A 56067-nucleotide genomic window follows, 5' to 3' on the forward strand; every position below is an offset into this window, starting at 1 on the left:
TCGATCTGTTCACCACTTTATAATCTTGCAGCACGAACAAAGAATTATAGAAATAAGCCGGGGCGGTCTTACACCATACCCCGGCTTTTCTCTCCCTGTTTATCGTACCCATATGTCCGGCAGCTTTATGATATCCCCGCCTTCTGTACGGTATGCCTTCTCCGGCCATTCCCCGGTCATGGACAGAATCTCCTGCCTGCGTCCCGTATTCATCACAAGTTCAGCGGACTTGGCCCCGCTCACCGTCACATACCACACATATGCCTGGCCGGAAGTCATGTACCTGTTATCATCGTACAGAACAGAGGCATCCGACAGCATATAGCCGACCGGCGCTCCGTGGCCGTGTTTCATCCATTCCTGTCCGTAGCCAAGTTGACGGTACCACGCCTCTACGCCATAATCCGCACACGCGTGGAGCACTTCCGCCTTTATCTCATTCTCCGTCATCCCCTGCCTCATACGCTTTGCAGTACGGGCCATGATCACATCGGTCAGCCTTCCAAGTTCTCTGTAACGTCCTATTTCCGTCTCCGTCATCGGATATTCCAGCTCATATATGGCCGCCGTGTCACACATACAGCCCGTAAGAGGGATGTCGGACAATGCCCTTCTCCCTTCCAGCAGGCTCCCTATATATGACTCTATTCCCGCGGATTTCCAGTCAAGCGTATGGAAGGTAAAGCCGATCCCTTTGAGGAGCTCTTCCTCTGCTTTGCCTGCATCGGCACGCAGGGCCACGGCAGCCCTCTCCTTCCGCGTGACCATGAGATAGACGAACCCGTTCTCCTGATTCAATATGACACTGCTTTCGCCTCCTCCGGTGAGCCAGGCAAAGTTGTCTCTCCTTGCAATTACGAGGGCTTCTGCCTGCCGTCTGTCAAGAAGCGCTCCTATCCTCTCCAGCTTGATGTCAAAATCTGTCATCTTATGGCTCCTTTTCCGTGATGGCAATAGACGTCCACGCCCATATATTTTCCCAGCGCCTCTGCAAGCACATCGGCAGAATGCCCACGGTTCATAGCTACATGGTGCTCGAATCCGTTGCTGCAGATGTAATCCATCAGGGGCTGGAGGCCGGGAAAACCTCTCAGAAAGTCTGTCTGTCCATTCGGTGGTGATTTATGGTTTGGCTGGTTGGAAAGCCTCAGGCTATACCTGTATAAGCCGCTAATTTGTGTATCCACCTAATGGGAATGGATGCCTGCCGAAAAGGATTTTTATCATGCATTACAAAAGATTGCTTACACTGATTGACAGCATTTCTTCATACCTCTCCGTGGGGCTTGATATTGGCGCTTATTTTACCTGGATGTCGATTGCGCTCCCCAATGGCTCTTTTGTCGGGAAGCCCTTTAAGATCATCCATTCCGACCCCCGGTCCAGGGACCTCGCTGTCACAAAAATAAAGGAAGCCCAAGAGGCGTATTCTCTCAAAAGCCGCTGCTTCCTTGAGTCTACCGGAATCTACCATATCCCGCTCCTGTGCTTCCTTCGTGATAAGGGGTTTGACTGCTCCGTGATCAATCCTATCATCACTAAGAATAGCACAAGTATCAACATAAGGAAACTGCATAATGATAAATTTGACCCTAAAAAGGCGGCCCTTGTTGGTCTGAACGTTTCCCTTAAGACCTCCATCCTCCCCGAGGATTCTGTCGTTGACCTGAGAAACCTGGTTCGTGATTATTACTATTTCAAGGATCTCCCGTCTGCTGTCACCCTGAAGCTCACTGCGGAACTCAAGGTATCTTTTCCCGCTTATGCTAAGGTTTTCAGCAAAGTCACCACCCAGTCTTCCTTAAAGCTGCTAAGCGCTTATCCTCTTGCGGAAGACATGCTTGCCGCTTCCAAAGATGAGATTGTAGATATCATCCGCAGCACAGCACGTTTTGGAGAAGCCTACGCCCTGCGTAAATACGAGGCGATCATCGCTGCTGCTCAGGATGCCGCTGTTTTTGGGCGGGCACTCTCCAGCAACGCTGTCCGCATCCGCCTTTACATTGATATTTATCTGGAATACCAGAAGCATCTGGCCGCACTCAATAATGTGAAGATTAACAAAGGGAGCGGCACGCCGGTGAATCCCGTGGTCTATGATTATTACACCCGGAAATGCTCCGGCAAGAAAAAGACTGTGTCAATGGGAACCGTCATGCACAAGATCTGTAACATCATCTTTGCCATGCTTCGGGATAACAAACCGTTTGAGGTAATCACTCCGGAAGAACACTGCCGGCGATTTGCAGCAGAGCATCCCGAAAAAGCCGGAAAAGCAGCGTAACCAACACAGCGGTCTGGATATTCAGCTTCTGACCACTCCTGATTTGGGAATGGTCTGTTAAGGTTACCCTTTTTGCCTTATTGTAATAAATTTAACTTTTTTCATATTACCTCTTGACATTTCTTAGCTGGACTTGTATTCTTTTGGGCCGCGCACCGGCAGTTCACTGCCAGGCGTAGAATCCGTTCTTACGTTCTATCGCGTTCGGGTCGCCAAGATCACCAACGAGTATACAAGGTGTCAGCTTCTTTTCGGTCTCGTCGAATTTTGCCTTCGCCTGTTCTACCATGTAATCCACTGTGGCCTCCGCTGTCGTGGCATTATCACACACTACTGTGATGTTGCTGCCTTCGTCGGATGTCGGCGGACGGTTGAAGATGACGATTGGGACTTCAGACTCATTTGCTGCCGTGGTAACTGTCACAGCCGTGTCTCCGTCTACCGGTATCATGATGATTCCGTCAATATCCTGTTTAAGCGCGTCATTGACCTGTTCCAGCTGTTTGTTCGCATCCCCCTGGCAGTTCAGCTCAATCACTTTGTAGCCTTCATCTTTCAGCGTGTCCGTGATAATCTCATGGGCCGCCACCCAGAATTCTGTTTCCAGGTCTTCGAAGCTGAAAGCAATCGTGAGATCCTTGCTGCCGCCGTCGCCGCTGTCTTTGGCTTCCTCCTTGTCGGCACATCCCACAAGGAGCGCTGCCATCATTGCCACTGCAAGCAGCACGCTCAACAATTTCTTCATAACATTTCCCTCCGTTTTCTTTAGAATTGTTTGTTGTGATTAGAGTATAAGAAAAAGAGACGTCATGTAACAGACGTCTCTTTTTAGATTATACGGCGGAATTTTTTAGTTTGCTGCTTTTCCCCGGGAGGGACACGGTCCCACGGTACGAAATCCTTTACCACAGGCCAAGAAAATGCTGCATCAGCAGGCTTACAGCCGTGATGCCAACCCAGCATGCCATTCCCATCAGAATCGGCTTGCCCCCGGTCCTGACCAGCTTGAAGATATTCGTATTCAGGCCGATAGCTGCCATCGCCATGATGATGAAGAACTTGGACAGTTCTTTCAGCGGCGTGAATACCTCGGCAGAGATACCTACGCTTAGAGCCACGGTTGTGATAATTGACGCTCCGATAAAGTACAGGATGAAGAAGGGGAATACCTGCTTCAGGGATACCTGCCCTGCTGCCTCTTTTTCAGCCTTACGCGTTCGGATGAACGCCAGTACGAGCGTGATCGGGATAATGGCCAGCGTCCTTGTCAACTTGACGGTTACTGCCTTGTCCAAAGTGGCGCTGCCGAGGCCAAACATGCTGTCCCAGGTAGAAGCGGCGGCGGTGACAGACGATGTGTCATTGACCGCGGTACCGGCAAAGATGCCAAATCCCTCCCCGGAATGCGTGGAGAATCCAAGTACCGTTCCAAGCATCGGAAACAGCACCGCCGCCAGGACATTGAAGAAGAATATGACGGATATGGCCTGTGCCACTTCTTCATCGTCCGCGTCAATAACAGGTGCCGTCGCCGCGATAGCGGAGCCTCCGCATATAGAGGAACCCACTCCGACCAGCGTAGATATCTTTCCCGGTATATGCATCGCCCTGTGCAGCACATATGCAATGATGAGCGACGTTGATATGGTGACGATGATGATTGGCAGCGACTGCCTTCCTGTTTCCAGAATGACGTTCAAGTTAAGGCCAAAGCCTAACAGGACAACCGCATATTGCAGAATCTTTTTGGATGTAAATTTGATTCCGCTCTCCAGCTTCCCTTTTTCCTTTATAAATAGTGTAATAACCATGCCTGCCAGTATCGCTATGACCGGTCCCCCGATAACCGGAAACTGCTTTCCCAGCAGCATGGACGGCACAGCTATGGCGATACACAGGAGCATCCCTTGCCAGTTCTTCTTTATAAATTCCATCTCATTTCCTCCAGAATCTTCTTCTTACGCAACATGAAAATAATACCATCGAATCACCATAATGTAAAATTATAATTATTTATTTTTTCATAAGCATATGTTATCATTATACCATACTTATCGAACTTCTAATGTTCAATAACTATAATAACGCTGTCACTTCAAAGGAGAATCCTATGCTGGACAACAGAACCGAGACCTTCCTAACCGTCTGCCGGGAGATGAGCTTTACAAAAGCCGCCAGAGCGCTTCACATATCACAGCCCGCCGTGTCTCAGCACATACAGTATCTTGAGGACTACTACGGGACAAAGCTTTTTCATTTTGAAGGAAAGAAGATCTGTCTCACAGACGCGGGGCTTCTGCTCCAGAAGTCCTTCAACTCGCTTCGGAATAATGAAATATATCTGAAGGAACAGATCGCGATGCTCAAGAACAAAAGAAACACGCTCCGCTTCGGCGCGACGCTGACCGTCGGTGAATACATGATATCCGGGCCACTGATCCACTATCTGAAGTCTCATCCTGATTCGGACGTCACCGTCACGGTAGCCAACACGAAGAAGCTGCTAAGCAGCCTTGACAACGGTGAGATTGATTTCGCGCTGCTCGAAGGCAACTTCCCGCACACTTCTTACAGGCACCGCGCCTACCGCCAGGAACAGTTTATCCCGGTCTGCTGCCAGAGCCACGTCTTTGCCCATCCTCCCGCGGCGCTGCACGACCTGACGGCAGAAAGCCTCATTATCCGGGAACCTGGCTCCGGCACACGTATGATTATGGAACAGGCGCTGGAAGACGCGGATATCGCCCTGAAAGATTTTGCCAATATCATCACTATCGGTAATATGAATACGATAAAAGAACTAGTGACCGCAGACTGCGGCATAACGTTCCTGTACAAGACAGCCGTAAAAAAAGAGCTGGCGGACGGCATTCTAAGAGAAATAGAATTGCCATCCCCCGGCATCACACATGAAATATCGATCGTATGGAAAAAAAATAACCTCTTCGACGCTTCATTGGAACAGCTGTTTGAAGAGCTCTTCCTAACTTGATCAGATGTATTTTTTTCCGTGCTCCGACGCCTGCAGACGCGTCATCGCCCTTGCAAGAGAAGCCTGCGACAGATGGTACTCCTGTATGCTCTGCTTCTGCCTCAGGCGTTCCCTGGCTCGCTCTTTCGCCTCCCTGGCGCGCAGCACATCGATATCTTCCGGACGCTCTGCGGAGTTGACCAGGATAGAGACGCGGTTGTTCATTATCTCCGCGAACCCTTTGGATACGACTGCCTCGATCCATTCCCCTTCCTTCGTCTGCAGCCTAAGTTTGCCGATTTCTACTGCCACCACCATATTCTCATGATGGGCAAGCACCCCCATCTGCCCTTCGGGTGTAGGAAGGATAACGGTCTGGCAGCGGCCCTCGAAAAAGACTTTGTCACTGCATATGATCTTCACGAAAAATGTATTCATGTTCTCTTACACTTCCTTTTCCGCTTTTTCTTTTACCTCTTCCATCGTCCCTACATTGAAAAAGGCGTTCTCCGGATACGCATCCATCTCTCCGTCGATAATCGCTTTGAATCCGCGCACGGTCTCCTCAAGCGGCACGTATCTTCCCTTGACGCCGGTAAATGTCTCTGCGACAGAGAAAGGCTGCGACAGGAACTTCTGGATCTTCCTGGCGCGGTTTACCGTCATCTTGTCTTCTTCCGACAGCTCCTCCATGCCGAGTATGGCGATGATATCCTGCAGCTCTTTATATTTCTGCAGTATCTCCTGCACTTTTCTGGCTACCTGATAGTGCTCCTCCCCTACGACATCCGCCTCCAGTATGCGGGACGTGGATTCCAGAGGATCTACCGCCGGATAGATCCTCTGCTCTACGATCTTCCTCGACAGGACTGTCGTTGCATCCAGATGGGAGAATGTCGTCGCAGGGGCCGGGTCTGTCAGATCATCCGCAGGTACATATACTGCCTGCACAGATGTGACGGAGCCGTTCTTCGTGGACGCTATCCTCTCTTGAAGCGCTCCCATCTCCTGGGCCAGCGTAGGCTGGTATCCGACTGCGGATGGCATACGGCCAAGGAGAGCGGACACTTCCGATCCAGCCTGCACAAAGCGGAATATGTTGTCGATGAAGAGCAGTACATTCTGGTGCTCCTCATCCCGGAAGTATTCCGCCATCGTAAGGCCGGTCTCCGCCACACGCATACGTGCCCCCGGCGGCTCGTTCATCTGGCCGAACACGAGCGCGGTCTTGTCCAGGACCCCCGACTCCCGCATCTCTGTCCACAGGTCGTTTCCTTCTCTGGAACGCTCGCCCACGCCGGTAAATATGTAATACCCACCGTGTTCAGTGGCGATATTGTGTATCAGCTCCTGTATCAGTACGGTCATACCCACACCGGCACCGCCGAACAGGCCTATCTTGCCTCCCTTGGCATACGGAGTCAGCAAATCGATCACTTTGATACCCGTCTCCAGCACTTCCACCGCCGGGCTCTGCTCCTCGAATCCGGGCGCCTTCCTGTGGATCTCCCACCGTCTGCTGCCGTCTTCCATCTCTTTTTCACCGTCAATGGCCTCGCCAAGCACATTGAACAGACGCCCGAGCGTCTGCTTACCTACCGGCACCCTGATTCCTGAACCTGTAGCGGTCACTTCCATACCTCTGTACAATCCGTCGCTGGATGCAAGCATGGTGCAACGGGCGATATTGTTGCCTGCGTGCTGTGCCACTTCCATGACGGAACGGCTCCCGTTATTGTCAACTTCCAGTGCATCTTTTATGAACGGAAGGTCCTCTCTGCTGTCAAATTCTACATCGACGACAGGCCCCATGACCTGTACAATTCTTCCTTTTGTCATCATCTCTGGCTTCACTTCCTTTTCTGTGCATTGGCCCCGCCGATTACTTCTGTAAGCTCCTGTGTAATATCAGCCTGCCGCACACGGTTATAAGTTATATTTAATTCACCCAGCATCTGGGACGCGCTGTCGGTGGCATGCTGCATCGCCTGCATACGTGAGCTGTGTTCGCTGCAGTACGACTCGACGAGACATCCGTATATGATTCCGTTTACATAATTTGGCACGATGCTGTCCAACACGTTGTGGGCGGACGGATACAGCGTAACGGTTTCCCTGTATACCCCCGACAGATAAGGCATGTTCTCCGGCGTAAAGTCCATCCGCTTGAGCGGGAGCAGCTTTATCGTCTCCGCCTCCTCCTGCATGGCATTCTTCATCCTCGTATAGATGATGTAGATATCATCCAGTTCTCCGGCCTCAAACAGATCCGTCATCTTTGCCGTTATGAGGCGGGCCCTGTGCATCGTCGGATACTGCACCGTATACCGGAAGTCCGTATCCACCTCCAGACCATCTTTTTTGGAAAAATACTGCCGCCCCAGCTCCCCGAGAACGAACAGCCTGTGCCTTCCCGGTTTTCTAAGCATCTCCTCCGCAAGCCGGATCACGTTGTGGTTATAGGCGCCGGCCAGCCCCTTGTCGGCTGTAATGACGATACATCCCGTCTTCCTCTCATCCGGAGACTTCTTCTGGCGTCCGTCTAAGAAGTGGCTGTGCATGTCAGGGACATGCCTCAGTATCCTGGCAATCTCAGCCTGCATCGCATAGAAGAACGGTTCTGTGTCCTGGAGCTTCTTTTTCGCCTGCTTCATCTTAGAGGAGGAGATCAGATACATCGCATTCGTGATCTTCTTGGTCTCCTGGATACTGGCCATCCGTTCTTTCAGTTCTCTTGCATTTGCCATAGTTACACCTGCTCATCTGTTTTCTTTATATTCTCCGACCGCTTTCAGAATCTTATCTGTCAGCGCATCGTCGAGCGTCTGCCTCTCTTCTATCTCTTTCCCGATTTCTGGATACGTCTTCCCGATATAATCCAGCATACCTGTCTGAAATTCCTTTATGTCCTTCGTGTCCACATCAAGAAGCACTTTATGGGTCGCCGCGCAAAGAGTAATAACCTGTTTATGCAGGCTGAGCGGATGGCACAGAGGCTGTTTCAGGAGCTCCGTGAGGCAGGCGCCGTATTTCAGCTGCATTTTCGTGGCCTCATCCAGGTCTGAACTGAACTGTGTAAAGGACTCCATCTCACGGGACTGGGCCAGATCGATACGCACGCTGCCGGAAGCTTTTTTCATCGCCTTCGTCTGAGCTGCCCCTCCTACACGGGATACGGAGAGTCCCACGTTGACCGCAGGACGCATGCCGGCATTGAACAAGTCGCTCTCCAGGAATATCTGGCCGTCTGTAATGGATATGACATTCGTAGGAATGTATGCAGATACATCCCCCGCCTGCGTCTCGATAATCGGCAGAGCGGTGATGGAACCCCCTCCCGCCTTTTCGTTCAGGCGGCTGCTCCGCTCAAGAAGACGAGAATGCAGGTAGAAGACATCACCCGGATACGCTTCCCGGCCAGGGGAACGTCCGAGAAGGAGGGAGATCGCCCGGTAGGCCACTGCATGCTTTGACAGGTCATCATACACGATCAGCACGTCTCTTCCCTGATACATGAAGTATTCTGCCAAAGCTGTTGCGGAATAGGGCACGATGTACTGAAGCGGCACACTCACAGACTTACGTTCCACGATACCGGGAGCCTCCTGCTCCACAGGCCGGTAGCCGTCCGCCTCGATACCGCCCAGTCCGTCAATCGGCGCTCCTAGTGCATCCACGATTCTTCCGATATATTTCTCACCTACCGGGATTCCTGCTCTCTTTCCGGTACGTGCAGCCTTGCTCCCTTCTTTTATATCAGAGTCGTCCCCGAAGAGAATGCAGCTTATCTCATTCTGCCGTATGTCCTGCACCATCCCTTTCAGGCCTGTCTCCAGCGTCACGATCTCCCCATACATGGCATGGTCTATGCCATAGATGGAGGCGATCCCGCCGCCGACCGAGACCACTGTGCCGGTTTCCTTGTCTCTGCTTACTGTATCATAATTCTCTATCTCTTCTCTTAAGATCGAGATAATTTCATCTGCGCTGATTGCACCCAATCTCATCACCTCCGGGTTAATTTTTGTTCCAGCCTTTTTAATCGGCCCTGCACGGTATAGTCATATTCTCTGCCGTCCACATGCAAGAGGAACCCTCCAATGAGCGACTTATCCTCCCGCATCTTCCAGCGCACGCCGGATGACTTGCATTTCCTGCATATGACCTGTTCCATCTTTGCAAGACGTGCTCCCGCAGGAGGTTCGGCATAGACAAGGCTGGCTGCCACTATTCCTGCTTTCCTCTCCATCCGCTCTCTGTATACGTCTATACTTTCGGGTACATATCCAATCTTTCCATCATCTGCCGCAACCTTCAGCAAGCTTCTCACCGCAGCCGGGAATATCCGGTCTATGACACGGTGCTTCGCCGCTTTCATGCGGCGCATCGTCTGTTCTCTCTCCGCACAGATGGCAGCCCTGGCTGTCTGAAGCATTCTGCCTGACTTGGCGTCGGCGTCACTTACGATGCGGTCATATTCATTCTTCGCATCCAGCTTAGCCTGTTCGATCAGCTTTCTGGATTCTTCCTTGGCGCCATTAAGAGACTCTTCATACCGCCTCTTAAGCTCCAGCGCTTTTTCCTGTTCCTTCTGTGCATGTTCAATCCTGTCCGCAATCATGGCTTCTCTTTTCTCCATGATACCGGTAACTGGACGGATCAGAAGATAGCTGTCGCCTCTGCGAGTGCACACCCGAGAATCAACGTCTTGCTTATCTTGCCTTCTGCCTCCGGCTGCCTTGCGATAGCGTCTGTCGCCTTTCCCGTTGCAATCCTGATGCCGATTCCTGCACCAAGTCCCGTCAACACTGCAACCCCTGCACCAATAGCTATAATCGTACCCATCATAATTCTTCTTTATCTCCTTTTCTACTTTTTACTATTCCTTTTGCTATTCCATTTCCTCATTCATAAATAGTGCCGTGAGGAATACAAACACATATGCCTGTAACAATCCGTCAAATATATCAAAATAAAAACTAAGCGGTATCGGTACAAGCAGCGGAACCACAAGCTTAATCAGTTCCATTACGACAAAGCCCCCGAGCATATTGCCAAACAGCCGCATACAGAGCGAAAGCGGCCTGATAAAGACCTCCAGCACCATGATGGGCGCGACTACGGGGACCGGGCTGGCGAAATGCTTCACCCAGTGCTTCCCTCCGTTCTTTCGGATACCTGAATATTCGATCAGAACCATGCTCATGACTGCCAATGCGGCCGTCACGTTCAAGTCTTTTGTCGGAGGTTTGAAGCCAAGCAGCCCTATAACATTAGAAACTGCCAGGTAGAGGGCTACCGTAATCAGATAAGGCATGTACCTCTTATTTTCCTTGCCGATGATCCCTTCAAAGAAATCCTGCGCCCATCCGATGGAAGATTCCAGTGCAAGCTGCAGCCTGCCAGGGTGTTCAACGCTCAGGTTCCTCACAAATACAACCGACAGGACCGTAAGTACCGCCATGATCAGCCGTGTTACGACAATGGATTCATCCACAGCAATACCGCCAAATACCGGAATTGTAAAAACGGTCTGGCAATTCAACTCTTCCAGCAGATTCTTTGTCAGCTCTTCCGTAATATCCCCTTCCTTCATGTCTTTTTTTCTGTAATGAAATAACTGCTTGCCATCTCGTTCAGAAGGCGGGTCTCCTGCCGCTCTTGAGAATGGGGCGTGCTCTCTTCCAGCACTTTGATACGGTCGTCCGGGTGTACATTCGGACAGATCTCTTCCCGCAGGAGACGGGAATAATTATTGCTCCCCCCGGCTTCTATATATTTTGAAAAGTAAGACAGGCCTTCAATAATACTCATGCTCTTCTCTCTGGAATGCATCAGGGCCGACAGCTCTTTCGCAGGCATGAACCTTGCCAGCAGAACAAGTATGGCGGCTGCGGACAGCAGCGCCAACGTAAAGATCCCTATACGATACTCTGCCGAGAAGGGAGAACATACTTCCCTGTACGACCACAGTCCCATAGCTGCCACGGCCAGATCATGGACTGCGCTCATCATCCATCACCTCTTCATCTTTGTTGACGCCTGATACCGCGTCTCTCGAGTCTGCTATCTGGTTCAGCACTGTCATATGATTCTTCAGTATCGCGATGTAGCCTTTCTTTCAATGGCCTGCACCTGAATCGTCGGAGAAGTGCCCCGCTCTACATGAATGCCGAACTCTCCGGTAGACCCGGTGACGGTGTTCTGCTCATCTCCCTGGATCCCCATTGACACTACCGCATCCAGCTTATCTATCTGTTTATAGCCCCCGTTTTCCGACAGGGTGATATTCCCCTCTGATATGTCAAATGCTCCCGGAGTAGCGGCAACGCTTGAACGCTGCCGTTCTCTGCCAGCATCACCCTGCGCCTGGATGAAGCTTGTGTTTTTCTCATATCTTCCACCTTCACCGCATTCGGGCAGCCATTTGCTTAATCCGCCTCAAATTCACTTTCTCCTCGCCGTTCATAGTCCTTGGACCTATGCCCTTTAGCGCCGCAACCCACGTCCTGTGTGCGGATGATGGAACTGCTGATCTCCTCGCTCGTCCGCAACTTTTTTCTTCCTTCCGTCATCCTCGCAATAATTTTACAGATTTTATCCGAGCGTGTCTTAGACACATCTAACGTGTCTAATGCTTTTTTTCGGTTCTTCCTTAATTTGTTTGTGTTTGCGCAGAAAAGATTCGGCTGCTTTGAAGGCAAAAAAACAGGCGCGGCATGCCTGCTGCACGCTGTGCCTGTTCTCGTTTTTTAAGATTAGAATATATTGCGTATCCCTTTCAGGTCATCCCCATATTCCTGCTGCATGAGGTCCGTAAATTTGTCGGCGCTCTTATAGAAGTACATGTCATGTCTGACACACTCTGCCGCAAGGGATATCATAGGCCTGCTCTCTGTCCAGATCACCTCGGCAATCGTGTCGCTTATGATCTGTCCAAACACTACTTCGCTCCTGTCCGACACGAGTGTAATCCAGCGTCCTCCCATCTCCTTTTTTTTCTCTTGCCCCATACCGTGCCTGCAATACTTCTTAAGAGGAATCTCCTCCTCTTCTTTGGCTCCAAATATGACGACACCGAGCCTCAGCCCCTTCTCTTCCAGCTTCCGGACGTCATCCAGGATGCATGGGAGATCCTCTGTCCAGATCTGTAGAAGCAGCTCCTCCTTCGTCTTTCTGATAATATCTCTGCATTTGGCGAATACATTGCCATTCGTCCTGATATGCCAGATATAGTCCAGATTCGTCTTCTGAGGAAAGATGCTGAGGCGCTCTTTTAAGTCCGACAGGACATTCTTAGTCTCATCTTCAACCCGTTCCGCCACCTCCGTCATCGGGACTGCTGCGTATTTGTTGTTGCTTTCATATTCTGTGTAGAGTATGAAGCCTTTCTGGATGAGCGATTCCAGTATATTGTATATCTTGGAACGTGGCACCCCCGCCAGCTTTCCTGCCTCATACCCGGACAGGCTGCCGTTCTGCAGGAGCGTAAGATAAACTTTGGCCTCTGCATCGGTCAGTCCGATCTTATTGAGCATTATGATTTCATTATCCATGGGGAGCCCTCACCTGCCTAGAAATTTGCCTTTACGTATAGTTCTTCCGGGATACATCTTGATACTGATATGCGGCATATTGCGTTCCTACTTCTAGTTCCAGTTGGTGCCGACACCGGCTGCCACTGCCTTCTCATAGATTTCCTTGGCTGCCACAAGATCCTGCGTTGCAACGCCTACCGTCTCAAACACGATGATTTCATCGTCATGTTCACGCCCTGCGATCTTGCCTCTTATTACATCGCCAAGGTCGCCCGTAAAGTCATCCTTTGTAATGATCCCTTCTTCAAGCGGAATAAGGATATCGCCGGACTCTGATAATACAGCATCCTCGGAATCAAAATATATCTTGGACGCACGGGTAAGGATACGTGGATCCATCTCCTGCATATGATGCTGGTAGGCGCCCACACAGCTTATGGTGGCCCCATCCTTCACCTTTGTCCCGTCGAATACCGGTTTGGAAGATGGTGTAACTGTAATCAAAAGGTCCGCACCCTCAACCGCTTCATCAGAAGATCTGACTGCCACGATCTTCGTGCCATAGTCCTTAAGCTCCTCCTGCATACGGGCCGCAAATTCCTGCGTACGTTCATAGTTCAGGTCATACACCCTCACTTCTTCCAAATCACGTGCAGCCATCATGGCCTCGAGCTGTGTCGCCGCCTGACCGCCGGTCCCGATAAGCGCACCGATTCTGGCATCCTTCCGTGCAAGCACGTCGAACGCCGCGCCAGAAGCCGCACCCGTCCGCAGCTGTGTCACATATGTACCGTCCAGCACTGCCGTCACGATTCCTGTCTTGCCGTCAATGAGCAGCACCTGTGCCGGTGATGACGGTATTCCATTGTCTATATTATGTGGGAATATGTTGATAATTTTCAGCGATGCCGTATCCATCTCTTCAACATAGGCGGGCATGAACAAAAAGCAGCCGTCATGCTTGGGCGCCTGGATATTCGTGCGCAGCGGCGCGTCACACTTCCCTTCGACTACGAGCCGAAACGCCTTTTTGTCTGCTTCGATCGCGTCCTTGATCGTAAATACTTTTTTGATATCCTCTCTGGATAATAACAGCATATCGTACCTCCTTTTTTACTAAATGGATATTTTTTATATTTAGTAACTCCTTTTGGGGTATATTATAATGCGTCTCCCTTCCCATTGTCAATACATTCACATTAATTCAGCACAATTCTGATTATATAATATCCTTTCAGCACTTGCGGCTTTCAAAATAGATGAACCGGTCAATCGCATCGAGAATATCCTGGAAGTCTTCCCTTGATGCAAGGTCAATATAGTCCGTGAGCAATTCTATCTGCCGGATTCAGATACCGGCAGCCAGAATGTGAATCTCGTTCCTTCATCCAGTCTGCTCTCTGCCTGGATCCTTCCCCGGTGGACCTTCACGATCCATTGTACCATCGGCAGCCCCAGACCAACCCCCCTGCGCCCGTCTTTTGTCCGCACGGCATCTGCCTGGTAGAACCGTTCCCATATATGCGGCAGGTCCTCCTTCTTTATGCCGCACCCGTCATCCTCCACACAGCCTTTTACAAAGTTCCCATCACAGGTGAGAGATACCAGCACGGTTCCGCCTTTCTTCCCGTAACGTATGCTGTTTTCCAGGAGATTTATAAAAAGGCGCATCAGCATTTCTTCACTGCCCCGTACCTTGAGGCTCGGGCTGATGTCCGTCACAATCCTGATACCCTCTGCTTCCGCCTTTTCTCCCATCTCTTCTGCAGTCAGCTGAGCCAGGACGCTCATATCGACTTCCTTCATCTGAAGCTTCTGTACGCCGGCTTCCCCCCGCGACAGTACAAGGAGCTGCTCTATCAGGTCCGACATTCTGCCCACCTGCTTAAGGATAACCGACAGGCTTTCCTGCATTTCTTCTTTGGAGGTCTCCGGCATCAGGGCAAATTCACTCTCTGATGTAATCACAGACACCGGTGTCCGCAGTTCATGGGATACGTCCGCCGTGAATACCCGTTCCCTTTCCAGCGCCTCCTCCACCGGCTTCAGCGTCCTGCCTGTGATGACATAGCCTCCTACGATGGCAAGAACTGCCAGAACAGGGGTGATGTCCAGCACAAGGGTCAGCAGAACCTGCCCCATCATAGACAGGTCGCCTGCCGATCCCACGGCCCGGAACCAGATAATCTGCCCTTCCGTCCGATAGGCTTCATCATAAGTAATCCATTTTCTATCTACTGATGAGACGCTCTGCACTTCACCGCTTTTTAGCACCGTGTCTTCCGGAAAATGCACAGGCACATTGCCTTCCCTCAGCTTGCCCCCTTCATCGTATATGCTGAAGCTCACGCCATCATCATAATATTCCGTGTCCTCTTCCGTCTCGTAGCCGTCCGCATGTATGTCAATCTCCTCCATAAAGTCATGCAGGCTTTCCTTCAGGTTCCCTTCCGCTCTGTTCCATGACACTTTTTCAGCCGTGAATACGAGAGCGGTCAGAGGCCCTACCATAAGCAGGAGTATGATCAAAGCATACCATAGTGTTATCTTCATCCTTACTGCGTTTCGTTTCATACTTCTTCCCTCAATACATATCCTTTTCCTCGTACCGTATGGATCAGCTTCCCTTCATGCCCTTCCTCTATTTTTCTTCTGAGATATCTGATATACACGTCTATCATATTGGAGCCACCGATATAATCATAATTCCATACATGTGCCTCGATGGCTTCTCTTGTTAGGACGCATCCCTTGTTGCGCAGAAGATACTCCAGAATCTGGAATTCTCTTGCGGACAGGTCGATCTCTGCATCCCCTCTGTGCACCTGGTGTGTCCTTATATTCATCGTAAGGTTTCCCGCGCGCAATACGTTATCCAGTTCGACGGACTGGCTGTTCCTGCGTATCATCACACGTATTCTGGCCAGAAGCTCTTCAAATCCAAACGGCTTCACCAGATAGTCATCGGCACCCAGGTCAAGCCCGCGCACCCTGTCCTCAATCGCGTCTCTGGCTGTGAGGAACAAGACCGGCGTGCGTTTCCCTTCCCTGCGCATCGTCTTCAGGACTTCTGTCCCTGGCATGCCTGGAAGCATGATGTCCAGGATCACAGCATCATAGTCCGTCTGCCTGATATACTCCAGCGCCTCAGCACCGTCGCCCACGCCGTCTGTACTGTAATGTTCCTTTTCCAGCCTTTTTCTAATCACATTCTGAAGATTTCGTTCGTCTTCTACTACAAGTATACGCATATTACCTCACCTCTTTGTCTTATTATAGTATAAAAAGATGAAACTCTCATTAAAATATATTTAAACTTATATTTTAATGTTGTTTTAATTTTTATACTATAAGATAGGCGTATCAAAAGAAAAGGAAGGTATTCATATATGAAAAGGAAACGTATCATTACAGCAGCAGGATTAACTCTTGTATTAGTATCATCCGTACTGACAGGATGTTCTGACGGCCATGAAGACAAACTGGAAGATAAGGTAGAAAAGCTGGAGCAGCAGGTGACGGATCTGGAGCGCAAGAACGCAGGCACCGGTTCTGATAGCAACGGTACGGACAGCAATGCTTCCGGTGCCGACACACAAGGGCAGGATGGCTCCACATCTGCCGGCAGCGCTGATTACGATACACTCAAATCCGCAGTCGAAGCCGCCGCGGAGAAGGTTAATTCAGCCGCTCCGTCCGGTACGGCCGCCGAACAGCGGGAACAGTTCTATACATTAAAGAATGAGCTGGACGATATCGACCATCAGCTGGACCTCTATGATGATAATCTGGAAAATGAGTACCGCAGCGGCTCACTTGACGCTGCTGCGTACAGGCAGCAGGAAAAAGACATCGACGCTCTTGAGGATATCCTTGATACTGCTGAAGACAAGCTGGAGGTATTGTTTGGAATCGACGACTGATTTGCGGACAGGGCAGTTGAACAATAGCATATCTTTCTATTATCGTAGGAGCGGGACTGGAAAGTCCCGCTCCTACACCCTCTTTTCCCCCAAAGAGCTAACGTAACGATGCTACAGGATTCACTGGCGATTTACTGTTGACATTTATTGATTGGCAATTTAAATTTACATATCAATCTTTTCTTCATTTTTTACAAAATACTGGTAAAGCTTACGCAAATCTTCCTCTTCACTTGCCACAATCTCCAGATGCAAATCCTCGCATCTGGAAAATATCTGAGCGATAGACAAATACTGGCAAAGCTTAGACTTCAGGTTCAGACGATCCCCTTCTCCGGTCAGAAGTTCCACCCGCCCTTTACAACTGTCGACTACTTCGAAAAACTCTGGTATGTTTGTTACATTTTCGATTTTCATAGACTCTCCTTTATAACGTATAATAATCAGACTCTGCAGAGATTCCTTCAATCCTCTTGGCAAGCGTAGCGCAAAGCTTCTGTCTCAGTGATTCGGAATCTCCGGCCTTCAAAGCATCAATATAGCTCTGGTGCTCCGCGATGATCTTGTCGACTCCCTCGCTGTTTTTTATAACATCCCGCCCATAGATTAGCTTGAAGAAAGAAAGCGTATCCCACAAAGATTCGATAACAGAACACACACGGTCCATCCCACTAATCGAATAGACTGCAAAATGAAACTTCCGGTTCTGCAGGTACAACTTCTTTGCGTCTAATTCCGGTTCTCTTACGATTTGGATATAATCCTCATGAATCTTCTCAAGCTCCTGCAAATCTCCATCTGTTATATTGGCACAGGCTTTTTCTGCCACAAGAGGCTCTAATGCCTGCCGCATCTGGTAAATCTGCAGGACATCCTCCTGAGTCAGGGACACCAGCTTCATTCCTACATAGGGAACAGACTCAGCAAGCCCCATTTTCTCCAGGCCATTCAATGCCTCTCTGATTGGCATACGGCTGACTCCAAGCTGTCTGGCAAGCTCTTCTGTGTTGAGCTTTTCGCCCATTTTCAGGGTCCCATCCATGATCCAGTCCATTAATTTACTTAAAATCTGCATGGGAAGGGTATCTCTCTGCAGCATTACAGATTCATTCTGATTCATTGTCACACGATTACTCATAATGGATCAACTCTTCTACTTTCTCATATTTACAGACCGAGCTTTTCGACCAGTTTTCCCAATATTGCCACTTGTGCTGTTTCCTCTACAAATTCAGCACTGTGCTCTGCGGCAAGAGGATCTTTTCCCATCGCTACGACACCATGGTCAGCTAACAAAAAAGCTGAGATATCGGGTGTTTTTTGGAACATATCTTCTACCATGGGCACATCTTCCGGACGTACCATGGCAGCATGGACATCAAGCGTAGGATAATCTGCCGGATTCTTCAGTTTGGAATGCCATGTTACAAGGGGCAGATTCTTCTTTGACGATGACCATCCAATAGCATAAGGAGAATGCACATGTACCACTGCGTTTACATCCGGTCTGAGTCGATATATGTATCCATGCAGCAACGCTTCTCTTGTAGGTTTTCCCTGCCCTTCAATGAGATTCCCGTCAAAATCAGTAATCAGAAAGCCTTCGGGTGTACAATCTCCCAGTGATCCGCCGCTTGCCTTAACAAGCATGGTCTCTGACCCTGGTATCCTGGCACTGACATTTCCGCCGCTGCCAGTCTGTATACCTCTATTATAAGCTCTTTTACTTGCAATCACAAGATTTTCTGCTATTTCATATACTTCCTGAGTCATGCATCTATCCTCCAATTCTTATTTTAATATGTAAAATCTTCCGGTAATGTTCCTCTTTGCTTCATTTCCTGAATGATATAATGAGCTGCCTTGTTTCCAAATTCTTTTGTGTCAAGGTTGTGAGGGATTAAGATAACTTCTACATTATCATTCACATTGTCCACGATTGTCTGTATCAATACGTTGTCAGTCTCCGGTGAATACAGTTCTTCTCCTGCTTTTGTATTATGCCGCATTCCCTTGGTTGGAATGAGAAGCTTCACCGGATATGTCACTTTGCTGAGTCTGTCCGTCAGAACCTTTCCTAATGCTTCTGCCTCACCCGGAAGGATCTTAATATGAGCAGTGTTGGCATTGTGCAGCATATGCTTTCTCTCATCCATACGTTCCGGAAGTTCGCTGGTACTGAAGTCTACAAAATCCAGTCCTCCAAGACTGATCACCAATGGCACTTTTTTGTCCACAGACTTTACAAGACGTGTACTTGCTTTTGGCCCGTATGAGAAACCGCCTCCAAAATATTCACTTGTAAGTTCATGCAGTGTCAAATCCAGGATACCGTCTACCAGCCCATTGGATGCCATTTCCTCCATGGTAGCTCCGCCTACTCCGGTAGCATGAAATCCGATAACTTCCATTCCTGCTTTCTCAAGCTCATCTACAGCAGCAACAGCACCGTTGTTGGTAACACCCATCAGAGTCACTGCCACAACTGGCTTTTCCCCTTTTTCCAGAACATTTCCGGCGAACTTCACCATGCCGACACAACAGGCGCAGGCATTGGAAATGACCTGCCTGGTCACAATATTTAATCCTGTAAAGTCACAGATTGCAGGCATGACCGTAATATCCTTATCTCCTACCACCAGGTCAAACTTCCTTGTTCCGCTTGCTACCGTGGTAGCCATTACCTTTGGAAATCCAATCGGCAGCCTCTGCATGGCATTTGCCGCCATCACCGTATTCTGCAGACCGCCTACTGAGATGATACCGTGGATTCGCCCTTCTGCATACAGCTTTTCCACATATGCAGCAACTGCATCTTTCATGAAATCAATCTTTTCCCCTTTTGTCTTCGGCTCCATCTCAGACCATGGGGTACCGTATGATTCGGCCACTTCTTCTCTGGAAATATCATAGTGATAAGACTTGGCAGGGCCGGTTGCCGTATTAATGACCAGCCCCTCCACTCCTTCCTTTTCGATAAAATCTTTTATGAACTTTGCTTCTTTGTATTTCGTATCACAGCTTTCAATAATTGCGATTGTCTTCATACGCATCACCATCAATCTTTCATTTAGCTAAAGCTAAAATATTTTGTTTCTACCTTCTTAGCTGCTTTTTTAGAATCCTTTTCAATAATTGCGCTCTTATACTCTTCATATACGAAATCACTGTCTTTTGATCCGATTACAGGAAGCTTGTTATCATGGGAATCTTCATATTTTTCAACTGCTGCTGATAAAATGACGTCATGGGCAAGCAGCAGATGTTTGTGCGGATCCACCCCAGCCTCTTTGCAGCGGCGCAGTGTGTCGCGAATCGTCTCCCATGCTGCAACAATGTCTACATATCTTCCTGGAGGGCAGATATCATAGTGGAGTTCTTCCTGCATATCCTGAGGTGCATCTACATTTCCCATCACAAATACGGAATCTCCTACGCAGTAATAAGGTCCCTTCTCTGTTTCCACAACAACGGTCATATGACCCGGACAATGTCCAAAAGACTCATATACGCTCACTCCCGGAACGATTTCCACTTCACCTTTTACAGTTTCAAACCGCTCATACACACCTGGCTGGTCATATGGTGCGATAAATTCATCTCCACAGGTAACATCTCCATCTTTGGCGATGATTGGACGGCAGTATGATTTATAGTGCAGTGGAATTGGATTATGCGCATAATTCCACTCTGTCTCATGGCAGATAAAACGTGCCTTTGTAAATTTTTCAAGATAGAATACATGATCCCAGTGAAGGTGCGTAAATAATACGATGTCCACATCGGATGGTTTATATCCTGCCTGCACCAGACGGGACTCAATATCATCAATACCTGGTCTCTGAAGGGATGGCCCGTGGTGATATTTATCTGCGTGCTCCGTCCATGACATACCTGTGTCAACAAGCACCAGTTTGTCTCCGCCTTCAATTAAGAATGTCAAATCCGGAAGCTGGTCGGAATCATTGGTAACTCCGAGTTTCTCTACATATTTTTTGCAGGAAAAGTGGTACCAGTACTCCAGTGGTTTTGTTGGAATGTAACCTGAGTTCAGTGGTCTGATTGTTAATGCCATAATAATATCCTCTCTTTCTTAAACTTGTTTATTTTAATAAATATTATATAGTGACCTTTTTATAATCTGGTCTGTCATTATAAGTACTACTGTACTTGTGGCTCAGCAGCAGCTTCTTTTGCTTCAATTTCTGCTATTGCTTCATCGGAATAAATACCTAGTTTTTTCTTTCTCATATGTTTATCACACATAGATGTGATAATTGGTGCCGTAAATGCTGTTACGATTGCTGACACTGCTACCTGAGCCGTTGCCGCATTTGCATATGGCTGCCATGTCGGATCCACTTCTGCAACAGATACCGGAACACTAGTTGCATTAGCTGCTGTAGTTCCCACTGCTGCCCCCATTGCATTTCTCTTCTTCTTTGGCAGGAAAAGCTGGAATAAAAAGTAGAACAAAAATGCTGTTAATGCGGAAATAATAGCGAGGACAATGCCTGCTAATCCACCTTGTGCAAGACTTGCAAGGCTCATTCCTGCTCCAATTGGAATCATCATAAAAAATGTGATTATCGGCATCGCATCTGCAGCAACTTTACGGAATGTGTCATCCAGGTTGCCCCAGATGATTCCAATACTCAGCGGAATCAAAGTAGCAATAAATGCATTCAGCGGAATAGATGCCATACCTGCAGTTCCCATTGCAATCATTGTAAAAAACGGTCCGTCATTCAATGATAAGATCGAGATGGCACCAGCGTCTGTCTCATCCCCATATTGCTGGGCAAGTCCCAGATATAATCCGCCTGCCGAATTGGTCAATGCTGCGATAATCGCCATTGGCGTAATTCCTGCAAACCCGGCAACGCCGCATATCTTTGTAACGATGAGGCCAAATGCTACTCCAAATACAAACTTCATAGCTGTCAACACAAATCCTTTGTAAATCGGCATTCCTATTTTCTTTACGTTAATAGATGCGCCATTCAGCAGGAGAAACATTCCTAACAGACAGGCTGTACCGGTCTTAAACATTCCAGTTGTAAATCCCCCTATCTCCAGGGCATTGGGTATAAATGTGTTGCAGACCACTCCGATAAGCATAGGAACGATAATCAGCCCACCGGGTACTTTCTGCATTAGCTTAAAAAAACTTTTGTTTTCCTTCATCCTTTGTTACCTCCTTATTTTTGGATATTGGATATTGGATACGATTTATCTTTAATTTATAATACCTTGTAATCGTTTATTTGTCAATCTGACTAATATGCTAAATATATTAATTTATTTTTGTGCATATTTATACTTTCTGTCATGTAGTACTTTTAATATGCGTAAAAAAAAACGGAGAGTATTATTCTCTCCGTTAACCGTTCTTCCTTGGCTTGGCTTTACGCAATACCTTGTCTTAACCGTTGCTGTCTCTTTACCTCCCTTTTCCCAAGCAAGGGATAATATAACCTTATTACATAGAAAACTTCTTTTCTGCCTGTGTACCTTCCCCCTTTCCATCCGAAAACCCGAAACACCTTTATCCATGCGGATCTGCACGAAAAAAACCACCGTCCCCGGAGTACCAAATGCTCCAAAAACAGTGATTTTCAACTGCGCGATCAGGGGTTCGAACCCTGGACACCCTGATTAAGAGTCAGGTGCTCTGCCAGCTGAGCTAATCGCGCATTTCCCTATGCTGCCGCAGGTAAGCCTGTCACCTGTGACGCAAGGGTAATTATATAATATCGTCTGCCAAATTGCAAGCCCTTTTTACAAATTTTTTCAGCTTTTTTAGACAAGATCTATTTCAGCTATCTTTGCTGCCTGCTCACGTCCTGTTTTGATTCCGGCAAATATATGCCTTGCCATTATTACGGTCCCAGCCGTCACGACGAGCGCTCCGCCGACGACGAGATACGGCACATGTCCAAGCTTATCGAACAGCACCCCATACATAGCCTGCCCAACCGGCTGTGCACACATGGAGACTGCCATCGCCATCGAGATGACTTTTCCGACAAGGCGGACCGGAGTGACTTCCTGCACATAGGCCAGCATCTGAACAGAGAACATAGTTGCTATCATCATGATGACGCCATAGCAGAGCGTCATGACAATATAGGCTGCCATCGCAGGTACCGGTAACGCAAGTATAGCCCCCATCGGAAACAGTGCAAATGATGTCCATAGCAGAAGCTTCCATGCTTTCTGTATCTTGAGCTTACCCGCCAATATGCCTGTCAGCACTCCTCCGATAAGCCCTCCCGCAGCGCCGAACCCTTGGGCATAGCCATAGAGCTGGCTGGAAAGTCCGAGATAGATCTTTACGATGACAGGTACGCCTACGATGATGAGGGAAGTCAGAAACAGGTTGAAAAATGCGATAAGGACAACTACTTTTTTGATGACGGGCTGCTCCTTCCGGATATAATTGACGCTGCTGCCCATATCCAGCTTTACGGTAGCCCATATGCTCTTTTCCGCCTTTTGCTTCACATCCGGTATCCTGATAAAGATTTCCATAACGGCAGACAGGAAGAAGCAGACGCAGCCTGCGGCCACGACAGGGGTCAGGCCCCACACGCCGTATACGATGCCGCCTGCCACCGGTCCAAGCAGCCCGGACAGTGCATTGATCTGATTGATGATTGCATTGGCGGTCATAAGGTTCTCCTTCTCTTGCAGAAGCGGCATGCTTGCCTGCACAGACGGCTGATACACTGCCTGTATGCCGGATAATATGATCATGACCATGGTGACGAGCATCACCGGAGAGTACACATGGATCCCCAGCAGGAACAGAACTGTCAGCAGCGCCGTTGAAAAATCCAGAAATACCATAATATTTTTCTTGTTAATCCTGTCTGCCAGCAGGCCGCCGACAGGCGAGAGCAGGGCCATCGGGATGAAAGAGCACGCCATGGCCGCGCCAAACACGACGGAAGACCCCGTCGCGTCAAGCAGGTACAGAGGCAGTGCAAATCGCAGGATACTGTTCCCGAACAGTGATATGATCTGCCCAATCACTACTAGCACAAAATTTCTGTTCATCAATTTCATATTTCATTCTCCTTTTCATACATTCGTTTGGTATGTATGTGACTATAATATATGCGGCCTGAAGATTTCAGACCGCTTTTTTTTAGTCCAGTACTTTCCGCATATCCAGTAACGCCTCCCTTACTTCATCATCCACTATCGTAAGTCCGGTACCGTTCAGGACCTGTTCGATACACCCCAGCTTACGTTCAAACCTATCCATATCTACCGCAAATACAAGCGGGTTGATCCAGATATTCGCCAGCAGCATCAGAACTTCCGCTGCCTCAGCCGGATATTTGACCTTCAGTGAACCGTCCTTATTTCCTTCTTCGATATAGGAGGCTATAATGGGTGCGAACTCGCTTACAGACTCCCGCACTTCCATAGCCAGGAACTTGGGATTCTGCATGATGGTAGGCGCTGACTTCATGAGCTTCCTCTGGTCCGCATTCTTCACGCTGTATAGTATCATCTGCTTTAACTTCTCGCGGCCTGTCATGTTATCAGCACTGTCATACATCGTTCGGAAGTCCACACCTTCGTGTACCTTGTCTCCGACAGCCCGGATGATATCTTCTTTTGATTTAAAATGATGATAAATCGCACCTTTGCTCAAGTCGCCGAGCTCATCTACGATATCCTGGATGGTCGTATTTTCATAACCCTTTTCCAGAAATAATTTCATAGACGCATCTAGTATGCGCTGGACCGTCATTTCAGGATATTTGTTCCTTGCCATTTTACTTTCCTCATCTGCAGACATTCATACATTCGTTTGGTATGTATATGTTATCACTGCTTTACCTGTTTGTCAAATACTTTTCATATTTTTTCTTTCCCTTCATATATTAGTATAAGGAGGACAAGTTATGATAAAAAAATTATATAACAAGGCGGATCTTCCGTACATTATCGCTGTGGCGGTACTGGGATGCCTGAACCATTTCCTGTACGAGTGGACGTATGAAAGCGCAGCCGCCGCTCTCTTTTGTCCTGTCAATGAATCCGTATGGGAACATCTGAAGCTGTTGTTTTTCCCGTATCTTTTCGTGGTTATCTTTATCTATTGCTATGAGCACAGGACGTCTCTTTTCCGATATTTTTGTTCGCGCTTGCTAGCTGTCCTGTTTGGGATGTCTGCCATAGTAGTAATCTTTTACACGTATACGGGTATCGTCGGGCGGAGTTTTGTCGTTCTCGATATATTTATATTCTTCCTCAGTGTCCTGCTTGCTTTCCGTGCAGCCCCTGTGTTCTATCGGTGCCCTGTCTGCAAGAATGCCAGTTCGCTCGTGTTTACGGGCTGGATTCTTGCTGTCGTATGTTTCTTTTTCTTCACATGCCACCCGCCGAATCTGCCATTGTTCTTTTCTCCGGTATAAATATTCTTAAATTATGGTTTTCATATACTTTTCTTGGCTGTATAATATAATTGACGAATTTACTTTAATGCGTTACAAGAAAGGGGTATGGGATTATGGCAATAGAATCTGTAAAATGTAAAATAGAACATCACGCAGTGCTTTTTGCATATCTCGCAAAGCACGCGATAGAGCTGTGCAAAGAAGAGGGCAAAGAGGCAGTGCTTGAGGGGATGACCGCCTATGGACGCGAGCGTGGCGCCCGGATGGCCGCCAGAGCGCTGGCCCGCGGTGACGAATTGACGACGATGACGAACCAGGCTTATGGGGAATGGAAACCTGACTTCGACGGGCAGATGGAGTTCGGACAGCTGCGTACCGAGCCTACGCTTAAGACTTACATATCACGCTGTGCCTGGTGCGACGCCTGGAAGAAGCACGGGCTTCTCGACTACGGGAAATATTATTGTGTCAATGTAGACAATGCAGTTTACCAGGGATTCCGCCCGGACTTTGTCTGTACACCAACTACAACTGCTCTTAGCTGGGGCGGTGAGCGTTGCGAGTTCGACTGGGGACATCCTCTGACGGCAGACGAAGCCAGACAGCTTGCGGATAAGAAGAAAGAGCTAGGCACGTCTTGTATGAAAGACTTTAATTTCCACACTGCCCATCTGCTCCACACGGTCGGCAATATGCTAAAAGAAATGCTTGGAGCTCAAGGAGAGAAGGCTGTTGCCCTTGCCCTGGAAGACTATGTACGTACGTTTGGGCAGGAATATCTCGACGTATTAGAAGGAGTGGACCATGAACAGTTCTGATAACATCATCGCAGAATGGCTCTCTGACCATGAGACATCCATAGAAGCGGCTGCGGATTATATATACCAGCACCCCGAAACGGCATATGAAGAGACGCTGTCTTCCCGGTGTCTGGCCGACTTTCTGGAGGCGGGCGGATTCCGGATTGCATGGAAGACCGCAGGTATCGATACCGCTTTTACTGCATCTTGGGGCAAGGGTAAGCCAGCCATCGGCTTTCTGGCCGAATATGACGCCCTGGCTGAAATCGGCCACGCATGCGGACATAATCTGCTCGGCACAGCAGTGGCTGCCGCTGCCTGTGCACTGAAGGCATATATGGAGGCATCCGGAATGGGTGGTACCCTTCATGTATTCGGCTGCCCGGCAGAAGAGATTATGTCCGGCAAGATAATCATGAACCGCCAAGGCATATTCGACGGCCTGGATGCCGCTGTGACGTGGCATCCATTTGACCGCAACAGGGTAAGCAACGATATCTGGCAGTCCCAGGATATCAAGAATTATATCTTCCACGGAGTCAGCGCCCATGCTTCCCGCTCTCCTGAGGAAGGAAGGAGCGCGCTGGACGCTGCAGAACTCATGAATGTAGGTGTCAACTATCTGCGCGAACATGTGCCCCAGGATGTACGCATGCACTATGCCTACAAAGATAACGGCCTTCCGGCCAATGTCGTTCCGGACTACGCACAGACGAACTACTTCATCCGCTCAAGCAGGCGTTCGCGCACCGAAGACGCAAGCAGGCGCGTGGACGACTGTGCCAGGGGTGCAGCCCTGATGACCGGAACAGAGTTAGAAATCGAGCTCGTCGGAAGCTGTAAGGAGATGAAAGTCAACCGTGTGCTGGCAGAGATATATTATGACGCGATGACCCGGGTTCCCATCCCCAAGTACACCGAGGATGAAATCCGCTTCGCCGCTCAGATCAGTGAAGAAGCCGGCCTTGACAATGGCGGCATATATTTCCAGGGGCTGGAACCACTTGAACAGGAGCCGGTACCCATCTCTATCGGTACCGACGTCTCCGAAGTCAGCCACACGGTCCCGACGATAACGTTGAGCGCCGCCGCCATGTGCAGGGGCACCCCCCTCCACCACTGGGCCGCCGCCAGACAGGCCGGAATGAGCATCGGCAAAAAAGGAATGCTCTACGCTGCCCGATGCATGGCTGAAGGCACAAAACAATTGATTGAGAAACCAGAAAATTTACAAAATGCCTGGAAATTCCATTTAGGGACAGGGTAAAACTCAATTAGGGACGTAACCATTTTTAATTTTCTTACGTCCCCAATGAAAGGAGATAAACATGATTACTAAGAATATCGGTATTATCGGCTGTGGAAACATGGGGGGCGCTATTCTCTACGGTGCCTTGAAAAGTGGTGTCCTTCCTAAGGAGAACGCCTATGTATATGACATTAATCCTGAGATGATGAATAAGGCACGCGGCTGGGGCGTAAATCTTTCTAAGGATGATGAGGACGTGTGCCGAAGCAGCGATATCATCCTGCTGGCTGTTAAACCCCAGAACACCTCTGAGGCGCTTGCCCAATGTGCAGCTGCACTGGATGGCAAGGCCATGATGTCTATCGTTGCCGGAGTTACAGTGGAACGTCTACGTACGATGATCAGTGGCTCACCCCGCATCCTCCGCATTATGCCAAATACTCCGGCTATGGTCTTTGAAGGAGCATTTGCCCTCTGTTCAGACAATGATTTCAAAGAAGAGGAGCTTGCAGAAGTACAGCAGATCTATAATTCTATCGGTGTCGTAGAACTCGTACCGGAACACCTCATCGATGCCGTGTGCGGATTAAGCGGCGGCGGACCTGCCTATGTCGCCATGTTCATCGAAGCAATGGCCGACGGCGGTGTCAAGCAAGGTCTCCCAAGAGCTACCGCTTACCGCCTTGCCGCCCAGACATGTCTCGGAACTGCAAAGATGATTCTTGACATGAATATTCATCCGGGCCAGTTAAAAGACATGGTAACCTCACCCGGCGGCACAACGATTGAAGGATGTGAAGCTTTGGAAAAAGGCGGCATGAGGGCTGCCGTTATCGAATGCATCAATGCCGGAAGCGAAAAATCCCGGCGTCTCTAAAATAATAGTTCATTAGATTCTTATTTAGGTACAGGGTCTAGTTCATTTAGGTACAGGGCAAAATGCAATTGGGGACGTAACAAAATTGAAAATGGTTACGTCCCCAATTACGTTTATTTTATTCTGATGTTCCGTCCTGCTGCCCTTCATTTCCCTGGGTGCCCTGGCCGTCCTGGCTATCCTGGGTATCTGTACCGCTGCCGGTACCATCCTCCTGCAGTTTATCAGCTCCATCTACGGGCGCTTCATCGCCGTTATCCTGAGGACTGTCAGAAGAGTCCGGCACATCCACATCATCGGAAGTATTGCTCTTGTCGGAATTATCTGACGCATCACCCTCATCATCACCACCGAAAAGGTTCTTGAAGAAGTTGACTATCTTATCCCAGAAGCTTTCGCCGTCACCGGAATCTTTAGACTTCAGAGCGTCGATCGTACTGTCGATAACAGCATTGTCGCCCAGGATACTGTCATTCGTATTATTTATAATGCCGCCGTCACTGTCTCCACCTGTGAAGAAAGACTTAATCGAGTTCCACAGGTTGGAGAAGAAGCCTTCGCTTTTGCCTTCCAGGTTCTCAAGCGTATTCTTCAGCGCCTTCACGTCATAATCATACTCTGATATGCTCTTCATAAGTGATACGATTTTGGCCTTCTGGTCATCATTCAGAGACACGTTCTGGCTGTCCGCCGCGTCATTTACGGCACCTTCAATCTCGTCATCATCCTTCAGCCCGTCTTCTATGACTTCCTGCTTCACCTCGTTCATCAGATCTGCCGCTTCCTGCTGGCCGATAGACTCCGCAAGCTCACCCGTCGTGACAAGCTCTTCCGTTGCAGTGGCCTTCTGGTCTTCGCTCAGCTCTTCACCGCTGGCCTTCTCATATGCCATCATGATTCCCGTGAGCGCGCCTGTTCCGGACACTTCAATCGGAGAACCCGCCACCACGTTGCAGTTTTCCACCCCTGAGGTAAGAAGCGTACTTGCAATCATAGAGCTCGTGACAAATGTAAGGTTCGCCACCTTCACCTGGATCCCGCCGCTGCCGGTCGGCTCTACATAAGAACAGCTGTATGTCCGCGTTCCGATCTGGGCTTCCGAAGCGATTCCTTCCATATATTTTCTTTCATCTGCATTCGTAACCTCAATCGTATCAACCTTATCTGCAGATGTGCCGAAGTAATCATACATGGATTTCTTCTGTTCTTCTGTAAGGTTCGCTCCAAGCGTCACAACCTTAGAGCTGTCTGCCAGCGTTGTGAACGGTACGCTGACAAATGCCAGCACAGCTGCCATCATAACCGGTATTATCTTCTTAAACTTTTTCATCATAGTCTGGTGCAACCACCATACCCCCTTTTCATCAATTATTAGTAAGCTCCCACATAATATATCATATTCCCGGACATTTGCAAAGAAACAGCCCCTTAACTATTTCTGAATATTTTCTGTATTCTGTCGTAGAATACGTCCTCATCGATGATTCCCCGCATTGTCCCTACTATCCTGCCGTCCTTAAAACATATGAACGTCGGCACGATTTCTGTGTCATACTCCGCCGCCAAAAGCTTCGACTCTTCTGTCTCAACCTCACAGAACTTGATTTTTCTTCTATATTTCTTCTCCGCATCCTCCGCAATCGGCTTCATCATAGCGCATTTACCGCACCAGACCGCATAAAACATAACGACCACCGGAAGACTCTCGTGCTTTACTTCCGAATCAAAATCTTTAGCTGTTAAATGTAGCATAAGTTTCAACCTTTCTTAAGCCATCTTTATGTCAGCACTTGGGATTCAATATTCTGCACACCTCATCCAGTGATTTTTTTATACAGGCAAGTTTCTCATTTAAATTTCTTTTGCGGTAAGTGATTTCACATAGTTTATGTTTCAATCCTTTCTTTCCACGTCCCACATGCTCACATCCTGACCATTATTCTTCTTTATATTATATGCAGCAACTGCCCTATGCTTTCCTGACGGCCCTCAACTTGCAGATAGGGTTGCCTTCTGAGGAGAACTTCTCCTCGTATTCCGTCATGACATTTCCGCTGTTCATATCCTCATCGTCGTGCAGGTCTGATGTATATTTTCCCAGTTCCCACCTGCTGCATTCCTTGATCTCCTCTATAGAAAAGCCGAACAGCCCCCGGTTGTCCGTTTTAAATTCAAGCACTGCACCATCCGCAGCTATCTTATCATATCTGTACAGATATTCCTTGGATGTAAGCCTCCTTCTTGCATGTCTTGCCTTCGGCCACGGATCTGAAAAGTTCAGGTATATGCCAGAGACTTCCCCCTGGGCAAATACATCGGCTATGTCCGCAGCATCCATACAGATGAATCGGATATTACGGATTGCACCACCCTCAGGCTCCATATACTTTTCAACGGCCCGCAGAAGCACGCTTGAATACCGTTCGATTCCAATAAAATTCCTTTCCGGATACCGCTCTGCCATCGCCAGCAGAAACTTCCCCTTGCCCATTCCGATTTCAATGTATATAGGATTCTCATTGCCAAACACGTCGTTCCAGCTTCCCCTGTAGAGAGCAGGCTCATCTATCACTTCCCTGCATCCTTTCAGCACGCTTTCTGCACGTGGTATATTTCTCAATCGCATATATCTGCCTCCTCCTTTTCTGCTTCTATTTAGTCTATCTATTTCCTATAGAAAAGTCAATTAGTGTTTATTTTTCAATTTGTTTATTTTTACTATGGTAATTTAGAAAAATAAGTGTATTATTAACATATAATACAAATTATACTTATCAGACAGTAAGTAGAAACGGAGGCGTAGTATGGACTCTATTGTGGAGAAATTATCAGACATCGAGACGACTGCTGAAGCAATCGTAGACCATGCAGAGGCTCAGAAATTCAATATTGAGCAGCAGATACAGGCTCGGCGTGACAAGTTTGATAAAGACCTGGAAGCTGACACGCAGAAGAAGCTGGAGCGCATCCGCGCCGAGGCCACCGAGAAAGTCGACAGGATACTGGAGGCACAGCGGCAGAAGAACAAGGCGACGATAGACGCATTAGAGAAAGAATATGAGGAAAACCATACTGCTTATGCACAGGAAATCCTAAAACGTATAACTGAGGTGTAGAACATGGGCAATCTTATGGCATACAGCGGCATCGTAACAAAAGTGCGGGCCATGCAGGCAAAGCTCCTTACAAGGCAGGATTTTGAAAATATCGCTTCGCTCAGGAGCGTTCCCGAAATCATCTCCTACTTGAAAGAGAGGCCCGCCTACGCAGAATTAATGAATCAGATGGATGTGTCACTGTACCACAGGCGGCATGTAGAGAAGATACTCTACCAGTCTCTCTATGATGACTACACAAGAATCTTCCGCTTTGCAGGGCTGGAACAGAAGAAGTTCCTGAAACTCTATCTGAAGAAATACGAAGTTGACTTGATCAACTACTGTTTCCGGATTGTGTTTAATCATTATGAGAAGCCGTTTGACCTGAATTATAAAAAAGAGTTTTTTGATAAATATTCGCAGATCCGTATCGATAAGCTCATCACATCCAGGACTATCGCCGAACTTGTCGACAATCTGCAGTCGACAGAATATTACGCACCCCTGCGGAGGCTGCGGGATTCTAATTCCGCCACTCTGTTCGACTATGACCTGGCACTGGAACTGTACTACTTTTCCACGGTGTGGAAAAAGAGAAAGCAGATATTGACGAACAAGAAAGAGCTGGAAATCTATACCAGAGACTGCGGTACGAATATGGATCTGCTTAACATACAGTGGATATACCGCGCCAAGAAGTATTACCATATGCTTCCGCCCGATATATATTCACTGACAATACCGAACCACTACCGCCTGCGTATCGATGAATTCAAAGCGCTGGTTGAGGCTCCAACCCTGGAGGAATTCGAGCACTTGCTTGAAGGCACTTATTATGCGCGGAAATATAACATCCACGACAGCAAGACGATCGAGCAGATGTACAAAGAATGCCTGATGCACCTGTACCTGTCGGACCGGCGCGGCAATCCGTATTCGATTGCGACTATCACAACTTATCTGTTCCTGAAGGAAGAAGAGATATATAAACTGACGACTGCCCTTGAATGCATACGTTATGGCTTATCTTCAAGAGAGACGTTAGGATACCTGGGAGGTGTAATTCAATGATTGTAAAGATGAAGTTTTTGAGCATCAGCGGACCGCGTACCGACATCGACCGCGTATGTGACGTCTATCTGTCTAAATATGAGATGCAGCTGGAGAACGCGGTCACAGAGCTTAAGACGACCGACAATCTTCTGCCGTTCGTGGAGATGAATCCTTATAAAGAACCGCTGGCCAAGGCAGAAGAATTCACTTCCAAGCTATCTGTCTCCAATATTCCTGCCGATACGTCTCTCTCTACAGATGCTATCACCACTCTGATACGAGGACTCAACCACGACTATCTCGAACTGCAGGAAAAAAAGGAGCTGCTGAAAAAAAATAAAGATGAACTGCTGGAAAAGCTGCATGTATTAGAACCCTTCAGGCCACTGGATTTTGACTTGCACAAGGTTCTCCATTATAGGTATATGCAGCTTCGTTTTGGAAGAATCGGCATAGATTATTACCGGAAACTGGAGAAATATCTGTTTGAAGACCTGAATGCCATTTTCCTGGAGGGCACAAGAGACGAGAATTACGTATACGGGTGCTACTTTGTAGCCAACGCTGAAACAAGCAGAGTTGATTCAGTCTTTAACTCGCTGCATTTTGAACGTATCACCATATCAGACGAGTATATCGGAACGCCTTCTGTCGCATATGACAGCCTGGAAGAGGATATCTCAGATCTGGATGATCGTATTGCAGAGATTGACAAAAGCATACAGGACCTTCTGAACAATCAGGCAAGCCAGCTTCTCGGAGCACGCAAGCGGCTGGAGGAGCTGTCCAATAACTTTGACGTGCGCAAGATGGCGGCCCGTGTTGATGACAACAAAGAGGATTACTATATACTCTGTGGCTGGATGGGCGTGGATGATGTGGAAGCTTTTCTGAGAGAATCCGAAGGGGACGACAAAGTATTTGTCGTCGTAGAGGAAGACCGGGAGAAGTTTTTCGGCGCCCCTCCCACAAAGCTTAAGAATCCCAGGTTCTTCAAGCCATTTGAAATGTTCATCCGTATGTATGGCCTCCCCTCTTCCAATGAGATGGATCCTACCGTATTCGTGGCACTCACCTACACCTTCATCTTCGGCGCCATGTTCGGAGATGTCGGACAAGGGCTGTGCCTGTTCGTGATTGGAGGGCTCCTCTACAAGCTGAAGAACATCAATCTGGCGGGCATCATATCCGTAGCAGGCCTTTTCTCAGCCTTTTTCGGATTTATGTTTGGCAGCGTATTCGGGTTTGAAGACATGATACAGGCGCGCTGGCTGCGGCCGATGGAAGCCATGACCAGCCTGCCGTTTATCGGACAGCTCAACACTGTGTTCATCGTAGCGATCGCCTTTGGTATGGGCCTGAATATCCTGTCCATAATCTTCCACATCCTCAATGCCATCCGGGCAAAGGATACGGAAAACATCTGGTTTTCCAACAACGGCATAGCAGGGCTTGTTTTTTACGGATTTATAGTATTCACAATCGTACTTTATATGACGGGGCATCAAGTTCCCGGCAATATACTGATGGCGGTATTCCTCGGAATACCTATGCTCGTATTTATATTCAAGGAACCGCTCACCAACCTGGCCGAGCGCAACCACAAGAAGCTGGAGACAAGCAAAGGCATGTTTCTCGTGCAAGGGTTCTTTGAACTGTTCGAGACGCTCCTGAGCTACTTTTCCAACACGCTCTCTTTCGTCCGGATCGGTGCTTTTGCTGTGAGCCATGCGGCAATCATGGAAGTAGTGCTGATGCTCTCAGGCGCGCAGGAAGGTTCGCCGAACTGGATTGTCGTCGTAATCGGCAATCTGGTCGTATGTGGTCTGGAAGGGCTCATTGTAGGCATCCAGGTGCTCCGTCTGGAATATTATGAAATGTTCAGCCGTTTCTATAAGGGCAGCGGACGTGAATTTAAACCATTCAATAATCATAAAAAACAAGATAAAAATTAATCCATATCCAAGGAGGAGAAAAATCATGTCATTAACAGTAAAGTTATTATTAGTCGCAGCGCTGGTGCTCAGCATCATTATTCCTTTCGGTTACTACCTGATTGGAGAAAAGAACAAGAAACGTTATAAAAGGGCGGTCGGCACCAACGTATTCTTCTATTTTGGAACGTTTATCATCGCAGCTATCATGATGTTCGGCGGCAATACGGCTGTCGCAGCCGATACCGCTGCTGCTGCTTCTAATGCCACTGGATTCGGTTATCTTGCCGCTGCACTCTCAACCGGTTTGTCATGTGTCGGCGGGGGTATTGCCGTAGCAAGCGCCGCAAGCGCAGCCCTCGGTGCTATCAGCGAGGATTCCAGCGCACTCGGCAAATCACTTATCTTCGTAGGTCTTGCAGAAGGTGTCTGCCTGTACGGGCTTATCATCTCCTTCATGATCTTAGGTAAACTGTAATATGAAGATGTATCTGATCAGTGATAATATCGATACTCTGACAGGAATGCGGCTGGCCGGCGTAGACGGAGTGGTCGTACATGAGAGGAACGAACTCCGTGAGGCCATCGAAGATGCCATGAATGACAGCACGGTAGGCATCATCCTTCTGACCGAGAAGTTCGGGAGAGAGTTCCCCGACCTGATTGATGAGATTAAGCTGGAGCGTACGATGCCGCTGCTCATCGAGATTCCTGACAGACACGGAACCGGACGTAAAAAAGATTTTATCACATCTTACGTAAATGAAGCTATCGGCTTGAAATTATAAAAAGAAGGTGACCCGCGTGACGTTAGAAGAAAAAATATCACATTTACAGTCTGCTGCCATGGAAGAGGCCAGGGCGCAGGGAAATGCAATCATAAAGCAGCATGAAGAGGCGCTTCAAAGCGTTTTTGAACAACATCGCGCAGAGGCCGTCCGCCAATCCGAAACCCGGCTCAAGGCAGAGGCTACCAACGCCAGGCAGCAGCTGAATATGGCAGCCTCCAAAGCCCAGCTCGAATTGAAAAGAGATCTCAGCAGGACGCAGGGAGAGCTTAAGAACAAGCTTTTCGACGAAGTCCTCAGGCTGGTTGACGGCTATATGAAGACGGATGATTATAAACGGCTTCTTATCGCATATATTGAAAGTGCCGCCAGATATGCAAATGGCGAAACGATGACACTTTACCTCAACCCGTCCGATGAGGATAAGATGGCTTATCTGCAGGAGCATACAGGAATGACCCTGACCGTGAGCAAGGAAGACTTCATCGGCGGCATACGGGCTGTCATTCCGGGACGCAACATCCTGATCGACCACGCGTTTAAAGGAGCCATCGATAATGAATACCACAAATTCTCATTCAAGGGAGGTGCGGGAATTGAATAATACTGGAACAATCTACGGCATCAACGGTCCCGTCATCTATCTGAAAGGAAAGACCGATTTCAAGATGTCGGAGATGGTGCACGTCGGGGATGAGAAGCTGGTCGGCGAAGTCATCGCCCTCGACAAGGATCTGACTACCATCCAGGTGTATGAAGAGACTTCCGGACTGAAACCGGGAGAAAAGGTAGAAGCCACAGGTTCTGCCGTGTCTGTCACGCTTGCCCCGGGCATCCTGGACAATATATTCGACGGCATCGAACGGCCTCTCGAACGGATTGCGGACACCGGCGGTGCTTTCGTAACGCGTGGAGTGAGCGTCAACGCGCTGGATACCGATCGATTATGGGATACGCATATCACCGTCGCAGAAGGCGACATCGTACAGGGCGGCACCATTATCGCAGAGGTCCCCGAGACACGCGCGATCAAGCATAAATGCATGGTTCCCCCCGACATCTCCGGCAAAGTAGTATCCGTCGTCCCCGACGGAACCTATACGATCGGCGATACGCTTGTTACGTTGGAGCTGGCAGACGGGACGAAGAAGGATTTATCCATGACACAGTATTGGCCTATCCGCGTACCCCGGCCGGTTCATCACCGCTATCCGGCCAGCGTTCCTCTCATCACAGGCCAGCGGATCCTCGACACGATGTTCCCTATCGCCAAAGGCGGGACTGCCGCCATACCGGGAGGATTCGGTACCGGAAAGACGATGACGCAGCATCAGATTGCGAAATGGTCCGATGCGGACATTATCATATATATCGGCTGTGGAGAGCGTGGCAATGAGATGACCCAGGTTCTGGAAGAGTTTGGCGAACTCGTCGACCCCAAGTCAGGAAACCCTCTTATGGACAGGACCACGCTTATCGCCAACACGTCCAATATGCCGGTGGCCGCACGTGAAGCTTCTATCTATACAGGGCTTACGCTTGCCGAATATTACCGGGACATGGGCTATGACGTCGCCATTATGGCAGACTCCACCTCCCGTTGGGCGGAAGCTTTGAGGGAACTATCCGGACGTCTCGAAGAGATGCCTGCCGAGGAAGGCTTCCCGGCATATCTGGCCTCCCGGCTGTCTGCTTTTTATGAGCGGGCCGGCATGATGCAGACGCTCAACGGCAACATGGGTTCTGTATCGATCATCGGCGCGGTATCCCCCCAGGGCGGAGATTTCTCCGAACCGGTCACCCAGAACACGAAACGTTTCGTCCGCTGCTTCTGGGGGCTTGACAAATCGTTGGCATATTCCCGGCATTTTCCGGCTATCCACTGGCTCACAAGCTACAGCGAGTATCTGAATGACCTGAGCGGATGGTATTCGGACAACGTGTCACCCAAATTTGTAGATTACCGTAACCGGATGATGGCCCTTCTCAACCAGGAGAGCAGCCTGATGGAGATTGTAAAGCTCATCGGCGGCGACGTCCTGCCCGACGACCAGAAGCTCATTCTGGAAATCGCCAAGGTCATCCGTCTCGGATTCCTGCAGCAGAATGCATTTCACAAGGATGACACCTGCGTATCCATGGAAAAGCAGTTCAAGATGATGGATGTCATCCTCTATCTGTATAAGACCTGCCGGAAGCTCGTAGCCATGGGCATGCCGATGTCTGTGCTGAAAGCGGAGAACATATTTGAAAAGGTCATTGCCGTCAAATATGATGTCCCGAACAACAACATACAGATGCTCGACATGTATAAGATTGACATTGATAATTTTTATAACAGAGTTCTGGAAAAGAACGCATAAAGGAGGGGGTTCACAATGGGAATAGAATATCTTGGACTGAGCAGCGTCAATGGCCCTCTCGTCGTATTGGAAGGCGTTCAGGATGCCTTCTTTGATGAAATCGTGGAGTTCGTCATTGACAGCAATACGAGGAAAATGGGACGTATCGTAGAACTCTATGAAGACAGGGCCGTCATCCAGGTGTTTGAAGGAACGGAAAATATGTCCCTTAAGAATACCCATACGAAGCTGACCGGCCATCCGATGGAGGTTGCGGTATCTCCCGATATGCTCGGACGTACCTTCAACGGTATCGGCCAGCCTATAGACGGGCTTGGCCCCATCGTTTCAGATGATATGAGGGACGTCAACGGCCTCCCTCTGAATCCGGTCCGCAGGGAATACCCCCGCAACTATATCCGGACCGGAATCTCAGCGATTGACGGGCTGACCACGCTGATCCGGGGGCAGAAGCTCCCGATATTTTCCGGCAACGGCCTGCCGCACGACCAGCTGGCCGCCCAGATAGTAAAGCAGGCATCGCTCGGAGATCATTCAGATGAACAGTTTGCTGTCGTGTTCGGCGCGATGGGCGTCAAGCATGACGTTGCGGACTTTTTCCAGAAAACGTTTGAAGAAAGCGGCGTTGCAGATCATGTATGCATGTTCCTCAACCTGGCGAACGACCCGGTCGTGGAGCGTCTTATCACGCCGAAGGTAGCCCTCACAGTGGCGGAATACCTTGCTTTCGAACTGAATATGCACATTCTCGTTATCCTGACAGACATGACCTCTTTTGCAGAAGCCATGCGTGAGGTCTCGTCTTCAAAGGGTGAGATACCTTCCCGTAAAGGATACCCCGGCTATCTGTACAGCGAGCTGGCTACCATCTACGAGCGGGCGGGCATTATTGAAGGGGCCAATGGCTCCGTGACACAGCTTCCGATCCTGACGATGCCCAATGATGACATCACGCATCCGATTCCGGACCTCACCGGGTACATCACCGAAGGCCAGGTCGTGCTCGAACGGAGCCTGCACGGTCAGGCCATCTATCCTCCGATAAGCATCCTCCCTTCTCTGTCCCGGCTTATGAAGGACGGCATCGGAGCCGGATACACGCGGGAAGACCATCAGGGTCTGGCCAACCAGCTGTTTTCCGCCTATGCCAAAGTCGGCGAGGCCAGAAATCTGGCATCCGTCATCGGTGAAGATGAGCTCTCTCCTATTGATAAGCAGTATCTGAAGTTCGGCGAAGAGTTTGAACACCACTATATCGGGCAGGGTCCTGCGGAGAACCGCTCCATGATGGAGACGCTCGACCTTGGCTGGAAGCTTCTGGCACTGCTTCCAAAAGAAGAGCTGGACCGTATCGACACGAAGATTATAGACAAATACTACACGCAACAGGCAGAATAAAGGGGGGAATCATATGGATCCGCGGGAATTTCCGACCAAAGGCAACCTGATGCTTGCAAAGAACTCCCTGGCGCTTGCCCACCAGGGCTACGATCTGATGGACAAGAAACGGAATATACTTCTCAAAGAGCTGATGGGCTTGATTGACGAGGCCAAGGATATACAGGAAGAGATCGACTCCACCTTTACACGGGCATATGCCTGCCTGCAGCGGGCCAATATCGAGCATGGGATCAGCATGGTACAGCAGCTTGCTTTCACCGTTCCCATAGAAGATTCCATCCGCATCCAGACACGAAGCATCATGGGAACAGAGATTCCGTATGTCAAATATGACGCCAAGCAGAACGACCTGACGTATTCCTTCAGCACCACGTATGAATCTATCGATATCGTCCGTGAGGCATTCCGGGATGTAAAGGAGCTGACGATCAAGCTGTCCATGGTAGAAAACGCGGCTTATCGTCTGGCCACCAATATCAAGAAGACGCAGAAACGGGCTAACGCCTTAAAAAATATAACTATCCCGATGTACAGCAACCTCGTATATACGATAACAAATGCCCTCGAGGAGAAGGAACGGGAAGAATTTACAAGATTGAAGGTCATCAAGAAGATGCAGTCGAAATAAAGAGGGTGCCGCAAAATCATCTGATTAGATGGTTAAGCGGCGCCCTCCCTATTTTTTGCACTTTTCTATCGTCTACTGTTCATTTTTGCTGCCTTTCATGCCTGAAGCGCTTCAAACATTACCTTTACCTTGAACTGGTCTCCGTCTATCTCCACCGACAGGCTGCCTCCCATATTCTTTGTAAAGCTTTCCGCAATTGCAAGCCCGAGTCCGTGCCCTTCTGTGTTGCGTGATCTGTCCCCACGGCTGAACCGCTCCATGATTTCCTCCGGGCTGAAATCCATCTCATAAGAGGCCGTATTCTTGACAGATACATATATCTGGTTCCCTTCCCTCCCGGCATCGATATATATCCTCGTCCCTTTCAGGGAATATTTAAGCGCATTGCTTATGATATTCTGAAGCACGCGGTAGAGCTTCTTCCCGTCCCCTACTATATTAAGGCTTTTGTCGTCCACTCTTTCACGGATGACCATGCCGCTTTTGACGACTGCGTCTTCCATGTCTCCAAGCATCTGTTCGAGAAGCTTCTTCATATCCAGTTCTTCCAGTTCCAGATTGACTTCCCCGCTTGTAGATTTTGACAGGTCAAAGATATCCTGAATCATATCTTTTAGCTGTTCCTGCTTCAATGCAAGGATCTCGACATAATCTTTTGCCTCCTCGCCCAGCTTTTCTTTCTTGAGCAGGTCTATATAACCGACCATTGAAGTAAGAGGTGTCTTCAAGTCATGGGACACATTTGTTATCAGATCAATCTTCATCCGTTCCGACTGCATCTGCTTTTCCATAATGCGCCTGAGGTTTGCCCCGATACTGCTGAGCTTCTGCGAGCCTTCATAGAGCAGCGACTCCTCTTCCTCGATTGCCTGTGCATTCAATTCACCGTCCGCCATCTCATCTATCTGCCGCAGCAAGCATGCAGTATCTTTATATACCTTGTTATTTCTAAAGCTTTTAACATAACATACATATGAGACCGCAGCCAGGCCGGTAATTAGAACGACCCCAATCGGATCTCCCCACTGCAGCCCGCTATTCCAGACAACACCGACGGTCCCCGCCAGACATACCGTGACAATGATGAAGGATGCCCTGCCGTTTTCCCGCATCGCCTTCTCAAAGGCCATGGACGATCTCCTTATCTGAACAGCGTCATATATGACAGACGACTTTTTCAATGTTCCCTGGAGCACCCTCCTGCTTATCAGTACGACACAGCCTGCGCCGATAAGCGCCACCGGAAAGTAGAACAGCACGCACGTCACGAGTATCATGCCGTATGATACGATCCGAATGCCGTAAAATAAAGTTCCGTCCATAATGGATGTATGGATTCCCATAAACCAGACCCACAGGTCTAGCAGCAGCCCTGCCGCCAGCACCTCTGCACCGATAGTGTCTATCTTCCATCTCTTCATATCCTTCCATTCTTTTGCCGGGTAAAAGTGAAAGAACACGGATACCGCGATTATGAAGAGAGAGAGAAAAAGAAAGTATAATATCTTGAACTGCTGATTAGCCCCCCATCCGCCAAGCCCCCTGGCTGATACATACACTCCCGAGCAGGCGGCAGTTCCTGCTGCCGATGCAAGATACAGTGCAAGCGACGCCCTTCCTCTGTTAGTCATATTTTTCAATCTTGTAGCCAATTCCCCACACCACCTTTAAGTATTTTGGATTCTTCGGAGTTATCTCTATCTTCTCCCGGATTCTGCGGATATGTACCATGACCGTCTTCTCACCGGCATAGACATCCTCCTGCCAGACACTGCTGTATATCTGCTCTGCCGGAAATACGTACCCCGGATGTTCCATCAGGAACTCCAGTATCTTATATTCCGTGGCTGTCAGCTGCGCCTGCTCACCGTCAACCGTCACCTGCTTCGTGTTCTTGTCGAGCACGAGGCCGCCGGTCTTCAGGACAGATCTGGAATCAGCCTGCGTGGCCGCGCCGAGGGCAAAATATCTTCTTAGCTGCGACTTGACGCGTGCCATCAGTTCTGCGGTGTTGTATGGCTTTGTCACATAATCATCGGCTCCCATGGACAGGCCGATGACCTTATCGCTCTCTTCCGTTTTCGCCGACAGCATGATAACCGGTATATTGTTCTTCTCCCGAATCTTCATGAGGGCCGACAGGCCGTTTAGCCGGGGCATCATCACATCCAGTATGATCAGATGTACTTTATCCGTGACAAGCAGATCTAACGCCTCCATCCCATTATAAGCCCTGAGCACGTCATATCCTTCCAGCTCCAGAAGTTTGCCGAGCGACCTGACGATCTCTTTATCATCATCCACCACCAATACCGTATACTGTAACTGTTCCATCATCTTCCTCCGCTTCATTCCTTACTGTATTATCATGGTAACAGGAAATTCTAATTATTTTTCTTTATATTTCTAACAAATTCTTTAAGTTTTAGAGAGAACAGAAAAAACCTCTGTCCAGTGCTTGCTGAACAGAGGTTTGAAAGCATCTGCATATTTCTCTTCTATCGTCCTCCGGTTCCTCCGAACAGCGTACAGAGGGATGAACCTGTGCCGCCACACGTCGGGCACGTTATCTTCTCCGGAACTTCCGGTTCCTGTGCGGGGGCTGCCGCCTCATCTGTTTTATTCCCGCTCTCCCTACTACCGGAGTCCCCCGTGTCTTCACTTGCGCCGTCCATCATTTCTTCCGGCTCTGCCGTCTCTTCTTCCTGGCCGTCGCCTTCTACCTTATCCTTTATTTCCTGCAGGCGGCTTTCATCAGGCGGACTTCCGCTGCAGGCAGTCAAAAGCAATACAGCGGCCAGCAGCACATTCTATGACCGGCCCGGCCACGTTCATGTCAGAACTCGAATACTGCCACCCCGTACGCGGGCAGATTGTATGCAAAGGAGTATGGCCTTCCGTCGCATTCGGACTTGGCCGCCTTATATACGAGTGGCCTTTCTTCCCCGGTTCCGCCATATTCGGCGTCATCACTGTTAAGTATAAGCTTATACTGCTTTCTCTTCGGTACGCCGACCCGGTAGTCCTCCCGCCCGACCGGCGTGAAATTGCAGACGAACAGCAGATTCTTCTTGCAGTCTCTTGAGTGTCTTACAAAGCTGAAGATACTCCTCTCCGCATCGTCCGCATTAATCCACTCGAACCCTTCCCACGAACTGTCCATCTCATACATGGCTTTATTGCGCTTGTACAGATGAAGCAGGTCCCTGACCCAGTTCTGCATCTGGAGATGTTCCTCCTCTGCGAGCAGATACCAGTCAAGCTCTCTCTCTTCGCTCCACTCACGCAGCTGCGCGAATTCCTGGCCCATGAACAGGAGCTTCTTCCCTGCATGGCCCATCATGAACGCATAGCCTGCTTTCAGATTGGCATATTTATCCCCGCCGATGCCCGGCATCTTGTTGAGCATGGAACACTTCAGGTGGACCACTTCATCATGGGAGAGCACAAGGATATAGTTCTCGCTGTATGCATAGCTCATAGCAAAAGTCATCTGGTTATGGGCACATTTCCTGTAGATCGGATCCAGCTTCATATACTCCGTGAAGTCATGCATCCATCCCATATTCCATTTCAGGCTGAACCCAAGCCCGTCCTCTTCTACATCTCCCGTCACCTTCGGCCAGGCCGTAGATTCTTCCGCTATCATCATCGCGCCAGGATTTCTGCCTAGCACGACGGAATTCAGATGCTTGAAGAAGTCGATCGCCTCGAGGTTCTTATTGCCGCCATACTTATTGGCCACCCATTGTCCATCCTGCTTCCCATAGTCGAGGTAGAGCATGGACGCTACCGCATCGACGCGCAGGCCGTCCACATGATATTGTTCAATCCAGAACAGTGCATTTGAGATGAGGAAATTGCGCACTTCATTCTTCCCGTAATCAAATATCTTCGTCCCCCAGTCCGGATGCTCCCCTTTCTTCGGATCCGCATATTCATAAGTCGGTGTCCCGTCAAAATCAGCCAGCCCGTGTGCGTCACGCGGGAAATGGGCCGGCACCCAATCGAGTATGACGCCGATTTTGTTCTTGTGCAGGTAATTGATCATCCAGGCGAAATCCTGCGGCGTCCCATATCGTGACGTCGGGGCAAAGTATCCTGTCACCTGGTAGCCCCAGGAGCCGTCGAACGGGTGCTCCGCTATCCCCATCAGCTCAACATGCGTATACCCCATGTCCTTTACATACTTTGCAATTTCTTTAGCGAATTCCCGGTACGTATAGAACCCTTCATCTTCCCGTCCAAGGTGGCGCTTCCAGGAACCGATATGGACCTCATATATGGACAACGGTTCCTCCCTGTGGTCCCACTTGGCACGCTTCTCCATCCAGATTTCGTCCGTCCACTTTAAGCCTGTTATATCTGCTATCCGTGAAGCAGTTCCCGGCCTCAGCTCAGCATAATTGGCATAGGGGTCTGCTTTAAAGATATGCTGCCCGGAATAGGTCTCTATACAGAACTTGTACATCTCGCCTTCCTTTACGCCGGGAATGAAGCATGTATATATGCCAAGCGGTTCTCCTCTCTCCATGGGGTTCGCTTCCATATCCCAGTCATTGAATTCCCCCACAACTGTCACCGCTTTGGCATGAGGCGCCCATACGGCGAAATATGCGCCCGTCTTCTTGCCCCTGGTCACCTTGTGCGCCCCCAGCTTTTTATAGATTTCATAATGGTTTCCCTGTCCAAAGAGATAGTGGTCCAGTTCTCCAATCTCATATGATCTCTTTCTTTTTTCTGCCATACCGTCACCCCTCGCATTCCTGTCTTTATTTACGTATATTATACTTTAGACAGGCATAAAAAGAAAGGGTTTTGACAAATGTTGCCTTGTCAAAACCCTTTCTTTTATCTTCTTAAATCCTGAAATCTTCTTCCTTTAATATGATCCTGTCAGAATCGTCTGTGCTCTTTCCGAACACTCTTCTGGCAAGGTGCTTCACGTTAGCCTTCTGGGAATGCGATATCGCCTCATCCATAATCTCCTTGACCTCCGCCACGGTAACTGCATGGTCTTCCCTCTGCATAACATCTATCCTGCTGTACAGTGCAAGGATTCCCATCTCGTCAAGCTTATAGCCGTTCTCCTTGGCATATGTCTGGCCGAATGTCACAAGCTCATCATTGATGAATACCGGAAGTTCCAGCCTGGAAGTGAACTTCTTTCTGAATTCCGGATTGGCCGTGAGAATCCTCTCAAGCGGCTTCCTCTGGTCTTCCAGTACAAATAGAAGCTCTCCTGTCTTCTTCTCCATCAGATAATCCAATTCCTTCACAGTTCGTGAGTTCAGCTTTCCGGCCTTCTCTATGATAATCGCCCCGCCGCGCAGCTTCTGGATAATATTGGACAGTTCTTTCTTGTTCAGGGATTCACCCGTCACTATTGCTACCTTGCCCTGTTTCAGGTTCCTCTGCTTCTGAATCGCTTTCACGATATCCACCGCCAGTACAGTCTTTCCAGACCCCTTGCGCCCTATCACCATCAGGTTTCCTGTCTTGGATGTCCCTTCACGCTGTGCTCTTCTGTCATTGTCCAGCACTTCGACAATCTGCTCGCTCATACCTCTGACGGGAACGAAATAGGAAAACAATTTTTTCTGTTCCTCTGTAAGTCCTGCCTTCAGGCCAATCTCGCTCGTCGCGCTCAAATCATAACGTCCTGTCACGACAAAACCAGTGTCGAACGGGACACCTCCGCCTTTGGACTTTTTGATGCGCTTCTGAATCTCCTCCTCAGAAGGCTCCTCAATCACAAGCTCTTCCTCTTCCGGTTCGTCTGTCTCCGTCTCGTCATCGTCGAAGAAATCATCTTCGTCATAGCTGTCTCCGAAGTCCTCTTCGTCAAGATCGTCTTCGCTTTCAAAGTCGCCCTCTTCGTAGTCCTCTTCGTCAAAATCGTCTTCGTCAAAGTCTTCTGCATCGTCGAAATCATCTTCATATCCGTCTTCGTCGTCAAAGCTGTCCTCATCAGCATCTCCGGCTCCGAAGTCATCATCAAAATCATCCTCATCGAATCCGCTTCCAAAATCGTCCTCAAAGTCATCTTCCTCTTCCGGGACATCTTCCATCTGAAGCTCTTCTACAAGGCTGCCCATATTTTCTAACGGTTCATCATCCTCTTCTTCGTAGTAATCCGTCTCTTCTTCCGGCTCCGGCTCAGCAACACCGTGTTCCAGCTCTTCCATAAGCTGTCTGATATCCTCTGTCATACTTGGAACCGTCTTCTTGGCCTTCTCTTTTGCTGCTGATTCTTCTGCTTTGCGGGCTGCCTCTTCTTCCGCCGCTTTCCTCGCAGCCTCTTCTTCCGCTGCCTTCCTTGCCGCTTCTTCCTCCGCGGCTTTGCGGGCGGCTTCGGCTTCCGCCTTTTTAGCCTCTTCCGCTGCTCGTCTTTTAGCTGCTTCTTCCTCTGCTTTGCGGAATGCTTCTTCTTCCGCCGCCTTTCTGGCTGCCTCAGCTTCTGCTGCTTTCCTGGCTGCTTCCTCTTCCGCCGCCTTCTTCGCAGCCTCTTCTTCTGCTGCCTTCCTTGCCGCCTCTTCCTCCGCGGCTTTGCGGGCGGCTTCGGCTTCCGCCGCCTTCCTTTCTACTTCTCTGCGTTCCGCTTCTCTGCGCTTTCTGGCTTCTTCTCTTTCTTTGCTGATGCGTTCTACATCTTCCTGCTTCTGCTTTTCTATCGCCTCTGCATGGTCCTTCTGCTTTGCTTCCCATTCCTGCAGAATCTCTTCTATACGCATCTGGCCCGTTATACGTAATTCTTCCGTCTTCTCAGCCATCGCTTTTTCTTCGATATCAATACCGCTGGCAACTTTCACGCCATTTGCCAGAGCCTCCTGGAGCGTTGCTCCTTTGACTATCTTCGTAATCGGTGATTTCTGGCGGTTCTGGAGCTCTTCCAGTTCTTCCAGCTCTTCTACCGGTATCCTGCGCGTCTCATCTGACGGAACATCCATCTCCTCTTCTACAGCCTTCAGCACCTCATCCATTGCCGGTACTTCTGTTGTCATATCTTGCACTGTAGGTTGAATTGCAGGCAGCGGCATCTCTTCTTCCGGCTCACTGGCTGCTTCTTCCGGTATCTCCTCTTCCCCCGGTTCCGCTGCGGTGACACGGGTGCTTCTCACCGGCGCCTCCGTTGCCGCCTTATTAACCATAGGCTTCTTTGCCACTCCGGGGCGGCTGTCATACTTCTCCTGCTGCAGCGGGGTCAGCGGCTTATACTTCATCTTAAGCTCCATAGCCTGGTACACGTATTTCCCTTCACTGAACCACAGTATCAGGTCATCGCATTCTTCCAGACACTCCGCCGTCATCCCTGCCTCGTGATATAACAGGGCAAGTTCATACGCCCATTTTTCGACATACTCTGACTTCTTAAAATCTTCAAGCGCCGCAATCTGGTCTTCATAAGGCGCTTTCTGGACCTTAAGGATCTTGTATTTTAATATGTACTGGTTAGGGTCCTTAGGCGCAAGCTTTACAAACTCCTCATAGCAGTCTGAGGCTTCTTCGATATCATTAATCTTAAGGGCCAGCGTTCCGAGCCGGTATACGATCTTCCTGCTCCCCGGAGACCTGTCATATGCTACGAACAATATGTCCCTGCTCTTCTGATACTCTCCGTTAGATTCATATATTTCACTGACCGTATTGAGCATGGCTGCATTCTTCACCCTTCTCCAATCCACGGTATCAGCTATTTCCATCGCTTTTTTATATTGCTTCTTCTCCATATATTCGAGCATCTGCTCTGTTTTTACACGATATTCGTATTTATCCAAAGTTCTCACCTCAATAATATTTTTTATACTATTCCTCTCCTGTGTTTCTTAACTTTCGAAAGTTTATGCTATAATACTCCATAATTCACTGATATAAGTTTATCATAAGCCAATATCAATGTCAAAATATAAGCATAAAAAATATTAATTATATGTTACAAAACATTACAAAACTAAGAAGTGGTAAAATATTCCTTACTATTGCTCAAATCAACGCATATACGTGATAGAGATTGTGCCTGATCACATTCTCCGACTGCGGCTGGCCGCCGCAGCACGTATCGCCCGGGGGGTTTTTTATTACATTAGGAAAGAACTCTTCTATAGTAATCGAGTAGGAGAAATTTCCTCCGATGAGGAAATTTCGACCTCTCACACCACCGTGCGCCAGACTGTCTAACAATTCTTATATGATAAGTCTGATGTACGGTCTTTTTTCTATTGCTGATATTTTTTGATATTAAATTTTATATCTATTTTTTGATTATCCGCATAAACACTATACTTTCAAGCACTTTGAAGTATAGGAAAATACTCATTTTACCACGAATTTACCACGATTCAATGAGCCTTGATATGACACTGAAATCAATATGGGAGATAGCACAAATATCTGTGTATCTCCCGTTTTTTATTCGTGTAATATGATTACTTCACTCTGATTTCAAATTTCAAGATTGCTTTCATCATTTCTGTATAAATTTGACCTTTTAATTCTTCATCAACCTGCATAGTGATTTTACCACTTTCAGAGTAGTAAAAAGTACGCAAGCATAATTTACAGATATAAGCGTCATAGAATTTCAAAATTTCCTTTATTGCGGTTTCACTTCCAGCAGACGCTTTGCATATTACTTCTAATGTGGGATAGCCATATTCTTTTCTCATTGGTTCTATTCCTTTCTTTCAATAATGCTTTTAGTTTCTTCAATCCGTTACTTCTTCTGCGATAAATAGCAGAACGTGATACATGATACAATTCTGCAATTTCTTGGTCACTCATGCCTTGAAAATAGCGTAATAAGATTACATCACGCTGTTTCTCTGATAACTTATGTAAAGCAACAGCAAGTTTCTCATTTGATACTTGGATTGTATTATTCAAGACTTCAAAAGAAATATAATCACAAGAATAGTTATCTGTTGTTCCACATTCAAGCTGTTTCATATCTGACAATTCACAGAACAAAACTTCACGCTTAGAACGTCTTGCAAACTGTCTTTTCTTGCTTTTTACTGTACGTTTGATAACAGTCATTATCAAAGCATTAAACTGTATTCTAACGATATGCTCAAAAGAAGATGTGTTCATAATCTCACCCCCTTTCCGCAAACGCTGAAATATATAAACGGAAATACCGTCTATACCTTTGGAAAATACGGAAAAGAGAGCAAGAAAAAAGCCCACACAAAACATATAGTCTGTATGAGCTAAGATATTAAAATATTTAGTTGTAGTAGTGCATGGATTGCTGTTAAGTTGTTCTTGAGTTTTTGGTAAATTGCTTAAAACACTTCATACACAATCCCCCTTAAAGCGATTGTACCATTCTAAACTTTCGTCTTTTTGATAAAGATATAAATATATTCTTCTGGTGTAGCGCGTTTATTTCCGAAATACTTCTTGAAATTTGCCTGCACCTCTGGGTCTGTACTGTTCATAGCTTCGTCAATAGTAGCTTCTATATTAGCCCGAACGTCAGCCATGACATACCACCAGCCTTAGCACCAGCTTTCAAGACTTTTTTAATATCCCGTTTTTTTAAATTCATCAAAAATACTCCTTTTTATTCACTATATAAGCTAATCTTCTGATTTCCTCTTTGTTGATGGTTGGTTCTATAAAACCTTTATTAAACTCATCAATTTTCTTTAATGATTGAAACATTAAAGATGAATATTTCTTTCTTTAAAAACTTTTTTTGCTACTGTCACAGCATTTAATACCTTTGGGAAACCAGTGTATGGAATACACTGTAAAAATGTTTCTATCACTTTCTGCGGAGCTATACCTACATTTAGTGAGCCATTGATATGCACTTCTAATTGAGGTTCACAGCTACCAGCAGTTAGAAGACTGGATATTGTTACCAATTCTCGTTCTTGTAAATTTAAAGCTTGTCTGGTGTAAATATCTCCAAAAGCAAATTCTACAATGAATTTTCCTAAATCGGGTGAAATATCTTGCAATGATTTTATTACGTTCTCACCTCCAACTCCATCGATAGCCTTTAACTGTTCCATTCCATTATCAAATCGTGTTTTTTTCATTTGATTTTACCTCCTTAAATGATTACAATATAAGCGTATTACTTAGACTATACTGTAAGTCAAGGACTTTTTTAGGAGTGATTTTATGACGATTGGAGAAATCTCAAAAGCAACAAATATCAGTGAATATACTTTGCGATATTATGAAAAAAAAGGATTGATACGTGTAAAAAGAGACAGTGTCGGCAGACGTATCTATGAAGAAAGTGATATTGAATGGGTAAAATTTATTCAACGCTTAAAGGATACAGGCATGTTATTAAAAGATATTAAAAAATACTCAAATCTTAGATACGGGGGAGATGTTACCATGCCAGAGCGTTTATCAATGCTTAAAAAGCACAGGAAATATGTGCTTGAACAGCAAACAAAATGGAAAGAATATCTGGATAATCTTGACAATAAAATTATGTTTTACGAAAATTCTATCACTAAAAAGTAATTTTCCAGACTAAATATAAAAACTGTAGTCTGTAGATCACTTGACAGTGAATTACAGCTACGGTTTTTCTTTGCTGAATTTATAGCCTACACCCCAGACGGTAAGTATGTACTGCGGATTGTCTGGGTCTGGTTCAATTTTCTTTCTCAATTTCCGCACGAATGATGTTAGATTGTTTCCCTCTGGCGCATTTTCATAGCCCCACACATTTTCGTATAGCTGGTCTTTTGTGAATACCTGTCCTTTATATGAATACAGAAAATACAACAAGTCAAACTCTTTAGCAGTCAAATATATAGGCGTTCCCCATTCGTTGGTAAAGGTACGGGTAAATGGGTCTATATCAAATCCTTTTTTCCGCTGACTAAAAGAAGCAGGAATGTAAGTAAGCTTAGAGGACAGCCATTCCACGGTCTGTTGAAAAATAGCGTCCTCATTTTCTGTAAATTCAGCAATCAATATTTTCCCATAATATCACCACCTTTATCACATATATTTTAAAGTTTTATCGTTTTTCTGCAATGTACATCAACTATTGTACACCGACATTAGAAAGTAATCGAATTGCATTACCTCCCAGCACTTTATCTGATATTTCCTTTGTTGGGCTGACATATTCAATGACTTGTCTGTTTAGCTTTGGTTCTCCATATGGTGCGTCAGAACTAAATAAACATCTATCGGGTAATTCTGTCACTGCTATCTTTACGGCTAAAGAAGAAAATGTACCCGACAGGTCTAAATATACATTTTTCGTTTCTTTTGCAAATTCAACAACTTCCACCCAGTGATAACCGCCTAAATGCCCGAAAATCACTGGTGTTTTTGGGTATTTTTTTGCCAGCGACATTAGTATTTTTATTCCATCCAAAGTGACAGGATTGAACGTATGAACCCATATTGGCAAATATGGAAATTTTCTCAATGCTTGAAATATTGGCTCTAATTGTTGAACCTGTTCTATAGAGCCAGGGGTAAATTCACCAATGCCCTTTAATGCATTTGCAACAATGTGTTCTGCAATCCATTTTTCGGTTTCTGCTACTGTTAGTTCAAGAGGAACGGAACCAAATCCATAAAACTTGTTGGGATATGCTGTTAATACTTCTTTCAAATCTTCAATATTTTGTTTCATGCGTTGCAAATTTGCTTCCTTGCTATTTCCACCAGCTAATACCTTATATAAAACGCTCATTTCCTCTTTCAATTCGGATAATGTACTGGCACGCTCTGGGTGTGGTGCGGAGCAAAATAAAATCGCTTTATCAACCCCTGCTTCCGTTAATTTTTCTAACTGTAAATCTGTAGGCAACATTAAATGTTGGTGGCTATCAATAATCATGTAAAATCATCCTTTCTTCGTATTGACACTTTTGTTATAATAAAAATGTACCATGTTCCAAAATTTAGAACAAGTACGCACAATTTTGATATAAGGTATCTTTTTTGATATGTACCTCAACAGAAAGGAAACGATATAATGGCTAAGTCTATTACGACAAATAATATTTGCCCTATGGCATTAGGAATCAATGTTCTAAGTGGTAAGTGGAAATTGCAAATCCTATGGAATATATACAACAAAAAAGTAATTCGCTTTAATGAACTGCAACGGTCATTGGGAAACATTACCACAAAGACGTTGACAGACCAGCTGAAAGAGCTGGAAGAACAGCAAATTATTAAGAGAACTGTATATCCAGAAGTTCCCCCCAAGGTTGAGTATACATTTACCGATATAGGGCTGACGCTTGAACCTGTTTTAAAGGCACTTTGTGATTGGGGAACACAATACTCACAATCATTAAACATGCCATAATATTTTAGAAGATTGCGTGTAAATCTCACGAAAGAGAACTAAACGTAATTTTTTCATTTATTGACAGCCATATATTTTTGATATTTCTTACTATTTATTGTGATAAATGTAATACTTTATAAATTCTTCCAACAGTTTTTTCAATAGGCATATCTTTATAGAAATAGTATTCTACATATTTCCATTTGTCTGGATTGTATATCAGCACCTTTCCTGTACAATCGTCAATATCTAATGAAAAGTTTATAGCTTTCATTTGTTGTATTGGCGTAACTTCATGTTCAATTTCAAGAGCAAATTTTGACCGATTAAAGTCTTTCTCCAAACGACACGTCATTGGAATACCTATATTTATTTTTTGCCAGCCAAACGAACTTAGAATATTATCATAGTAACCTTCAAAAATGAACTTGTTCATACCGCCATTCTCTTTCCACATATAGAGCGGAGAATACTCATTACAGCTTTTTGTGGAATCAACTTTTTCGGCTATAAGGTATGCTTTAAATAATAAATCCTGAAAACCATCCGTTTTATATCCATTAACAGATACTCGTTGTCTAATTATGTTCATGTCATAGTCATCTGGCAGTAAAATCTTATATTGCATAGCAATCATTATTTTTTCCTTCTTTCTTCAACAGCTAATCTACATATTTTTCACAATTTAATTATACATATCAGCTCGTTGTGTGTATAATAGTTGTTAATGATGATAGATATCATTTCAAATGATAGCGGAGGAACTACTATGGAAAGTCTGGAACTTAGAATATTTAGGGAAGTAGCTCGTACAAAATCTATATCGAAGTCTGCGGAAAACATGGGGTATGTTCAATCTAATATAACTGCACATATCAAAAAACTGGAAGGTGAATTAAACACGACACTATTCATTCGCCATAGCAAAGGCGTAACCCTCACAAAAGATGGAGAAAAATTACTGTATCAAGCAGAAAAGATAATCTCTTTACTCGATAAGACCTTACAATCTTTTCAGAACAATCCTAAAACTTTAAAAATTGGCACAACCCAGACAATAGCTGGTTATTTATTGCCCAAATGTATCATTGAATATCAAAAACAGTTTCCAAATGTGTCATTGTCAGTTTCCACACTAAATCAAGACGAATTAGACCAGAGTCTATCTAATGGACTATTAGATTTTATAATCACTAACAGTACCCACAATATTACACAAGGTAAGCAGATTTTGGAATTTCAAGACAATTTAATGCTGGCAACTCCATGCTCCTGCAATTCCATAAATGATATTTTTACATATCCAATTATCATAAATAATATCAAGTCCTGCCCCTACAGAAAAGCTCTTTTGGATTGGTGGAACTTACATCAATCGAAATCACCAATGATAATTGAATTAGATACTGTAGAAGCAATTCTTAATACCGTTGCTATGGGCGGTGGAATATCATTATTACCAAAATATATTTTAGCAGATAAACAAAATATCAATAGCTTCTATATTGAAGATTTGCAATATACATCAATTCATATGTGGATTGCTATGAATAAGCTTCCATCAGAATATTTTGCTTTAAAGGACATTCTAAAAAAACAATTTAAAATAGATAACAACTAAGGCAGATAACCACGACACGGTGTATCTGCCTTTTACTATGTTATCCTACAATCTTCCAGTTATTATCTTTATGTAGCACTAGCTCAAACTGCGATAACAGTTCCATATCTTCTTTTGAATTTGGATTTATCCTTTTTACAGCATAGTAAGGTGTTTTATACTTGTGTCCCTCTGTGCTTTCCCCGAACATATCCATGCTGTATAAATCATCATAACGGTCTAACATTTTTTGAAACTTCAAATGCTGGATAAATTCTTTGATTGGGTAAAGGTCAGACGCTTCTATGTTCTTTCCGCTGATGTAATCTGTAATATATTCCCGTAACTTTTCCAACTCATATTCCAGCCATTCTTCTTCGCTGTCAAAAAAGTTATCATAATGTCCATGTTTCAGTTCTGCATTTAAACGTTCTTCCGCTCTTAGAAACTGGCAGACTTCCTTTTCTGCTTGATTGACATATTTCCATTCCCCCGATAACAATTCGTTCGGTGTTACGTCCAGCACTTCCATTATCTTTTCCAGCGTATCAAAAGCAGGATAATTCAACCCTCTTTCAATCTTGGAAAGGCTCTGCATATTGATACCGATTTTGTCCGCAAGCTCCTGTTGTTTCATTCCTCTGAATTTTCTTATGGTCTGTATATTATTTCCTAAATGGCTTATTTTCATCGCATAACCCTCCATATCTCGTTATATCTTCACTGTTATAAGTCTATCACGCTTAATATAGTTTGCAAAGACAAAAAAAGATGTTGACAAATAAGCATATAAGAATTACTATGTCCTTGTAATTGAATAAGCACAATAGAATGAAATACAAAAATATTCAAAAAGAAATATCTATCTAATTAAAGCAATAGATATGAATATTGGTTGAAATGGAACTTGTCAGAAAAGACAAAAACAGGACTGGCTGACAAAGCATTGCAGGACTGCTGGCGTGCGTCAGCAACAACGCCATGACGGCTTGCCGTCAAAGGACGGAAATGCTTTGTCGGCTGGCGAGCCTGCGAGCCTTGTCTGTGCCCCCGTTATCTAACAGGGGGGCACTATTTCACAAAAGACAAGTAAAAAAACATACAACCCCAAAGCTGTAAGCCGTAATGAGAAGTTTTAAGAAGATAGTGCATATCACACCTTTTGAAAGTTAGTTTACAGGTATTTCAAGGCTATTGTGGGATTGGAGGAATATAATGAACAACTTAGAATTTGCACTTGAAATGAAGAACAAGCGTCTTGCCAGCGGTCTTTCACAAGGAGAGCTGGCAAGTCTTACCCATGTATCTAGATATAGTATCAACCGCTTTGAGAACGGAAAAGCCAACGCCAGCAAGGAAACACAGAACATTATCCTGCGTTGTCTGAATTACTATGTCTGTGATAAGCCTTTTTATCTGCTCGTTGATTATCTGTCTGTCCGTTTCCCAACGACTGACGCATTGGGAGTTATCCGAAAGGTACTTGGCATGAAAGCGAAATATTTTATCCACTATGACTATGGATATTATGGCTATAAAGAGCATTACGCCTACGGGGAAATCAAGGTCATGGCTTCTGATGATGAACACATGGGCGTATTTTTGGAATTAAAAGGAGCAGGCTCACGCAATATGGAATACGTCTTACAGGCACAGAACAGGGATTGGTATTCATTCTTAAACCGTTGTCTTGACTGTGGTGGTGTTATCCGACGTTTTGACTTGGCAATCAATGATATGTGTGGTCTGCTGGATATTCCTGTCTTGTCTGAAAAATACAGAAATGGCGGTGCTGATTGTCGCTGTAAAAACTATGAAAATGTGCAAGGTGGCAAACTAAGCGGAAAAAATCGTATTTTAGCAGGCACACTCTATATCGGCTCAAAGACAGGCACGAAATATTTCTGCCTGTATGAAAAACAAAAGGAACAGGCAACGAAAAAGAAACATACGGATATTATCAACCGTTTTGAAATTCGTCTGCGTGACAAAAAAGCAGTACAGGCAGTTGAGGAACTATTATTGACATATAACCCTCATGGGCTGGTGTTTTACCTCATTACTGATTTTGTGGAATTTCCCGACTATCCATTGTGGGAGATATTCATTTCCCATGACAGTTTACCTTTTGAAATGAACCCTGTACCTGTCAATATAGAACGCACTCTGCAATGGCTGGAAAGACAGGTCATGCCGTCAATCGTGATGATAGAGGAAATCGACAGGCTGACAGGCTCAAACTACATGAAAAGATTGATGAATGTACCCACCTTTCCGAAGAACAGGAAATGCTTGTGGAACAGATGTGTACGGATATAGCAGATGTAATCGAAAGTGAGGGGGTGTTTTATGAGTAATGCACAGGATATTCCCGTATGGGAAAAATATACCCTTACCATTGAAGAAGCGTCAAAGTATTTCCGTATCGGAGAAAACAAGTTAAGACGATTGGCAGAGGAAAACAAGGACGCTGGCTGGCTCATTATGAATGGCAACCGCATACAGATTAAACGCCGACAGTTTGAACAGGTCATTGACAAATTGGACGCTATCTAGTGCAAATGAGCCTTGTATGTGTTATGATGAACACAAGTCATATCAAGGCTCTTTCCAACAGGGAAAGGAGCAGACACCATGAAAGAAAAAAGACGGGATAACAAAGGTCGTATCCTGCATACTGGAGAGAGCCAACGAACAGACGGAAAATACTTATATAAATATGTGGACGCATTTGGAAACACAAAATATGTGTATGCTTGGAGATTGACACCCACAGACCCGACACCAAAGGGAAAACGGGAAAAGCCCTCACTTCGGGAACTGGAACAGCAGATAAGACGGGATATAGAGG

Annotated in this window: 64 protein-coding genes, 1 tRNA gene and 1 pseudogene (1 of these 66 cut by a window edge); 23 read left to right on the forward strand and 43 right to left on the reverse strand. The window is 46.9% G+C overall.

The window, feature by feature from the left end; genetic code table 11:
- Nucleotides 1-23, forward strand: the end of a protein-coding gene (locus E1963_RS12695) for an SDR family NAD(P)-dependent oxidoreductase (RefSeq protein WP_132278502.1). It extends 721 nt beyond the left edge of the window; only the last 23 of its 744 coding nucleotides appear in the window; its start codon lies off the left edge, out of view; it ends in the stop codon at nt 21-23.
- Between the two features lie 76 nt (nt 24-99).
- Here the strand turns inward: E1963_RS12695 and E1963_RS12700 are convergent, their stop codons facing one another.
- Nucleotides 100-927: a hypothetical protein gene (locus E1963_RS12700; RefSeq protein WP_132278504.1), complete on the reverse strand. Its 828-nt coding sequence runs from the start codon at nt 925-927 to the stop codon at nt 100-102.
- Nucleotides 924-1187, reverse strand: coding sequence for a hypothetical protein (locus E1963_RS20695; protein ID WP_243117712.1), 264 nt, complete (start codon nt 1185-1187; stop codon nt 924-926). The genes E1963_RS12700 and E1963_RS20695 overlap by 4 nt, the downstream gene beginning before the upstream one ends.
- Before the next feature lie 38 nt (nt 1188-1225).
- On the opposite strand from E1963_RS20695, the gene E1963_RS12710 reads away from it, so the two are divergent.
- Nucleotides 1226-2284 carry an IS110 family transposase gene (locus E1963_RS12710; protein WP_132278506.1) on the forward strand — a complete coding sequence of 353 codons (1059 nt, stop codon included), beginning with the start codon at nt 1226-1228 and terminating at the stop codon, nt 2282-2284.
- Nucleotides 2285-2447: 163 nt separating this feature from the next.
- Here the strand turns inward: E1963_RS12710 and E1963_RS12715 are convergent, their stop codons facing one another.
- Together E1963_RS12715 and E1963_RS12720 are read right to left on the reverse strand one after the other, a co-directional pair.
- The gene (locus tag E1963_RS12715) at nt 2448-3029 is read right to left on the reverse strand and encodes a sugar ABC transporter substrate-binding protein (RefSeq protein WP_132278508.1); all 582 of its coding nucleotides are present in this window, start codon (nt 3027-3029) and stop codon (nt 2448-2450) included.
- A 157-nt stretch (nt 3030-3186) separates the two neighbouring features.
- Entirely contained in the window at nt 3187-4218 is a 1032-nt protein-coding gene (locus tag E1963_RS12720) for a YeiH family protein (protein ID WP_132278510.1), read from the reverse strand.
- Nucleotides 4219-4394: 176 nt separating this feature from the next.
- On the opposite strand from E1963_RS12720, the gene E1963_RS12725 reads away from it, so the two are divergent.
- A complete protein-coding gene (locus E1963_RS12725) occupies nt 4395-5276 on the forward strand; it encodes a LysR family transcriptional regulator (protein WP_132278512.1) in 882 nt (293 codons plus the stop codon).
- Here the strand turns inward: E1963_RS12725 and atpC are convergent, their stop codons facing one another.
- From atpC to E1963_RS12785, 14 genes are all read right to left on the reverse strand, one after another.
- Entirely contained in the window at nt 5277-5693 is a 417-nt protein-coding gene (atpC, locus tag E1963_RS12730) for an ATP synthase F1 subunit epsilon (RefSeq protein ID WP_132278514.1), read from the reverse strand.
- A 6-nt stretch (nt 5694-5699) separates the two neighbouring features.
- Nucleotides 5700-7094 carry a F0F1 ATP synthase subunit beta gene (gene atpD, locus E1963_RS12735; protein WP_132278616.1) on the reverse strand — a complete coding sequence of 465 codons (1395 nt, stop codon included), beginning with the start codon at nt 7092-7094 and terminating at the stop codon, nt 5700-5702.
- An 11-nt stretch (nt 7095-7105) separates the two neighbouring features.
- The gene (atpG, locus tag E1963_RS12740; RefSeq protein ID WP_132278516.1) at nt 7106-8002 is read right to left on the reverse strand and encodes an ATP synthase F1 subunit gamma; all 897 of its coding nucleotides are present in this window, start codon (nt 8000-8002) and stop codon (nt 7106-7108) included.
- A 12-nt stretch (nt 8003-8014) separates the two neighbouring features.
- A complete protein-coding gene (locus tag E1963_RS12745) occupies nt 8015-9256 on the reverse strand; it encodes a F0F1 ATP synthase subunit alpha (RefSeq protein ID WP_201272038.1) in 1242 nt (413 codons plus the stop codon).
- A gap of 5 nt (nt 9257-9261) precedes the next feature.
- Nucleotides 9262-9894: a F0F1 ATP synthase subunit delta gene (locus E1963_RS12750; RefSeq protein ID WP_132278520.1), complete on the reverse strand. Its 633-nt coding sequence runs from the start codon at nt 9892-9894 to the stop codon at nt 9262-9264.
- 20 nt (nt 9895-9914) lie between these two features.
- Entirely contained in the window at nt 9915-10100 is a 186-nt protein-coding gene (gene atpE, locus E1963_RS12755; RefSeq protein ID WP_132278618.1) for an ATP synthase F0 subunit C, read from the reverse strand.
- Between the two features lie 46 nt (nt 10101-10146).
- Nucleotides 10147-10809, reverse strand: a complete 663-nt coding sequence (locus tag E1963_RS12760) for a F0F1 ATP synthase subunit A (protein ID WP_132278620.1) — start codon at nt 10807-10809, stop codon at nt 10147-10149.
- 38 nt (nt 10810-10847) lie between these two features.
- Nucleotides 10848-11270 carry a hypothetical protein gene (locus E1963_RS12765; RefSeq protein WP_132278522.1) on the reverse strand — a complete coding sequence of 141 codons (423 nt, stop codon included), beginning with the start codon at nt 11268-11270 and terminating at the stop codon, nt 10848-10850.
- Nucleotides 11271-11351: 81 nt separating this feature from the next.
- Nucleotides 11352-11483, reverse strand: a complete 132-nt coding sequence (locus tag E1963_RS21325; RefSeq protein WP_262201157.1) for a hypothetical protein — start codon at nt 11481-11483, stop codon at nt 11352-11354.
- Between the two features lie 203 nt (nt 11484-11686).
- Nucleotides 11687-11875, reverse strand: a complete 189-nt coding sequence (locus E1963_RS19450; protein WP_145964187.1) for a hypothetical protein — start codon at nt 11873-11875, stop codon at nt 11687-11689.
- A gap of 138 nt (nt 11876-12013) precedes the next feature.
- On the reverse strand, nt 12014-12811 hold the full coding sequence (locus tag E1963_RS12770; protein ID WP_132278524.1) for a TrmB family transcriptional regulator: 798 nt from the start codon (nt 12809-12811) through the stop codon (nt 12014-12016).
- A gap of 93 nt (nt 12812-12904) precedes the next feature.
- Nucleotides 12905-13891: an ornithine cyclodeaminase family protein gene (locus tag E1963_RS12775; RefSeq protein WP_132278526.1), complete on the reverse strand. Its 987-nt coding sequence runs from the start codon at nt 13889-13891 to the stop codon at nt 12905-12907.
- 237 nt (nt 13892-14128) lie between these two features.
- Entirely contained in the window at nt 14129-15367 is a 1239-nt protein-coding gene (locus tag E1963_RS12780) for a sensor histidine kinase (RefSeq protein WP_132278528.1), read from the reverse strand.
- On the reverse strand, nt 15364-16044 hold the full coding sequence (locus E1963_RS12785) for a response regulator transcription factor (RefSeq protein WP_132278530.1): 681 nt from the start codon (nt 16042-16044) through the stop codon (nt 15364-15366). Before E1963_RS12785 ends, E1963_RS12780 begins: the two co-directional genes overlap by 4 nt.
- Before the next feature lie 138 nt (nt 16045-16182).
- Between E1963_RS12785 and E1963_RS12790 the strand changes: the two genes are divergently transcribed.
- Nucleotides 16183-16716, forward strand: coding sequence for a hypothetical protein (locus E1963_RS12790; protein WP_132278532.1), 534 nt, complete (start codon nt 16183-16185; stop codon nt 16714-16716).
- Nucleotides 16717-16881: 165 nt separating this feature from the next.
- On the opposite strand, the gene E1963_RS12795 is transcribed toward E1963_RS12790, so the two are convergent.
- The 9 genes from E1963_RS12795 to E1963_RS12835 all read right to left on the reverse strand — a co-directional run bounded on the left by E1963_RS12795 (nt 16882) and on the right by E1963_RS12835 (nt 24508).
- Nucleotides 16882-17133 (reverse strand): polya polymerase, encoded by a 252-nt coding sequence (locus tag E1963_RS12795; RefSeq protein WP_132278534.1) that lies wholly within the window; start codon nt 17131-17133, stop codon nt 16882-16884.
- Nucleotides 17134-17143: 10 nt separating this feature from the next.
- The gene (locus E1963_RS12800; RefSeq protein WP_243117714.1) at nt 17144-17854 is read right to left on the reverse strand and encodes a GntR family transcriptional regulator; all 711 of its coding nucleotides are present in this window, start codon (nt 17852-17854) and stop codon (nt 17144-17146) included.
- A gap of 29 nt (nt 17855-17883) precedes the next feature.
- Complete coding sequence (locus tag E1963_RS12805; RefSeq protein WP_132278538.1) at nt 17884-18489, reverse strand: class II aldolase/adducin family protein; 606 nt, start codon at nt 18487-18489, stop codon at nt 17884-17886.
- A gap of 23 nt (nt 18490-18512) precedes the next feature.
- Entirely contained in the window at nt 18513-19763 is a 1251-nt protein-coding gene (locus E1963_RS12810; protein ID WP_132278540.1) for a Tm-1-like ATP-binding domain-containing protein, read from the reverse strand.
- A 23-nt stretch (nt 19764-19786) separates the two neighbouring features.
- The gene (locus tag E1963_RS12815) at nt 19787-20791 is read right to left on the reverse strand and encodes an N-acyl homoserine lactonase family protein (RefSeq protein ID WP_132278542.1); all 1005 of its coding nucleotides are present in this window, start codon (nt 20789-20791) and stop codon (nt 19787-19789) included.
- An 86-nt stretch (nt 20792-20877) separates the two neighbouring features.
- Nucleotides 20878-21903 (reverse strand): 2-keto-3-deoxygluconate permease, encoded by a 1026-nt coding sequence (locus tag E1963_RS12820; RefSeq protein WP_167482194.1) that lies wholly within the window; start codon nt 21901-21903, stop codon nt 20878-20880.
- A gap of 436 nt (nt 21904-22339) precedes the next feature.
- Nucleotides 22340-22412 (reverse strand) — tRNA-Lys (locus E1963_RS12825).
- Between the two features lie 106 nt (nt 22413-22518).
- Entirely contained in the window at nt 22519-23778 is a 1260-nt protein-coding gene (locus E1963_RS12830; RefSeq protein WP_243117715.1) for an MFS transporter, read from the reverse strand.
- 91 nt (nt 23779-23869) lie between these two features.
- Nucleotides 23870-24508, reverse strand: coding sequence for a TetR/AcrR family transcriptional regulator (locus tag E1963_RS12835; RefSeq protein WP_132278546.1), 639 nt, complete (start codon nt 24506-24508; stop codon nt 23870-23872).
- Nucleotides 24509-24638: 130 nt separating this feature from the next.
- Here E1963_RS12835 and E1963_RS12840 point away from each other — a divergent pair, with 130 nt between their 5' ends.
- From E1963_RS12840 to proC, 4 genes are all read left to right on the forward strand, one after another.
- Complete coding sequence (locus E1963_RS12840) at nt 24639-25151, forward strand: DUF6512 family protein (protein ID WP_132278548.1); 513 nt, start codon at nt 24639-24641, stop codon at nt 25149-25151.
- Nucleotides 25152-25246: 95 nt separating this feature from the next.
- Complete coding sequence (locus E1963_RS12845; protein ID WP_132278550.1) at nt 25247-25951, forward strand: L-2-amino-thiazoline-4-carboxylic acid hydrolase; 705 nt, start codon at nt 25247-25249, stop codon at nt 25949-25951.
- On the forward strand, nt 25938-27200 hold the full coding sequence (locus E1963_RS12850) for an amidohydrolase (protein ID WP_132278552.1): 1263 nt from the start codon (nt 25938-25940) through the stop codon (nt 27198-27200). The genes E1963_RS12845 and E1963_RS12850 overlap by 14 nt, the downstream gene beginning before the upstream one ends.
- Nucleotides 27201-27261: 61 nt before the next feature.
- Nucleotides 27262-28059 carry a pyrroline-5-carboxylate reductase gene (gene proC / locus E1963_RS12855; protein WP_132278554.1) on the forward strand — a complete coding sequence of 266 codons (798 nt, stop codon included), beginning with the start codon at nt 27262-27264 and terminating at the stop codon, nt 28057-28059.
- Between the two features lie 118 nt (nt 28060-28177).
- Here proC and E1963_RS12860 read toward each other — a convergent pair whose 3' ends face one another.
- The 3 genes from E1963_RS12860 to trmB form a co-directional block, all read right to left on the reverse strand.
- Nucleotides 28178-29392, reverse strand: a complete 1215-nt coding sequence (locus tag E1963_RS12860) for a DUF1002 domain-containing protein (protein ID WP_243117716.1) — start codon at nt 29390-29392, stop codon at nt 28178-28180.
- Between the two features lie 95 nt (nt 29393-29487).
- Entirely contained in the window at nt 29488-29811 is a 324-nt protein-coding gene (locus E1963_RS12865) for a thioredoxin family protein (protein ID WP_132278556.1), read from the reverse strand.
- A gap of 217 nt (nt 29812-30028) precedes the next feature.
- Nucleotides 30029-30685 (reverse strand): tRNA (guanosine(46)-N7)-methyltransferase TrmB, encoded by a 657-nt coding sequence (gene trmB / locus E1963_RS12870; RefSeq protein WP_132278558.1) that lies wholly within the window; start codon nt 30683-30685, stop codon nt 30029-30031.
- 178 nt (nt 30686-30863) lie between these two features.
- On the opposite strand from trmB, the gene E1963_RS12875 reads away from it, so the two are divergent.
- The 9 genes from E1963_RS12875 to E1963_RS12915 are packed head-to-tail and all read left to right on the forward strand — an operon-like array spanning nt 30864 to nt 39324.
- Nucleotides 30864-31175 (forward strand): hypothetical protein, encoded by a 312-nt coding sequence (locus tag E1963_RS12875; RefSeq protein ID WP_132278560.1) that lies wholly within the window; start codon nt 30864-30866, stop codon nt 31173-31175.
- A gap of 3 nt (nt 31176-31178) precedes the next feature.
- The gene (locus E1963_RS12880; RefSeq protein WP_132278562.1) at nt 31179-32228 is read left to right on the forward strand and encodes a V0D/AC39 family V-type ATPase subunit; all 1050 of its coding nucleotides are present in this window, start codon (nt 31179-31181) and stop codon (nt 32226-32228) included.
- The gene (locus E1963_RS12885) at nt 32225-34165 is read left to right on the forward strand and encodes a V-type ATP synthase subunit I (protein ID WP_132278564.1); all 1941 of its coding nucleotides are present in this window, start codon (nt 32225-32227) and stop codon (nt 34163-34165) included. The genes E1963_RS12880 and E1963_RS12885 overlap by 4 nt, the downstream gene beginning before the upstream one ends.
- A gap of 25 nt (nt 34166-34190) precedes the next feature.
- Nucleotides 34191-34622, forward strand: a complete 432-nt coding sequence (locus tag E1963_RS12890; protein ID WP_132278566.1) for an ATP synthase subunit C — start codon at nt 34191-34193, stop codon at nt 34620-34622.
- Nucleotide 34623: 1 nt separating this feature from the next.
- A complete protein-coding gene (locus E1963_RS12895) occupies nt 34624-34932 on the forward strand; it encodes a V-type ATP synthase subunit F (RefSeq protein ID WP_049728472.1) in 309 nt (102 codons plus the stop codon).
- 16 nt (nt 34933-34948) lie between these two features.
- On the forward strand, nt 34949-35536 hold the full coding sequence (locus E1963_RS12900) for a V-type ATP synthase subunit E (RefSeq protein ID WP_132278568.1): 588 nt from the start codon (nt 34949-34951) through the stop codon (nt 35534-35536).
- Complete coding sequence (locus E1963_RS12905) at nt 35529-37295, forward strand: V-type ATP synthase subunit A (RefSeq protein WP_132278570.1); 1767 nt, start codon at nt 35529-35531, stop codon at nt 37293-37295. The genes E1963_RS12900 and E1963_RS12905 overlap by 8 nt, the downstream gene beginning before the upstream one ends.
- 15 nt (nt 37296-37310) lie before the next feature.
- On the forward strand, nt 37311-38693 hold the full coding sequence (locus E1963_RS12910; protein WP_132278572.1) for a V-type ATP synthase subunit B: 1383 nt from the start codon (nt 37311-37313) through the stop codon (nt 38691-38693).
- Nucleotides 38694-38706: 13 nt separating this feature from the next.
- Nucleotides 38707-39324, forward strand: coding sequence for a V-type ATP synthase subunit D (locus E1963_RS12915; protein ID WP_049728468.1), 618 nt, complete (start codon nt 38707-38709; stop codon nt 39322-39324).
- Nucleotides 39325-39419: 95 nt separating this feature from the next.
- Here the strand turns inward: E1963_RS12915 and E1963_RS12920 are convergent, their stop codons facing one another.
- The 9 genes and pseudogenes from E1963_RS12920 to E1963_RS12960 form a co-directional block, all read right to left on the reverse strand.
- The gene (locus E1963_RS12920; RefSeq protein ID WP_167482195.1) at nt 39420-40976 is read right to left on the reverse strand and encodes a sensor histidine kinase; all 1557 of its coding nucleotides are present in this window, start codon (nt 40974-40976) and stop codon (nt 39420-39422) included.
- Nucleotides 40948-41661: a response regulator transcription factor gene (locus E1963_RS12925; protein WP_132278576.1), complete on the reverse strand. Its 714-nt coding sequence runs from the start codon at nt 41659-41661 to the stop codon at nt 40948-40950. Before E1963_RS12925 ends, E1963_RS12920 begins: the two co-directional genes overlap by 29 nt.
- 161 nt (nt 41662-41822) lie before the next feature.
- Nucleotides 41823-42107 (reverse strand): hypothetical protein, encoded by a 285-nt coding sequence (locus tag E1963_RS12930; protein WP_145964188.1) that lies wholly within the window; start codon nt 42105-42107, stop codon nt 41823-41825.
- Between the two features lie 53 nt (nt 42108-42160).
- Entirely contained in the window at nt 42161-44071 is a 1911-nt protein-coding gene (glgB, locus tag E1963_RS12935; protein ID WP_132278580.1) for a 1,4-alpha-glucan branching protein GlgB, read from the reverse strand.
- Between the two features lie 112 nt (nt 44072-44183).
- A complete protein-coding gene (locus E1963_RS12940) occupies nt 44184-47102 on the reverse strand; it encodes a hypothetical protein (protein ID WP_330570820.1) in 2919 nt (972 codons plus the stop codon).
- A gap of 648 nt (nt 47103-47750) precedes the next feature.
- On the reverse strand, nt 47751-47990 hold the full coding sequence (locus E1963_RS12945) for a helix-turn-helix domain-containing protein (protein WP_132278584.1): 240 nt from the start codon (nt 47988-47990) through the stop codon (nt 47751-47753).
- Nucleotides 47929-48414 (reverse strand): RNA polymerase sigma factor, encoded by a 486-nt coding sequence (locus E1963_RS12950; RefSeq protein ID WP_262201142.1) that lies wholly within the window; start codon nt 48412-48414, stop codon nt 47929-47931. The genes E1963_RS12945 and E1963_RS12950 overlap by 62 nt, the downstream gene beginning before the upstream one ends.
- Nucleotides 48415-48653: 239 nt before the next feature.
- Nucleotides 48654-48877: pseudogene (locus E1963_RS12955) on the reverse strand (hypothetical protein).
- 112 nt (nt 48878-48989) lie between these two features.
- Nucleotides 48990-49373, reverse strand: coding sequence for a carboxymuconolactone decarboxylase family protein (locus E1963_RS12960; RefSeq protein ID WP_132278586.1), 384 nt, complete (start codon nt 49371-49373; stop codon nt 48990-48992).
- 85 nt (nt 49374-49458) lie between these two features.
- Between E1963_RS12960 and E1963_RS12965 the strand changes: the two genes are divergently transcribed.
- Nucleotides 49459-49815 carry a MerR family transcriptional regulator gene (locus E1963_RS12965; protein WP_132278588.1) on the forward strand — a complete coding sequence of 119 codons (357 nt, stop codon included), beginning with the start codon at nt 49459-49461 and terminating at the stop codon, nt 49813-49815.
- A gap of 57 nt (nt 49816-49872) precedes the next feature.
- Here the strand turns inward: E1963_RS12965 and E1963_RS12970 are convergent, their stop codons facing one another.
- Nucleotides 49873-50274, reverse strand: a complete 402-nt coding sequence (locus E1963_RS12970; RefSeq protein WP_243117717.1) for a winged helix-turn-helix domain-containing protein — start codon at nt 50272-50274, stop codon at nt 49873-49875.
- A gap of 73 nt (nt 50275-50347) precedes the next feature.
- Complete coding sequence (locus E1963_RS12975; RefSeq protein WP_132278602.1) at nt 50348-51157, reverse strand: amidohydrolase family protein; 810 nt, start codon at nt 51155-51157, stop codon at nt 50348-50350.
- Nucleotides 51158-51295: 138 nt separating this feature from the next.
- On the opposite strand from E1963_RS12975, the gene E1963_RS12980 reads away from it, so the two are divergent.
- Nucleotides 51296-51634, forward strand: coding sequence for a winged helix-turn-helix transcriptional regulator (locus E1963_RS12980; RefSeq protein ID WP_132278604.1), 339 nt, complete (start codon nt 51296-51298; stop codon nt 51632-51634).
- Between the two features lie 94 nt (nt 51635-51728).
- Here E1963_RS12980 and E1963_RS12985 read toward each other — a convergent pair whose 3' ends face one another.
- Nucleotides 51729-52244, reverse strand: coding sequence for a DUF4865 family protein (locus E1963_RS12985; protein WP_330570821.1), 516 nt, complete (start codon nt 52242-52244; stop codon nt 51729-51731).
- A 141-nt stretch (nt 52245-52385) separates the two neighbouring features.
- On the opposite strand from E1963_RS12985, the gene E1963_RS12990 reads away from it, so the two are divergent.
- The gene (locus tag E1963_RS12990; RefSeq protein ID WP_167482196.1) at nt 52386-53237 is read left to right on the forward strand and encodes a LysR family transcriptional regulator; all 852 of its coding nucleotides are present in this window, start codon (nt 52386-52388) and stop codon (nt 53235-53237) included.
- A 40-nt stretch (nt 53238-53277) separates the two neighbouring features.
- Here E1963_RS12990 and E1963_RS12995 read toward each other — a convergent pair whose 3' ends face one another.
- Complete coding sequence (locus tag E1963_RS12995; RefSeq protein ID WP_434313847.1) at nt 53278-53907, reverse strand: helix-turn-helix domain-containing protein; 630 nt, start codon at nt 53905-53907, stop codon at nt 53278-53280.
- A gap of 524 nt (nt 53908-54431) precedes the next feature.
- Here E1963_RS12995 and E1963_RS13000 point away from each other — a divergent pair.
- The 3 genes from E1963_RS13000 to E1963_RS13010 form a co-directional block, all read left to right on the forward strand.
- Nucleotides 54432-55535 carry a replication initiation factor domain-containing protein gene (locus tag E1963_RS13000; RefSeq protein WP_243117718.1) on the forward strand — a complete coding sequence of 368 codons (1104 nt, stop codon included), beginning with the start codon at nt 54432-54434 and terminating at the stop codon, nt 55533-55535.
- Nucleotides 55536-55565: 30 nt separating this feature from the next.
- A complete protein-coding gene (locus E1963_RS13005; RefSeq protein WP_002341493.1) occupies nt 55566-55772 on the forward strand; it encodes an excisionase in 207 nt (68 codons plus the stop codon).
- Nucleotides 55773-55850: 78 nt separating this feature from the next.
- Nucleotides 55851-56067, forward strand: a 217-nt coding sequence (locus E1963_RS13010) for an integrase DNA-binding domain-containing protein (protein ID WP_201272037.1), incomplete at its 3' end; no start/stop codon positions are given.

This window comes from Extibacter muris (assembly GCF_004345005.1).
Lineage (GTDB): Bacteria > Bacillota > Clostridia > Lachnospirales > Lachnospiraceae > Extibacter > Extibacter muris.

What these genes read in the sequence shown, in the direction of transcription:
- E1963_RS12700 (WP_132278504.1), bottom strand. Translation starts at nt 927, where the DNA reads ATGACAGATTTTGACATCAAGCTGGAGAGGATAGGAGCGCTTCTTGAC.
- E1963_RS12710 (WP_132278506.1), top strand. Translation starts at nt 1,226, where the DNA reads ATGCATTACAAAAGATTGCTTACACTGATTGACAGCATTTCTTCATAC.
- E1963_RS12715 (WP_132278508.1), bottom strand. Translation starts at nt 3,029, where the DNA reads ATGAAGAAATTGTTGAGCGTGCTGCTTGCAGTGGCAATGATGGCAGCG.
- E1963_RS12720 (WP_132278510.1), bottom strand. Translation starts at nt 4,218, where the DNA reads ATGGAATTTATAAAGAAGAACTGGCAAGGGATGCTCCTGTGTATCGCC.
- E1963_RS12725 (WP_132278512.1), top strand. Translation starts at nt 4,395, where the DNA reads ATGCTGGACAACAGAACCGAGACCTTCCTAACCGTCTGCCGGGAGATG.
- atpC (WP_132278514.1), bottom strand. Translation starts at nt 5,693, where the DNA reads ATGAATACATTTTTCGTGAAGATCATATGCAGTGACAAAGTCTTTTTC.
- atpD (WP_132278616.1), bottom strand. Translation starts at nt 7,094, where the DNA reads ATGACAAAAGGAAGAATTGTACAGGTCATGGGGCCTGTCGTCGATGTA.
- atpG (WP_132278516.1), bottom strand. Translation starts at nt 8,002, where the DNA reads ATGGCAAATGCAAGAGAACTGAAAGAACGGATGGCCAGTATCCAGGAG.
- E1963_RS12750 (WP_132278520.1), bottom strand. Translation starts at nt 9,894, where the DNA reads ATGGAGAAAAGAGAAGCCATGATTGCGGACAGGATTGAACATGCACAG.
- atpE (WP_132278618.1), bottom strand. Translation starts at nt 10,100, where the DNA reads ATGGGTACGATTATAGCTATTGGTGCAGGGGTTGCAGTGTTGACGGGA.
- E1963_RS12765 (WP_132278522.1), bottom strand. Translation starts at nt 11,270, where the DNA reads ATGATGAGCGCAGTCCATGATCTGGCCGTGGCAGCTATGGGACTGTGG.
- E1963_RS21325 (WP_262201157.1), bottom strand. Translation starts at nt 11,483, where the DNA reads ATGGGGATCCAGGGAGATGAGCAGAACACCGTCACCGGGTCTACCGGA.
- E1963_RS12770 (WP_132278524.1), bottom strand. Translation starts at nt 12,811, where the DNA reads ATGGATAATGAAATCATAATGCTCAATAAGATCGGACTGACCGATGCA.
- E1963_RS12775 (WP_132278526.1), bottom strand. Translation starts at nt 13,891, where the DNA reads ATGCTGTTATTATCCAGAGAGGATATCAAAAAAGTATTTACGATCAAG.
- E1963_RS12780 (WP_132278528.1), bottom strand. Translation starts at nt 15,367, where the DNA reads ATGAAACGAAACGCAGTAAGGATGAAGATAACACTATGGTATGCTTTG.
- E1963_RS12785 (WP_132278530.1), bottom strand. Translation starts at nt 16,044, where the DNA reads ATGCGTATACTTGTAGTAGAAGACGAACGAAATCTTCAGAATGTGATT.
- E1963_RS12790 (WP_132278532.1), top strand. Translation starts at nt 16,183, where the DNA reads ATGAAAAGGAAACGTATCATTACAGCAGCAGGATTAACTCTTGTATTA.
- E1963_RS12795 (WP_132278534.1), bottom strand. Translation starts at nt 17,133, where the DNA reads ATGAAAATCGAAAATGTAACAAACATACCAGAGTTTTTCGAAGTAGTC.
- E1963_RS12800 (WP_243117714.1), bottom strand. Translation starts at nt 17,854, where the DNA reads ATGAGTAATCGTGTGACAATGAATCAGAATGAATCTGTAATGCTGCAG.
- E1963_RS12805 (WP_132278538.1), bottom strand. Translation starts at nt 18,489, where the DNA reads ATGACTCAGGAAGTATATGAAATAGCAGAAAATCTTGTGATTGCAAGT.
- E1963_RS12810 (WP_132278540.1), bottom strand. Translation starts at nt 19,763, where the DNA reads ATGAAGACAATCGCAATTATTGAAAGCTGTGATACGAAATACAAAGAA.
- E1963_RS12815 (WP_132278542.1), bottom strand. Translation starts at nt 20,791, where the DNA reads ATGGCATTAACAATCAGACCACTGAACTCAGGTTACATTCCAACAAAA.
- E1963_RS12820 (WP_167482194.1), bottom strand. Translation starts at nt 21,903, where the DNA reads ATGAAGGAAAACAAAAGTTTTTTTAAGCTAATGCAGAAAGTACCCGGT.
- E1963_RS12830 (WP_243117715.1), bottom strand. Translation starts at nt 23,778, where the DNA reads ATGAACAGAAATTTTGTGCTAGTAGTGATTGGGCAGATCATATCACTG.
- E1963_RS12835 (WP_132278546.1), bottom strand. Translation starts at nt 24,508, where the DNA reads ATGGCAAGGAACAAATATCCTGAAATGACGGTCCAGCGCATACTAGAT.
- E1963_RS12840 (WP_132278548.1), top strand. Translation starts at nt 24,639, where the DNA reads ATGATAAAAAAATTATATAACAAGGCGGATCTTCCGTACATTATCGCT.
- E1963_RS12845 (WP_132278550.1), top strand. Translation starts at nt 25,247, where the DNA reads ATGGCAATAGAATCTGTAAAATGTAAAATAGAACATCACGCAGTGCTT.
- E1963_RS12850 (WP_132278552.1), top strand. Translation starts at nt 25,938, where the DNA reads ATGAACAGTTCTGATAACATCATCGCAGAATGGCTCTCTGACCATGAG.
- proC (WP_132278554.1), top strand. Translation starts at nt 27,262, where the DNA reads ATGATTACTAAGAATATCGGTATTATCGGCTGTGGAAACATGGGGGGC.
- E1963_RS12860 (WP_243117716.1), bottom strand. Translation starts at nt 29,392, where the DNA reads ATGATGAAAAAGTTTAAGAAGATAATACCGGTTATGATGGCAGCTGTG.
- E1963_RS12865 (WP_132278556.1), bottom strand. Translation starts at nt 29,811, where the DNA reads ATGCTACATTTAACAGCTAAAGATTTTGATTCGGAAGTAAAGCACGAG.
- trmB (WP_132278558.1), bottom strand. Translation starts at nt 30,685, where the DNA reads ATGCGATTGAGAAATATACCACGTGCAGAAAGCGTGCTGAAAGGATGC.
- E1963_RS12875 (WP_132278560.1), top strand. Translation starts at nt 30,864, where the DNA reads ATGGACTCTATTGTGGAGAAATTATCAGACATCGAGACGACTGCTGAA.
- E1963_RS12880 (WP_132278562.1), top strand. Translation starts at nt 31,179, where the DNA reads ATGGGCAATCTTATGGCATACAGCGGCATCGTAACAAAAGTGCGGGCC.
- E1963_RS12885 (WP_132278564.1), top strand. Translation starts at nt 32,225, where the DNA reads ATGATTGTAAAGATGAAGTTTTTGAGCATCAGCGGACCGCGTACCGAC.
- E1963_RS12890 (WP_132278566.1), top strand. Translation starts at nt 34,191, where the DNA reads ATGTCATTAACAGTAAAGTTATTATTAGTCGCAGCGCTGGTGCTCAGC.
- E1963_RS12895 (WP_049728472.1), top strand. Translation starts at nt 34,624, where the DNA reads ATGAAGATGTATCTGATCAGTGATAATATCGATACTCTGACAGGAATG.
- E1963_RS12910 (WP_132278572.1), top strand. Translation starts at nt 37,311, where the DNA reads ATGGGAATAGAATATCTTGGACTGAGCAGCGTCAATGGCCCTCTCGTC.
- E1963_RS12915 (WP_049728468.1), top strand. Translation starts at nt 38,707, where the DNA reads ATGGATCCGCGGGAATTTCCGACCAAAGGCAACCTGATGCTTGCAAAG.
- E1963_RS12925 (WP_132278576.1), bottom strand. Translation starts at nt 41,661, where the DNA reads ATGATGGAACAGTTACAGTATACGGTATTGGTGGTGGATGATGATAAA.
- glgB (WP_132278580.1), bottom strand. Translation starts at nt 44,071, where the DNA reads ATGGCAGAAAAAAGAAAGAGATCATATGAGATTGGAGAACTGGACCAC.
- E1963_RS12945 (WP_132278584.1), bottom strand. Translation starts at nt 47,990, where the DNA reads ATGAGAAAAGAATATGGCTATCCCACATTAGAAGTAATATGCAAAGCG.
- E1963_RS12950 (WP_262201142.1), bottom strand. Translation starts at nt 48,414, where the DNA reads ATGAACACATCTTCTTTTGAGCATATCGTTAGAATACAGTTTAATGCT.
- E1963_RS12960 (WP_132278586.1), bottom strand. Translation starts at nt 49,373, where the DNA reads ATGAAAAAAACACGATTTGATAATGGAATGGAACAGTTAAAGGCTATC.
- E1963_RS12965 (WP_132278588.1), top strand. Translation starts at nt 49,459, where the DNA reads ATGACGATTGGAGAAATCTCAAAAGCAACAAATATCAGTGAATATACT.
- E1963_RS12975 (WP_132278602.1), bottom strand. Translation starts at nt 51,157, where the DNA reads ATGATTATTGATAGCCACCAACATTTAATGTTGCCTACAGATTTACAG.
- E1963_RS12980 (WP_132278604.1), top strand. Translation starts at nt 51,296, where the DNA reads ATGGCTAAGTCTATTACGACAAATAATATTTGCCCTATGGCATTAGGA.
- E1963_RS12985 (WP_330570821.1), bottom strand. Translation starts at nt 52,244, where the DNA reads ATGCAATATAAGATTTTACTGCCAGATGACTATGACATGAACATAATT.
- E1963_RS12990 (WP_167482196.1), top strand. Translation starts at nt 52,386, where the DNA reads ATGGAAAGTCTGGAACTTAGAATATTTAGGGAAGTAGCTCGTACAAAA.
- E1963_RS12995 (WP_434313847.1), bottom strand. Translation starts at nt 53,907, where the DNA reads ATGAAAATAAGCCATTTAGGAAATAATATACAGACCATAAGAAAATTC.
- E1963_RS13000 (WP_243117718.1), top strand. Translation starts at nt 54,432, where the DNA reads ATGAACAACTTAGAATTTGCACTTGAAATGAAGAACAAGCGTCTTGCC.
- E1963_RS13005 (WP_002341493.1), top strand. Translation starts at nt 55,566, where the DNA reads ATGAGTAATGCACAGGATATTCCCGTATGGGAAAAATATACCCTTACC.